This window comes from Flavobacterium frigidum, from assembly GCF_048286795.2.
Genome location: NZ_JBLVPT020000019.1, coordinates 1 through 57,671, shown reverse-complemented (window position 1 = coordinate 57,671; position 57,671 = coordinate 1). Strand labels below are relative to the sequence as shown.

The window sequence follows — 57,671 nt, the reverse complement described above, 5'->3', positions numbered from 1 at the left end:
GAATTGTAAACTAGTTTTTGTGAATGCGATTGTAAGCAACAAAAGAAGAAAAAAAGAAGATAAAATAAAGGTTTGATCATGTGTTAGTTTTAAATTCAAATTAAAATTCTAATTAATTAAAGCCTAAAATACTTTAGCTTTGCGTTTCTCAAATTTAATGAAAATTAGGTTCATAAAACACCAATAGTTATAAACAAATTTATGTCAATAATTACCCTTACTTCCGATTATGGCTTGAAAGACCACTTTGTAGGTGCGCTGAAAGGGAAAATTTTATCTGAGTATTCCGAAGCAGTTATTATTGATATTTCACACGAAATAGATCCATTCAACACAGTAGAAGCACATTACATAATTGGTGCATCGTATTCTAGTTTTCCAAAAGGTACCGTACATCTTATAGGAGTTGATATGGAATCCAATAAAGAGAACCAACATATTGTCATGCAATGGAACGATCATTATTTTATAGCTGCTGATAATGGCATTTTAAGCATGCTGTCGCAAAAAATTGTGCCACAAAAGATCGTTGCTATTACAATTCATGACCGTTTACCAAATGAGGCAACTGATCTCGATGTCTTCGTAAAGGTAGCCTGTCATCTATCCAAAGGTGGTTTAATGAATGTTATTGGTAGAGAAATTAATACAATCAAGAAAGTCACAAATTTGCAAGCTACGCTATCAGATGATGGTAGTTCGCTCAAAGGAAATGTGATTTATATTGATCATTTTGGCAATGTCGTTACTAATATTTCAAAAAAATATTTCATTGAAGTGGCCAAAGGAAGACCTTACGAAATTGTTTTGAAAACCAAAAATATCAAAACTATTTTACCCAACTACTCCGCCATTGCAAGTTCTGATAAATATCCGATCAAATCATATGAAGGAGAAAAATTAGCCATTTTCAACGAAGCTGGTTTTCTTGAAATTGCCATATTTAGGAGCAACCCCTCTAAGGTAGGTTCTGCAAATAGCTTATTGGGATTGAATTATAGAGATATAATTAATATAGTGTTCAGATAGCTGTGTTCAGTAACCAGTTTTAAAATCATAAATCGTTAATCTAAAATCATAAATCCCAAATGTTTGTACGCATAGTAAAATTAAGTTTTCACCAGGAACATATTCCTGCATTTTTAGAAAACTTTGAGTTGATGAAAGATAAAATACGAAATGCGCCCGGAAATCGTTTCTTAGAATTGTATCAGGATAAAAATAATAATAGCATTTTCTTTACTTACAGCTACTGGGAAACCGAAGCTGATTTAGAAAATTACAGAAATTCCGAACTTTTTTACGATGTTTGGACATTCACAAAGAAATTATTCAACGACAAACCAGAAGCTTGGAGTGTAGATAAGTTAGTTACTTTGGTTTAAAGTTTTTTAGTTTAAAGTTGAGCAACTTTAAACTTTAAACCTTAAACCTTAAACTTTTAAACAAAAAATAAATGAAATCAATAGTTTTACGAGAGATAAAATCCTTTTTTGGTTCGCCAATAGGCTACTTAGTTATCGCCATTTTTCTAATTATCAACGGCCTGTTCCTTTGGGTTTTCGAAGGAGAGCATAATATTTTGAATACTGGTTTTGCTGATTTGACTCCATTTTTCACACTAGCGCCTTGGATTTTAATATTCTTGATTCCTGCAGTAACGATGCGCAGTTTTTCGGATGAAAAAAAACAGGGAACGTTAGAATTATTATTGACCAAACCATTGAGTATTTGGCAAATTGTAAATGGAAAATTTCTTGGCGCTTTGCTTTTAATTGTAATGGCCATTATTCCAACCTTTATTTATGTGGCCGTTATTTCTAGTTTAGGAATACCAGAAGGCAATATCGATATGGGAAGCACCATTGGTTCTTATTTTGGATTATTGTTCTTGATAGCTGCGTATTCAGCCATAGGAATATTTACATCAACCTTGTCTGATAACCAAATTGTAGCTTTTATTGTCGCAGTATTTTTATGTTTTTTCTTTTATTTTGGATTTGAAGGTTTAGCAACTGTTGTTCCGAACATGTCGACCTTAATTGCTTCATTAGGAATGCAACATCATTTCAAGAGCATGAGCCGAGGCGTATTAGACACTAGAGATATACTTTATTTTACAAGCATAACCGTTGTCTTTCTATCCTTTACTGTTTATAATCTAAAATCTTTCAAATCGTAATGACTACTTCTAAGAAAAATAACCTAAAATCAATATTGATTATCCTTGCTGTTGTAGTGGTTGCGAATGTGATTGGAAGTTCCTTTTTTCATCGTTTTGATCTAACAAAAGATAAAAGGTACACGCTTTCCCTTACATCTTTGAATATCATCAAGCAAGTTCAAAATCCGTTATCTATAAAAGTATACATGCAAGGTGATTTGCCGGCTGAATTCAAACGTTTACAACAAGAAACGAAACAATTACTAGAAGAATTTCAGGCATATAACTCCAATATTGTTTTTGAATTCGTAGATCCTTTGGAGAACGAAGACGCCAGCATGGACAATATTAAAGATTTGTATCGAAAAGGGCTTACGCCAATAAACATCACCGTTGACGACAAAGGAAAACAATCCCAAGCGATGGTTTTTCCTTGGGCGATTGCCGTTTATGACAATAAGGAAGTAAATATTCCACTGCTGAAAAATATTATGGGCGCGTCAACTACACAAAAAGTGATTGGCTCTGTGCAACATTTGGAATACTCCATTGCCGAAGCGCTCAATAAGATTACTAAAGCCAAACAAAAGAAAATTGCAATTATTAAAGGAAATGGAGAATTGCAAGATATTTTGATGGCTAAATTTCTTTTGCAAGTCCGCGAAAGTTATTTTATCGGGCCTTTTACTTTAGATTCGGTTGCAAAAAATCCTATTGCCAGTTTGCAAGCTTTAGAGAAATATGATTTAGCTGTAATTGCTAAACCTACTGAAACGTTTACCGATGCTGAGAAACAAGTTTTAGATCAGTTTATCATGAACGGCGGGAAAACTTTATGGCTGATTGACCAAGTCTCAGCAGAAATGGACAGTTTATACAATCCTTCTGGATCTACTTTGGCGTATCCACGAGATTTAAACTTGAATGATATGTTCTTTAAATACGGCATTCGAATCAACCCTGATTTAGTAAAAGATGAACAAGGAAGTCCCATAAAACTAGCCACCGGAGAACAAGGAAGTGCAACACAATTTCAAGAATTTAATTGGAAATTTGCGCCCCAAGTGTATCCAAATAGTTTGAATCCTATTGTGAAAAATTTAGGAGGAATCAAATTTGATTTTGCAAATCCTATCGATACTTTAAAAAACGGAATTAAGAAAACCATACTGTTGGAATCCTCACAATATTCGAAAAAAATAGGAACCCCAACAACGATAAATCTAAATATAGTTGCCGAAAAAACTTCGCCAAACGATTATTTAAACACAGGAAAGATTCCATTATCTGTTTTATTGGAAGGATCATTTCATTCCATGTTTGAAAACAGAGTTCTACCCTTTGAACAAAACACGTTTAAAGCAATAGGACAAAAAAACAAGATGATTGTGATTTCTGATGGTGATTTAATAAAAAACCAATTGGATAAAAACTTCCAACCCATAGAATTGGGCTACGATCAAAGGTCAGGAAATTTGTATGATAACAAAGATTTCCTAATCAATTGCGTCAATTACCTATTGGATGACAACGGACTTATTAACATTCGAAGTAAAGATCTTGATTTGCCTTTATTGGATAAAGAAAAAGTTTATGAAAACTACACCCAAACACAAATCCTAACTATCGGACTTCCAATTCTAATTTTAATACTTTTTGGTGTTGTGTTTACTTTCGTTCGAAAAAGAAAATACAGCAAATAGATGTTAATAAAAAAGTTTCCAAACTAGAATAGTTTACGATATATTTGTATCCTATATCGTGTTTCGAATTAAAAGGAATACAATAAAAAATAAAACAAAACAGATGAAATTTATAGTATCGAGTTCGTACTTATTGAAACAATTACAAGTTTTAGGAAATGTTATCAACAGTAGTAATACCTTGCCTATTTTAGATAATTTTTTATTTGATTTAGACCATAATGTACTAACCGTTTCTGCTTCAGATTTAGAGACAACTATGTCTGCAACTTTAGGAATTGATTCAGAAAGTAAAGGAAGCGTTGCTGTCCCTGCAAAATTGTTATTGGAAATCCTTAAAACATTCCCAGAACAGCCGTTAACTTTCACCGTTGAAGAAAACAGTACGATTGAAATTAGTTCTAATTCTGGAAAATATGCTTTGGCGTACGCTCCTGGAGATGAATTTCCAAAATCGGTTAATTTAGATGATCCGTCTGTAACACTTGTTCCAGCTGATGTTTTGGCAACTGCGATAAGCAAAACTATTTTTGCTGCCGGAAATGATGATTTACGTCCGGTTATGTCTGGAGTATTTTTCCAGTTTTCGCCACAAGGTTTAACATTTGTAGCTACAGATGCACACAAATTAGTTAAATATGCTCGTACGGATGTAACGGCTTCGCAAGTGGCTGATTTTATTATGCCAAAGAAACCTTTAAACATCTTAAAAAATATTCTTGGAACTTCAGATGCTGAAGTAAAAATTGAATATAACGATTCGAATGCTACTTTTTCTTTTGATAATTATGTTTTAATGTGTCGTTTAATTGACGGAAAATATCCAAATTACGAAGCGGTAATTCCGAAAGAGAATCCAAATAAATTAATGATTGACCGATCTCAATTTTTAAGCTCTGTGCGTCGTGTAGCTATCTTTTCGAACAAAACTACACACCAAATTAGATTGAAAATTGCTGGTGCTGAGTTGAATGTATCTGCAGAAGATATTGATTATTCAAACAAAGCCGAAGAAAGATTGACTTGTGATTACCAAGGTGATGATATGCAAATAGGCTACAACTCTCGTTTCCTGACAGAGATGTTGACTAATTTGCAATCTGATATGATTATGCTTGAAATGTCATTACCAAATAGAGCTGGAATCTTAACTCCAGTTGATGGATTAGAGGAAGGCGAAACTGTTACCATGCTTGTAATGCCTGTAATGCTAAACAGCTAAGATTACCATTTGATATACGCTATTAACCAAACCACTTTTATATTTAAGAAACCGTCTCGATAAATCGAGACGGTTTTTGTTTTTATGCGTTTCACTTTATGTTATTCTAAACAAGGCTAAATTTCATTGTGTTTTCCTTTTCGATGATTAATTTCGGCTGCTTGCATTAGTGAGTTTGCTTCGTTCCTTGCAAAGACAAACCGCACATGGATTAATTAGTGTGAAATCTAAGAAGTCTATTAATTTAAACTATATAACGCCCATTTTTTTCATTAAAAATGTAGCGCTTCTATTTTTACAAATTCCATCATGTAACTTGTAATCAAAATGGAGTTCATTATCGACAATCTCTACTTCAAAGCATTTATTGGTTAGTATATTTGGATATTCATTTGTTGTCAAGCAAACTTCTATATCATGCGTTGCAATGGCTCCAATTGCTTTTTTAGCAATCACTTTTTTGACTACTTCAATTGTTCCATTTCGTTTATCATCAGAGTTTGTTCCGCGCAATATTTCGTCCAATAAAACAAATGCAGGTCTATTTTCGAGCTCGTCCATGATTTGCTTTAGGCGCTTTATTTCAGCAAAGAAATACGATTCACTATCGGACAACGAATCGGATAATCGCATCGAAACCAAAACGGGTAACGGATGCACATTCGCTTGGCTTGCACAAACAGGCGAACCTATTCCAGATAAAACCATATTAATTCCTAAACTTCTCAAAAAAGTACTTTTACCTGACATATTTGAACCCGTTAAAATCATAAAGGATTGTGGTTGAAAATGTACATTATTGCCTATTCTGGTTTTAGGATTTAATAACGGGTGACTTAAATCTGTAAAATCAACTTCAAAATTTTCATTTAAAGTTGGGAATACAAAGTCGGGGTTGTTATAGGACATGTTGGCCAAACTATTCAGCATTTCAAATTCGCCTATAACATTGAGCCATTCCTCAAGTACCTCGGCATGATCATTTTTCCATTGAATTAGCGATTTTAATACATGAAGATTAAATAAAAAAGTTCCATTAAAAACGATAGCAGTTACGAAATTTGAAATGCTATCCATTCTTGAAAACAAGTCAGCTAAATGTTTCAAATGAATACTTGCATTTTCTTTCTTGAATTTTAGTTTTTTCTGTAAAGCAACTAGTTTTTCAGACTTAAAACTTTCGTCTTCTATTTTTTGTAAAAGCAAACTATATTGGTGAATGGTTTTATCAATTGCAGTAGAATTAGCTATTTCGCATTGAATTCGCTTTATAAATCTGCCTAAAATTATTAAGTTGATTACAAATAAATACGATAAAATTGAAGCGTAAACAAGATTTGAAGATACAATATACGCAATCACAAATCCCAGAAAAAGCATTGGTGATACATAAGAAATGTATACGCTTGACTTGGATAACGGAATACTATTGAAAGTAGTCCACTTGAGCAAGGTTTCAAAATTTGATCTATTATCATTTCCTACTTTGGCGTAAGCCAAAAATTCCTGACGCCAATCTAATTTTTCGGATAATTCTTTGATTGCTTGTTGATTATCTCTAATTTGATCCTTTGGCAAAAGTGTCAACAATTGGTTTGCTAATCTCTTTTTACCAACATAAGTGGCGGTTCTATTACAGTTTTGAAACAATGAATGTTCTCCAAAAATATCTAAATCATAGGCGTAAGGATGTTGAAAATCAATAAATTCTAGCCCATTTTCAAAAGGAATTTTATCTCTTTTTAAATACGCTATTTCATTTTCATTGATTGTTACTAAACTTTGATGGAGTTTTCTTTTGAACGCTAATGTTGTGTGGAAACGCATTACAACAATAAAAGTTATAAATAGGCAAACGGCAACAACAAGAAATACAACCTCACTGTTTTGTATATAATAATAACTGGAAACAACAAAAAAAGCAATGGCAATTAATCGTAATATACTAATGCTGTTATACTGTTTGTTGATTGCCGTTACTTTTGATATAAATCGTGCTTTTTTCTCCTGATATATTTCCATATTGATTTTGATGAATCACAAATATACGAAATAGATTGCGCTATGATCTTTAAATCAATAGCTATTGGCGCTGCCATAAAGCACGATATGCTGCACTATTGCTTAAACTCCTATAATCAAGCAATTGGAATGGTTAAAATAGGAATATCAAAATGTGTTGCTATTTTTTTTGTCAAGCTTGGATTAAAAATACTTTCAAAAAAACCTCTTTTATAGGGCAACATGGTCAACACATCTACTTCTTTATAGTTTATAAAATCAATAATACTTTCCTGAACCTCATTGCTATTGACTATAAAAAAATGAAGCGGTTCTGCAATAAATTCATCTTCCCATTCTTGTATGGTTACTTTTGTAACATCTGATTCGCTCGTTTTTACATACAAACATTTCACAATAGCACCTGCATTTTTTGCTAAATGGAGAACCATTTTTAATGCTTTTTTGTCTTTGGTTCTAAAACGAGTTGTGAATCCGATAACTTCAATTCTCTTGAATTTGGCTTCTATAGGGATACAAAACATAGGAACATCTATTCCAGAAATTACAGAACCTGTATTGGTACCCATAAGAAAAGTATCCCATCCCGTGGCTCCTGCAGTTCCCATTATGACAAAATCTATTTTATCTTCTTTGATACATTTTTTAATATTATTAAGTAAATCCCCATCCATTAATCTATGAGACATTTTTATTTTATCAAGATGACGTTCTTCTGCTATGGCTCGCAATTTTGGGATTTCATCTTTAAACATGTCAAATTTCGCTAACGCTAATGAATCGTAAAGGACCGCGTAATTTTCAGGAAAAAACTGATTGTCATAAATTGGCAGCTCAAAGCTGTGCAATAAAACAATTTCCCCATGAACTATTTTTGCAAATTCTAAAGCATGTACAAAAGCATTTGTAGCTACTGTAGAAAAATCGGTTGGAAAGAGAATTTTTTTCATTTGTACTATTCTTTTAAAGGATTCATTTACTAATAAATTTTGAGTGTTTTTCGAGTATTCAAATCAGAATTAATTTTATTCATGAATCGCCAAAATTGGTACATTGATGTGAAATGCTAATTTTTTTGAAAGACTGATTTCGAAAATTTTATCAAAGAAATTTCTGTGATGCACATGCATTGCTATCAAATTAATTTTGTGCAAATCGATAAAATTTAAAATAATTCCTTCCACATCTTCTCCTTTGATAGAGTGAAATGTAACTTCATTGTTTTCTACTAAAACCTTCCAATCTTCTCTGCTTTCATCTTTAATTTCATGTTGCGGAGACGCTATATGCAAGCAATCAATAGGTGCTTGAAATATTTTGGCTAAAAAAAGAACTCTTATAAAAGAACCCGTATCCTCCGGTTTGTATTGCGTAATAAACAGTATTTTTTTGATAGGATAATATCTACAGTGCTCCGGTATTGCCAAAACTAATGCTGTAACATCATTCATTACTTTTGTGGCTATTGTACCGAAAAAAGTTTCTTTAAGACTAGTGGCACCTTTAGTACCCATAACTACGAAATCGAAATTTTCATTCTCTGTTATTTTTTTTATTTCTGGAACCAAATTTCCCAAAATCAAAACATGACATATTTTGATATGAGTTAAATTGTTTTCTTCTGCAATTTTTCTTAAAACAGGAACTTCATCTTTATAGTTTTCAAAATTACTAAGTTCTGTTACATTATACATTTCATGTAAATACTCCGACACATTAATATAATTGGCTTGTGGCAATTGATACACATATATTGTAACTATTTCGGCGTTAATGAATTCTGCCAATTTTAATGCGTAAATAAACGCGTTTCTAGACACTTCTGAAAAGTCAGTAGGAAATAGAATCTTTTTCATAAAACAATTATATTATTGAAAATCAATTATTTATATAAATTTACAAAACGAAAAACAAAACAGAATGATAATTATCAGTTTGGCTAATTTTTAACAAAAAATAAAGTCAATGGTTTAATAAGCCAGTCTTGTAGCCATGTCAATTTTGCTTACTTTTGCATCAAATTGAATTTAAATATGATACCTCAAGATTCCATAGTAGCACTAGCAACTCCCTCTGGTGCGGGTGCTATTGCAGTAATTCGAATTTCTGGACAAGATGCCATTGCAATAGGAAATTCTGTTTTTAAATCCATAAAAAACAAAGAATTAACAACCCAAAAAACGCATACGTTACATTTGGGTCACATTATGGACAATAATAAAACTTTGGATGAAGTTTTAATTTCTATTTTTAAAGGACCTAATTCGTATACTGGCGAAAATACGATTGAAATTTCGTGTCACGGTTCTACATATATCCAACAGCAAATAATTCAGTTGTTACTTCGAAAAGGTTGCCGCATGGCTGATGCCGGTGAATTTACCTTGCGCGCATTCTTAAATGGAAAACTGGATTTGTCGCAAGCCGAAGCTGTTGCCGATTTGATTTCGTCGGACAATGAGGCTAGCCACCAAATTGCGATGCAGCAAATGCGTGGTGGTTTTAGTAATGAAATTGCCAAACTAAGAGAAGAACTGTTAAATTTTGCTTCGCTGATAGAACTCGAATTAGACTTTGCCGAAGAAGATGTTGAATTTGCTGATAGAACTCAATTTCACGAATTGTTGAATAGGATTGAGTTTGTATTGAAACGTTTGATTGACTCGTTTGCTGTGGGAAATGTTATTAAAAACGGAATTCCAGTAGCTATAGTGGGTGAACCAAATGTGGGGAAATCTACCCTATTGAACGCTTTACTTAATGAAGAACGTGCCATCGTTTCGGAAATTGCAGGAACAACGCGTGACACCATAGAAGATGAATTGGTCATTGGCGGAATTGGTTTCCGATTCATCGATACCGCAGGAATTAGAGAAACGGAAGATGTCGTAGAAAGTATTGGTATCAAAAAAACATTCGAAAAAATCGAACAAGCGCAAGTAGTCGTTTTTCTTTTTGATAGTTCTGAGTTTAAAGTTTCAGGTTTAAAGTTAAAGGTAGAACTAGAAAAAATTAAGAATCAATTTCCGTTGAAACCTCTTGTAATAATTGGTAACAAAGCCGACAAATTAGATGAAATAGAAATTATTAATTTAAGAAATGAAATTCCCGAAATCGTACTTATTTCTGCCAAAGAAAAACTGGGAGTTGAGGATTTAAAGAATCAATTACTCTCCTTTGTCAATACTGGCGCCTTACGCAATAACGAAACAATCGTGACTAATACTAGGCATTACGATTCGTTACTTAAAGCACTTGAAGAAATTACAAAGGTAAAATACGGTCTCGAAACCAACTTGTCTAGCGATTTAATGGCTCTAGACATCCGAGAGGCCTTATACCATTTCGGAATGATAACCGGACAAGTAACCAATGACGAATTGTTGGGTAATATTTTTGCTAATTTCTGCATCGGAAAGTAACCCCCACAAAATAAACAAATACAAAACCATCTAAAACACTTATAAACGCATAATATACAAGGTTTGTTATTAGTTACAAATATAGGTTTATTTGGTTATGTTTTGTGTTTTTATGCTTATATTTGTACCTTATTTGTACCTCATCAGGATTTGACGGTTTATTTGTACCTTAAAATCCTTTTTGTTTGCACATAATTGCACTTAAATTGTCTTAATAATACTTAAAGATATAAAATGAGCAGTAACATAACTATTGAAAGGATTTGCCAAAACTGTAAAAATGAATTTACAGCAAAAACCACCGTAACGAAATTTTGCAGTATGAAATGCAGTAAAGCATCGTGGAGGAATGAAAAAAGAAATATCAAAATAGACAATAGTAATATTGAAACTCGATTAACTAAAACCGCACCTATTGAAGATTTGAAATCAAAAGAATTTTTGACGGTTAAAAACGTGGCTACTTTGCTAAATTGTTCCGTGCGTTCCGTTTATTACTACATTGATAATGGCACAATCCACGCAATCAATTTAGGTGAAAGGATAACGAGAATTAGACGCACCGAAATTGACAAACTTTTTGAGCGAATGCCAAAAGACACTACCAAAGAACCGCCAACACCTCCCGAAGCAAAAGAGTATGATATTTCAGAATGTTATACCATAACCGAAGTACAAACAAAATATAATATTTCGCCAGCAGGTCTTTATGTACTAATGCAAAAACATAATATCCCAAAGATTAAAAAATGGCGGTATGTGTACGTCCCTAAAGAATTAATCGACAATCTTTTTAATTTATAACAGTATGGCAACAAAAGTAACTTTACGAAAAAAGAATATTTCAAACAATAGACAAAGTTTGTATTTAGACTTTTACCCATCAATTATAAAAGATGGTAAAAGCACCCGCAGGGAGTTTTTAGGAATGTATGTGTATAACGAACCAAAAAGAAAAACGGAGAAAGATCATAATAAAGAAACGCTATCAATAGCGGAAACTATTTGCCAAAAGAAACAGAACCAACTCGACAAACCCGAAATATACACCACTTTTGAAAAAGAGCGTTTACAGGCTGAAAAAGTAGGTAATGAAAACTTTGTTGCTTACTTTGAAAAATTGACTTTAAAACGTAAAGAAAGTAACCACGATAATTGGCAGGCTACATTAAAATACTTAAAAACTTTCACGAAAGGCGAAGTTAAATTTATTGATGTAACAGAAACATTTTGCAATGATTTTAAAGATTATTTATTGAATGTAAAAAGTAATAAAAGCAATAAGGTAACCCTTTCACAAAACACCGCACAAAGCTATTTTAATAAATTCAAAGCAACATTAAAACAGGCTTATAAAGACGGCAAGTTATCCTTTGACTTAAATATTAAGGTAGAACAGATTAAGGCCGTAGAAACACGCAGAGAACACCTGACGATAGAAGAATTGAATAGACTTGCACAAACGGAATGTACCAACCCACTTTTAAAAACAGTATCGTTATTCTCGGCATTAACTGGATTGAGATTTTCAGATATTCAAAAGATGGTTTGGAACGAAATAGAATACATTGACGGCAACGGCTATTTTATAAAATTTGAACAGCAAAAAACGGGAGGTATTGAAACTATGCCAATAAGCGAACAGGCTTATAGTTTGTTAGGCGAAACCAAAGACGGCAACAAAAAAATATTTGACGGTTTAAAATACTCGGCACACGAAAACAGCCATTTGGCAAAGTGGATAGGACTTGCAGGAATAACCAAACATATTACGTTCCATTGTTTTAGACACACATACGCCACCCTGCAACTATCAAACGGAACGGATATTTACACCGTTTCAAAGATGCTAGGGCACCGTGAACTAAAAACTACACAGGTTTATGCAAAGATTATTGATGCAACCAAAAGAGAAGCGACAAACAAAATTAAAATTGAATTATAAGCAAAATGGACACAACCTATTTAGATACTATCCAAGCCACAAATCTTCTTACCCTTGAAGAGTATATTTATGTGTACCCTAGATTAATGTTCGAATACACAAAACTTGAGGCAGATTGCAATGAAATGTTTTTTATAGAGGAACAAATAGAACAACATTTTATACACATTGATGGTTGTAAAAATGCTAAAAATAGAATATCAAACGACTATGATTATAAAAAATACGGCACATTTGAAGATTGGGTTAAAACGGCTAGGTCTTTCGATATAAGAATAGTAAGCCTTAAAGCTATAATAAAATATTTAGAAACTAAAAAATCAGAACTTGAAGCACCCCAACCGCCAACACCTCCCGAAGACAATTCAAGCGAAGAAAAACAGGAAAATCAATTTGCAAAAAATATACCGATGCAATTTACGATTGAACACTTTAGTAAATTAAAGACGAAAAATAAAAAAGGAAATGTATTTCTAACTGATGAAAAATTTGACAAATTCATTAAATGTGCATTTTTAAACGAAAAAATTATTGAAAAACAAAAAATTGATTTCGAACGGGGTGAAAGTGGCAAAGTAATAAGAGTGTTTTACGATTATTTTGATTTAGCTTGTAAAGACTACGGACAAAAAAACAGCAAAGATCCGTTTATCAATTTAGTATTTAAATGTTTTGATAATTGGGAGCCTACAAAAATAAAATCATTTTTCAAACCTAATAAAACTAAAGATATATTATAAAAATAGTTGTCCGTTGTGTCTGTCTTTTTGTCCGTTTTGACCGCAATATTTTTCACACAAAGTACCCAATATCTTTGACGCTATCAAACAAAAATGATAGTAAAAATGGAAAATTCAACACAAGGTTTAACCCTTGAAACACTGCCGAAAGCCTTTACTAAATTCGCCAACGAAGTAAGCGAAACATTAAGGATGTTACTAGAAATGAGTAACGAAAAACCGACCTCTCAGACCGAAAAACTTTATTCAATAAAGGAAGCATCAGAATTTTTAAATTTGTCAGTTCCGACAATTTACTCTAAAGTAAGCAGGAATGAGTTACCGTTTATGAAGCAAGGGGGTAAATTGTATTTTAGTTCTTTTGAATTGATGCAGTTTATAAAAGACGGCAGAAAAAAAACAAATGCCGAAATCGAAGCCGAAGCAATTGATTATTTGAACAAAAACAAAGGAGGTAAAAAATGCTAGAAACATTTAATACCTCCGATAATCTTATGCTTAATTGTCAGGGCGAAGATACAATAAACAAAATAAAATTCCTTTCTAAAGGGTTGCAATATTGCAAGCCAATTTCGGGAAGTTTACTTTTCAGAATTGTAAAAATAATTACTAATTCTAATACTGTATTAAGATGAAAAATCAAGAAGCAGTCTTACTAATTCGTAAAGAGATTTTAGAAAGGTCGAACCTTGCCTTTGAAACTATCTTAAAATTGCCCGAATTGAAAAGGTATTATTTAGGCTTGAAATATGTTACAACCTCAAATAATGCTATTTGTAAGGCTTTGAATATTCCTATTGAAGCAGGAACACGTTATAAAGCCGAACTCGAAAACAATTATAATTTAGTGGCTTCGGCGGATAAGTTTCAATGTGACTATACCGGCGAATACGTTCAATTTTTAAGCACTAACCCCGCCGAATTTGAACGACTTAAAAAGTCAGATATAAATCAATTAAATCTATTTGAAGATGGAAAATAAAACACCAAAAAGAATGGATTTAAGCAAGGCAATTGATAAAGCAATGAGAGGAGAAGTTAAAGCAAGCGGAAACCCTTTCCCTATTGATGTATTCCCTAACCTTTTCAAAGATTTAATCCTGGATCTGAATAGTAGTTTAAACTTCCCTATCGATTACACAGGAACGGCACTATTAACAGCAATTTCCACAGCAATAGGAACTACAGCACAATTAAGAGTAAAACACAATTGGCCTGAATATGCTTCGCTTTATACTTGTTTGATTGGTAACGCTGGAGCGAATAAAACGCACCCCATAAATACAATATTCAAACCTATAAAAGATATTGATAAAGGCAACCACGATATTTTTAAAGTTGGGTTTGCCGAGTTGGAACGGTTTAACAAACTTTCAAAAAAAGAAAAAGAGGAATTAACCGAACCAATTTCACCCAAATTAAAAAAGAGCATACTAACTAATTTCACACCCGAAGTTTTAAATAAAAGATTAGAAGAAAACCGCAGAGGTTGCACTGTTTTAAGCGATGAATTAGCAACGTTTTTTGAAGGAATGAATAACTATTCAAAAGGCGACCAAATAACGGTTTATTTATCGATTTGGAATAACCAAGGTATCACGATTGACAGGATAGGAAACCCAATACCGTTATCTATTGAAAACCCTTATTTGTCAATTATTGGAGGTTTACAGCCAAGAGCATTAAAAAACTCGTTCCCTATCGCGAAATTGAATAATGGTTTTTTTCAAAGATTTTTATTTGCCTATCCTAGTAGTGTTTTTAAAGAGCCGATAAACGACAAGGAATGTAACTCTACTTTAATTGAAAACTATAAAAATTTCATTGTGAATTATTACAATAATTCAGAGCTTCAAGAAACTAAAATATTGAATTGGAGTCCCGAAGCTAAAGTATTTTTTTACAATTGGCAAAAAGAGAACTGCAATTTAGTAAATGAATATCAAAACAACATAAAGGGCGAAATAGCTTCAAAATTTGACAATCACTTTGTTAGACTGGCTTTGTTGCTTCAAATAATGAAAGAACCTCAAGCCGATTATATTCAATTGGAAGCGGTACAGGGAGCAGAAAAATTATGTGCTTATTTTATGAATTGTAGTTTTAAAGTGCTAGAGGTTATCCAAAATAAAAAAGACTATTTACAGACCTTGCCCGAACAAAAACAAAAATTCTATTATTTATTAGCCGAAAAATTTACCACAGCCGAAGCGGTTACTATCGGATTGAATTTTGATTTTAACGAAAAGAGTGTACAGCGATTTTTAAAAGATACTATTTTATTTAAAAGACTGAAGCACGGCAGTTATGAAAAAAACATCAAACCAAAAGAAACCGAAAAATAAATATTTATTTGCTATTTGTCTTTATTGTCCTTTTGTCCTTTTTTAAATTTAACCTACTTATTTTCACATACTTAATTCCTTTTAAATAAGACATTAAAAAGACAAAATTTGTTTCTTAATTTTCAAAAGGACAACAAAAGGACAGTAATTTGTCTTAAATACAAAATAACATCTACTTGAAATTCAGCAACATAATCTAAAAAAGGACAAAAAAGACAAAAAGGACAGGGTTGTAAATTATTTAGAATAAATAAAAATAAAAAGTACTTTGAGGGAAACCGTAATGGAAATGATTTTTAATTGAGTAGTTTTGATTTGTAGAGTTTAACGAGGATTTATTTATATTAATTAAAAAAGACCTATGAAAAATTTAAAAAAAGTAATTTTAGTTTTAGGGTTTATTTTTATTTTTGGCTTTTGTTATGGACAAAAAAGTTATTTAAAAGCAGATGGAACGCTTGAGGATGATTTTTTTAGAGAGCAATTTGTAGGCTATTTTAACGAAACACCTGCATTAAATAAAAATGTAAAGTTAGATATTGACAATAAATATCTTGTTATCATAAGTAAATATGATTGTGGAGACGAAAAATTTGAACCTGTAACAATGCAAAAAAGTGCTCTAAATTATTCTTACGCACAACTGTTAAGCGGGATTAATTTATTTAAAACAATAGGTCATAGAAAATTTACTGATAATTATAAATTTGAGGGGATAATTTTTAAAACAAATACAATATGTATGTTTTCAACAAGAAGTTATGATTTTAAGTTTAGTATAGATGAGTTAAAAAGTTTGCCAGAATATGTAGATTTTCAAGATTTAATAGGTGTAATCGCTAAAAACGATTATAAAAATATAATTTATGCAAAAAATAATTTATAACGAATTTCATTTAAACAAAAAAGTCTCTCATTTCTGAAAGGCTTTTTATTTTTTGTTCATTTTTTAGATAATAAAGCAATATTCTCATAGCAAGTTTCTTCAAGCTCAAAGCCAGCTTCACATCTTAAAGTATCGTAAAAATTACCTTGTGTGTACCATTCTTTTACGATTAACCATACTTCTAATTCAGTTAGGTTTTTGTCTTTAATTACTGTTGTTCTTTCTACTAGTATAGACATAGTTTTTGTTTTTTAGTTATTATTATTGTTATTTTATGCTTAATATTTTTAAATGCTAACTGCTTGTTGTCGGTTGCCTCCACAGGGGCTTATTAATATAATATTCAAATATAATAAATTGACTTGCTCATTCGACCTTACAAACATTTGTTGTTGGCTAGGATTAAATAATAATGCGTAAGTATCTGATTTTATTGACACTGTGTTAATTTTAAAGTTTTATTTTTTTATTGTTGTCAATACTTATTATATTTTTTTCGACTACTCTTTTTTATTAATGCTTTTGTAAAACTTATGTATTTAATTTTCATTTATTTAGTAGGGTTAATTATTTGTACTTACAATTAGAGGGTATGGGTTATACTCTATTTTTGGGGTGTTTCTTTTCAAACCGAAAGTCTTTTTATAAAGGGCGGGGGGTCTTTTTTTTAGTTTCTCTTTCCAAATTTATTTTAAATTCTCTTGTGATTTTGTGATTCATAATACTGTAAATCGGTTGAGGTTTATTTGTGTTGAACTATTTGGAAATATAATATCAAAATATTTACCTAGAAAAGTACTTAAAATACGCTTCAAACGTTAATATTTTACTTTTTTGTACCTTATTTGTATCTCTTAAATATAACTAATTGATTTTCAGCATAACTTACTTTCTGCATCGGGAAATAGTACAGAAAATGTAATACATAGATTCGAAAACAAGTATTAATCGTAAATAATTGAATCTTCATCTTTATTAAAAATGATAACCTTTCTAGGATATTTTTTGGCAGAATTTAAAACCAATTGCGTACTATATTGATTTGTTTTGTAAGGTTTAATATGCTCTTTTATTTGATTCGAAACGGTAATGATCGCATCAGAATCTAGATAGCCCATGCCATAAAATTGTCCTTTTTCTACCAAGATGCAACTACGTTCGTCAGTAGTTCTTCCTTTATCAATTATAGCAAAACTGATTCTGCTATTCAAATAAAAATCAATAGCAACTTGGATTTGATCATTGTGTAAATCCATATCAGGTAAGGAAATTATATTTTCTTGAGTTGTAAAAACTCCATCAGCCATACCGCCATATTTACAAAATCTACTATCAATATCAAATTTTTGTGCTAATTCTTGCAATAAATTTATACCACCGTAAATATGATCAAATGTTTCTAAGCAATTTTGATTTTTGGCTAATTTTCCAACTGCTAGATACCTATATCCATTCCTTGCTTCGTATTCAAATAATCCGAATTTTGGTTCAAAGCGCTTCAAAGATTTATTATGAATAGGCCATAACTGCTTTATTTCACTACACTCAAGCAACAATGCCATTAATTCTGTTCCGCAAATTTCGTAAGTAATATGGTAGATATCACGCAAAAAATGTTGTCTTTGCGGTGTGATTTTATGACCTCCAAAATGTGATGCTACGCGTTTTTTTATGCTTACAGCTTTTCCAATATATATTACTTTTTTGTGCTCATCGTAAAAATAATATACGCCTGGTTTATCAGGCAGTTGATCAAAATCTTCACGAGGTAAATTAGGGGGCAAGCGCTGATCTTGAGATGTTTTCTTTATCATTCCATCTATTACTTTGTCAATATCCCATTCTAGTAATCGCGAAAATAAAATTGTAGTTGCATCAACATCTCCTCCCGCACGATGGCGGTTATCGAGATTTATTTCTAAGGCACTGCAAAGTCTACCCAAACTATAAGATGGTAATCCCGGTTTAATTTTTCTTGCTGCTCTAACAGTACACAGCTTTTTAGCTGTCCATTTTAAACCAGCTCGTTCCAGTTCGTGACGAACAAAAGAGTAGTCAAAATTGACATTATGTGCCACAAATACACGATCTGATAAAAGTTCAAAAACTTGATCTGATATAAAATCAAATAGTGGTGCATCTTTAACCATTTCATTGGTAATACCTGTTAATGCAAAAATGGCGGGTGGTATTTCTTTTTGTGGGTTAACCAATGTTTCCCACCGGTGAATTATATTTTTTCCATCATGAATAATAATAGCAATTTCAGTAATTCGGCTGTGACTCGCATTTCCACCTGTGGTCTCAATATCTACTATTGCGTATTCTTGTTTTTTCATTTTATGCGGTCTAGTTTATCACGACTGCGCTCGAAGTGTGATAGTTATAACTTGGCTATTCAAAAAAAAAATTAGATCTCAAATTTTCAGTAAAAACTTCTCAATTACACTCGAAATGCTATTTAGATTTAAAAGTATAATGGATTTCTAATTATTTGGGTAAAATTCTCAGATGCGGTTAAAGTGTCATTATTTTAAATTATTTCCATACAATTTGTTACTGAAAAAATTTAATGATTCTAATTACTTCGAAATGTATTTTCCTCGGAATCAAAAAAAATGCTACTTAAAATTTAAAAGCCATTTAAGAAATTACTAAGTAGCAATTTCTTAAATGACTTTTAGAATTAAATTGATATTGCTAGAGCTTACTAATGAAGCTACCATAGATATCTTTGAACTGATACCCTTCAGAAAAACGGTCTTTACTTAGTTTTTTATATTCGACCAACCCCCAAAGAATAAATTCTTTCATAAATAACTTATCTTCATTTTTAAGTTGTGGTTGGTATTTTTTAATCAAAACCTCAAGAGGAACTATGCTGCTCAGGATTCTTTCATATTCTTCATCAGAGCAATCGTCTACTAATTCGAAACCACTTTCAACAAAAAACCATTCTATGATATCTGTGTAGGCCGTTTTTTGACCTTCTTTCTCTAGTTTTTCAATTTTTGGAAAATAAGCTGGAAAAAAAGTATGAATTGCATCACCTAATAAGTGTTGTGCCACTGCAGCTGCTCCCTCTTGCTCTCCTTCGTAAACCAATTCGACTTTTCCTGTTATTGCTGGAATAATTCCCATAAAATCAGATAAACGTAACGTTGTTTTGTCAGCTCCGGACTTCAAAGCCCTTCTTTCTGCAGTGCTTAATAAATTTTCAAAAGCAGTAATACTTAATCGGGCACTTACGCCACTTTTGTTATCGATATATTCACTTTCGCGTGCTTCAAAACTAATTTGTTCCAACAAATCTCTCGCTAATGAAGGCACATAAACCATATCACTTTGACTCAAGTCTAGTTTTGCTTCCTGCTCTGTAATGGTACGAGCTATTTTAATCGTATCTGGGTAATGTGTTAGGATTTGGGATCCTATTCTATCTTTTAGCGGCGTTACAATACTACCACGATTGGTATAATCTTCTGGATTTGCGGTAAATACAAATTGCATATCCAATGGCATTCTTAGTTTAAAACCTCGAATTTGTATGTCGCCTTCTTGCAAGATGTTGAACAATGCTACTTGAATTCTAGCTTGTAAATCAGGTAATTCATTAATTACAAAAATACAACGATTAGCTCTTGGAATCATCCCAAAATGAATCACTCGATCATCTGCGTAAGAAAGTTTTAAATTGGCCGCTTTGATAGGATCTACATCCCCAATCAAGTCAGCTACGGTTACGTCTGGTGTGGCTAGTTTTTCAAAAAAACGTTCGCTTCTATGCAACCAAGATATTGGAGTTTCATCGCCTTTGGCCTCAATGATATCCTTAGCAAAACGAGAAATGGGTTGCAAGGGATCATCATTTATCTCGGAACCCATCACAAACGGAATGTATTCATCCAATAATTCGATCATCTTTCTAGCCAATCTCGTTTTGGCTTGACCACGAAGCCCCAATAAATTGATGTTGTGACGGGATAGAATCGCTCGTTCCAGTTCTGGAATAACCGTGTTTTCAAAACCATGTACGCCTTCAAATGTTGGTTTTCCTGTTTTTATTTTTTCTCTAAGGTTAGATCGCAATTCGTCTTTTATACTTTTGCTTACATAACCTGATTTTTTTAATTCGCCTAAAGTTTTTATGGTATTCATTTATTTTTAATTGAAATTGATATTGAAATTGATCTATTATTAGGGTTTGCGTTAGGGATAAAAGTGGCATCCTTTTGTGCAGCGATAGCGAAACAAAAGATAGAGCGAATGAGCCCGACCCTTGTGGTAACGCCCAAAACTATTTTATTCTTTTTTTACGGTTGGTTTCATAATCCTCAAAAATCATTTCACCCAATCCTTTTAAGCCCGTATAAAAAGCTTTCCCTTGGTTGGACTCCGTGAATTTATTGACAAATTTTTGCAAATACGGGTCATTAGCAATCATAAAAGTGGTGATGGGAATGTGTAATTTCCGGGCTTGTTGCGCTTGGTTATAACATTTATCTACAATGTATTCGTCAAGACCGTTACTGTTCATGTAATACGAACCATCTTTCTCGCGCACACAACTTGGTTTCCCATCAGTTATCATAAAAATCTGTTTGTTGGTATTTCGTTTGCGTCGCAAAATATCCATTGCTAGTTGCAAACCGGCAACCGTATTGGTATGGTAAGGCCCTACTTTTAAATATGGTAAATCTCGAATTGCAATTGTCCAGGCATCATTACCAAAAACCAAAATATCTAAAGTGTCTTTTGGGTAGCGCGTTGTAATTAACTCCGCTAGAGCCATGGCTACTTTTTTGGCAGGTGTAATTCTATCTTCGCCGTACAAAATCATACTATGGCTGATATCAATCATCAACACAGTACTCATTTGGGATTTAAACTGCGTTTCCTCTACAACCAAATCATTTTCGGTTAGCATAAAATCGGCCACTCCATTATTGATTTGTGCGTTTCGCAAACTTTCAGTCAAAGAAATCCGTTCGAGTCCGTCTCCAAAATGAAATTCCCTGAACTCGCCTGTATGCTCATCGCCATTGCCGGCATGTTTGGTTTTATGATTGCCACTTCCTGAACGTTTTAAATTTCCAAAAATGGTATCTAATGCCTGTTGCCTAATGGCACGTTCCGTCTTGGCAGTGATTCCAATGCCAGAGGTTCCATCTTCCTTAAGTTCGTCTCTGATGTATCCTTTTTTCTTTAAATCTTCTATAAAATCATCGATGGTGTAGTGCTCATCTGTCAGCTTGTATTCAGTATCCAATTCTCGCAACCAGTCTATGGCTTCATCAAAATCTCCTGAAGTATGCGTGATTAATTCCTTGAAAATACCAAAGAGTTTATCAAACGGAGATTGAAAAGGCGCTTCGTATTGCTTGAAATAAAATCCTTTTTTAGAGTCGTTTTTCATAATTGTTAAAATTAAGCCTTTTACAAAAAAACTCTTGACAAACGAATATTAATTTTTAGTTAAAAGCTTTATCCAAAAATCATTCGAAAATTATTTGGATCTTCAAAACACTATTATCACAAAGGTTTAAGAAGGTATAAAACTTTTTCTAATTTTTTTTATTGAATACTGTTCGCCGTCTAGAAAAATTCTCCATCACTGTAAAACCAACTTCCATTTTCAAAAATAAAAGTTGAAAGTTCATGGTGAATTTGCTTCTGATTTTGATCATCTAGAAAATACGCTTTAAATTCGACTTTGTTTTCTATAAAGTCAATGATTTCTAGTTGGAGCCACGTATTACTGATGGCCCAATTTAAAAGTTCTTCTCTTGAATAGTTATCTCTTTCAGAACGGTGTGTAGTTGCTATCAAATAATCAACGTGCTGCAGGACATAAGCTGAATATCGAGACCGCATCAAGTCTATTGCTGTTGCAGCTATTTTGTTACCATTAAGCAAGGGCTCACAACATGTAACAAAGCTTTTTGATGAACAGCAATGGCATTTTGTATTTGTCATAACATTAAAAACATATCAACATTTCGTATTATTATTGCACACCAAGGGCAATTATCTTTTGCTGCAATTGATTTAAAAGTACTTGATATTTACTGATTTCTATTAATTCCTCATCTTCCTCTGAAAAGTCCAGTAATTCATCTAATCCTTCACTAACATCTACTAACTTATTAATAGCCTCCTTGCCATCTTTACAAGCAATTAAATCAATTATTTCTTGAATTCCTTTTTTAAGAGTATCAAATTTCGTTATATTCATTATATGTTATTTTCAGATGTTTTACTTTGATTGAACTTTATAGAAATCTGTTTTAGTTTCTCTTTTCGTAACATTTCGGCTAGCTTTACTTTATCCTGCGCTTTGTGTAATTTATCGTTGTGCTTTTTTATGTTTTTTTCGTTATTTCTTCCCATGAAATGTTTTATTACTCAAATCATTTGTCTGATTTAATATTAACTGCAAAGTTCGGCTTAATTATTGAAATTCAATTAATTTTTAGGTATTGAGTTTTTACAATTATAAAATTGAAAATATAAAATGCTAAATAGTGTTGATTTTAGTTTTTTTTAAATCATTTTTTCCTAGAGCAAGCAATACTGTCTGTATAAGATAAAATCTCTACTAATCAATTATCAATGGTGTTTTTACATTTCTAAATTCAATTAGCACCCCATTTATTAAAAAAATTATGCTATTAAATTATTTTTGTTATATTTAAATAATTAAAATTTCAGATTCCACTATTTTGTAAATGCATCAAATGGATAATAAAAAATACCCTGAATTTATAATTTGGTTCTTGAATAGACCCAAAACAACTGGTTTTATCACTTTTTTATTCCTTAGTTATATTGCAGGATTTATTGTTGTGCAACAATACCAACTTGTAAAGGAAGATGAGCAACAAGAAATGAGCAATATCCTAAAAATTGTCAATCAAAATCTTGAACAATCTCTAAAAAACTGTTACACAACAACTTTAACCTTAGCATTAACCATTAATGATAAAGGGATTCCTGAAAATTTTGATTATGTTGGAAAAAAACTTTTAGAAACTAATAATGTTATTAGTGCAGTACAACTAGTTCCACAGGGAATTATTAAATACATCTACCCTTTTAAAAATAATGAAGCAGCATTAAATCTCAATATATTAACAGCCCCGCATCTCAAAGCAGAGGCTGTAAAATCTGTAACTTTAAAAAAAATGTATTTTGCAGGTCCCTTGAATCTAAAACAAGGTGGAACAGGTATCGTGGGCAGATTTCCTATTTTTATAAATGACAAATTCTGGGGATTTTCGGCAGTTATCATAAAATTTGATGATCTGTTAAAATATTCTGGAATTACTACTGTTGACAACTCTAAATATTATTTTCAGTTTTCAAAGGAAAATTTAGCAACCAAAAAAGAAATTTTTTACCTCCCAAATAAAAGTGATTTTTCAAATAAATACAATATTTCCACGTCTATTCCAGACGGAGACTGGAAATTATATTTAATTTCAAAACATAACAATTTTTTATACACACCCATTATATTACCTGGTATTATAGGAGTTATTTTTGCAGCCCTTTTTGGCTTTTTAATTTATAAATTACTAAAAATACCAGAAGAACTTCAATCTTTGGTGGATGTACAAGCTACAAAACTTTTAAATTCTGAAATAAAATTTGAAGCTATTTTTGATCAGGCCGCAGTAGGAATAGCACATGTTGATTCTGTTACAGGTAATTTTATTGAAATTAATAATCAGTTTTGCAGATTATTAGGATATTCTCAGCAGGAAATGAAGGATAAAAATTTTCAATCCATAACTCATCCAGATGATTTAGGTATCGATTTATTAAGTTTAAAAAAACTGGTAAGTGGGGAAATAAAAGAATATAACTTAGAAAAAAGATATTTTACTAAATCTGGAACTATTATTTGGGTATATCTATCCGTATCAGCCCTATTTAAAAAAGGCGAAAAATTGACATCTCTCATCTCTATTGTCGAAGATATTACGTTAAAAAAAGAAGCGGAGCATTTAATCAAGAAGAGTGAAACTCGATTTAAAAGTTTATTCGATGACTCCCCAATTCCTATGTGGGAAACTGATTTTTCAAAAGTTAAAAAATATCTAGAAAAGTTAAATCTTATGAATGAAAATAAAGATGCTGTTTCTCATTATTTGAAAACGCATCCTGAAGTAGTTTTTGAATGTTTTCATTTAGTTAAACTTATTGATGCAAATACAATGTGCATGAACCTTCATAAGGTTAAACACAAAGAGGAATTGATTAATGCGGCCCTATCTCAAATACCCGAAAATAGTATTGCTGAAGGTTTTATTAAGCAGATAATAGCTATTACCCAAGGAGAAAATCAACTGGTTATGGACTCCAAAATGAAAAATACTGACGGTGAATACCGGGATGTTAATGTAAGATGGAATGTTATTCGTGGATATGAAAAATCGTTGCAAAGAATTATTATTTCCACAGAAGACATTACAGATCGTAAATCATCTGAAAACATAATTCTTAAATCTCAACAACGAATCGAATCTTTGATAAATACCATTGATGGAATTGTATGGGAGTGTGACGCCAAAACCTTTTCTTTTAATTTTATCAGTAAAAAAGTTGAAAAAATATTGGGATATTCTGCTGAAGAATGGGTACAAAATGAAACGTTTTGGGTAGATCATATTCATCCAGATGACAAAAAATGGACTATTGAATATTGTACCTTAAAAGTTAATGAAAACTCAAATCATGATTTCGAATACCGAATGATTGCCAAAAATGGAAAAGTAGTTTGGTTAAGAGATATCGTAAACGTAATTTCTGAAAACGGACAAGCAATTAGTTTACGTGGTATTATGATTGATGTGTCGGCAACTAAAGAATCTGAAAAAAAATTAAATGATTCTTTTAATTTAGTTACCGAGCAAAATAAAAGATTGTTGAACTTCTCCTATATTGTCTCTCATAATTTAAGATCCCATACCAGTAATATTGCCTCGATCATGGAATTACTTGAATCGTCTGATTCCGAGGAAGAAAAAAATGAAATGATTCAATTATTAAAATCTGTTTCTAATTCTTTGAGTGAAACGATGATCCATCTCAATGAAGTTATTACAATTAGGACTAATATTGGTTTGGTATCAGAACCTTTAAACCTAAATTATTATTTAGAAACAGCACAAAAAGTACTGTCTGAACAAGTAAATGCAAAAGAGGTTTCTTTTGTGACGAGCATGCCAGAAAACGTTATAATTAATTATAATCCAGCTTATTTAGAAAGTATTTTGTATAACATCATTTCAAATTCGATTCGATATAGCCATCCAGATCGAAAACCCATAATTCATATTCAATGGATAATTGATTCTGAAAATAAAATCCTGCAGATTTCTGATAATGGTGTTGGAATTGACTTGGTAAAGAATGCAGATAAAATTTTTGGTATGTATAAAACATTTGGGAATCACATCGATTCAAAAGGTATAGGATTGTTTATTACCAAAAATCAAATTGTTGCCATGGGTGGAAATATAACAGTAGAGAGCGAACCTAATGTAGGCACAACATTTAAAATTTACATTCAATGACAAAAAAATCAATTTGGGTAATTGATGATGATGCCATTTATCAAATTTTAGCCAATAAAATTATCCAACGATCGGAGCTGTTTTCTACTGTAAACTCATTTGTAAACGGCAAACTCGCAATAGATGCGTTGCACATTATTATAAGAAAAACAACAGACACGAACGAAAAAATTCCAGATATCATTCTGTTGGATATCAACATGCCAATTATGGATGGTTGGGAATTTATGGAGGAAATGAGCTTGATAAAATCAGAATTTAATAAAAAAATAATCGTTTACATTGTAAGTTCTTCAATTGCTGCCGAGGACAAAAAAAAATCTAAAACCTACTCAGACATCGTGGGATACTTATCTAAACCCATTTCTATGAATGATTTAGAATTAATTGCATTGAACGAATAAAGTCTAATTTTACTTTAAAATTAAACTAAGCTGATTAATTAATAATTAATCATTGTAACTTAACACTATTTCTTGTGTTTCCATCTTTTGTGCGTCCAGAAATAATATTCAGGTGCCTCGATAATTTGTTTTTCTACTTCTCGTAAAAAAATACTGGTAATTCCAAAATCGGGAATCGACCGAGGATTATCTGTAATTGGAATAAAAGTAGCTTCGTAAAATCCTCTTTTTAATTTCTTTACTTTAACAAAAAGCACATTCAAATCGTATTTTTTAGCTAGCATTTCTGCACCGGTATGAACGGGTACTTCTATTCCCATAAAGGAATCCCAATGGAAAGCTCTGTTCAATTTTGGAGATTGATCGCTGGCTAATCCATACATGCTTAAAATTCCTTTTTTTTGGTTTTCGGCGATTAACGGGATTGTATTTTTTGTTTCTACTAGCTCAGCATTATATTTAGATCGAATATCTCGAATTAATTTATCAAAATAAGTATTGGCAATTTTTTTATAAACGCCAATTCCCTTAAAACTTGTTTTTTCATTAAGTGACAACAACCACTCCCAACTTGCATAATGAGAAGCTAGTAAAACAGTACTTTTTCCTTTAGCTTCATATTCTTTTACCAATTCAATGTTGGTTACGACAAACCTTCTATTCATTTCAGCTGCAGAAATAGTCATAGTTTTAATCATTTCCAGAAACATATCGCACATGTGATGGTACGATTTTTTTTCGATGATTAAACGTTCTTTGTCGGTAAGGTGAGGTAATGCTAATACTAAATTTGCTTTGACAATTTTTTTCCGATAGCCAATAATGTAGTAAACTATAATATAAATAAAGTCCGAAAACCAGTAAAAGATCCTAAAAGGAAGAATGGAAACCACCCATAAAAAGGGAAAAGTTAAGATATAAATAAGAAATTGCATGCCGTTACTTTTATTGCAAATATAGTCCAAAAATATAGACGCTATAAATTTTGATAGGGTATGAATCACTATTTTAGAATGACTATCTTTACATTTCACAATACATACACTTTATGAATACCGTATTAATAGCACTAATTGTTGTAAATGTTTTACTTAGTTACAAAGGGTTTAATGATATTTCGTTTTTTAGAAAATATGAGTTTCATGTAGGGAGCATTCGCAGTGGTGAACAAATCAGGATGCTATCTTCTGGTTTTTTGCATGCTGACATGACCCATTTGATTTTTAATATGTTAACGCTTTGGTTTTTTGCTCCCGTTGTTATCAGTTATTTAGGCGATTTTTCCTTTTTAATGATCTATTTTGGGAGTCTAATTTTTGGAAGTTTGTTAACCATGTTTTTTCACAAAGACGATTATGGATATAGAGCCGTAGGAGCATCAGGTGCTGTAACGGGTGTTTTATATTCGGCCATATTACTTCAGCCAGATATGATGTTAGGTATCTTTTTTGTTATACCCATGCCTGCCTACATTTTCGGAATCTTGTATCTGTTGTATTCTATCTATGGGATGAAGGCCAAAAACGATAATATTGGTCACACAGCCCATTTTGGAGGCGCTATAGGCGGTTATTTGATTACATTGCTCAAAGAACCTACATTGTTAGTAGATCATACGTTAATGGTGCTATTATTGGCCATTCCAATAGTTATTCTTTTTATAATGGAAAAGTTAGGAAAACTATAGTGGCACAACTTTTGAAAAGAAATTAGTACAAACAAATAAATCCCTCAAAAATGAAAAAAGCACTATTGATTCTGTCTATTTTATTTATTTCAATGTCTTATGGACAAGAAGTAAAACAAGTTCCTCAAATAAATGTAAGTGGAGAAGGAAAAGTAAAAGTTATTCCAGATCAAGCCACTATAACGGTTACGGTTGAAACCAAAGGGAATAACGCAAAAGATGTAAAAAAACAAAATGACGAAAAGATTGACGCGGTCTTAAAATTCATTAAAAAAATGAACGTAGCTCCTGCGGATTATAAAACACAGCGCGTTTCATTGAATCCACAATACGATTATGAAAAAAAGAAACACAATTACAATGCTACCCAAACAATCGAAATTCTATTAAGAGATTTATCAAAATATGATGAATTGATGGAAGGATTGGTTGACCAAGGAATTAACAGAATTGATGCCGTAACTTTTCAATCTTCAAAACTAGCACAATATCAATCCGAGGCTAGAAAATTAGCAATGAAAGAAGCAAAAATGAAAGCCGAAGATTATGTTTCGGTTTTAGGTCAAAAAGTAGGGCGTGCGATGACTATTTCAGATAATTCACAAACGTATTATCCGCAACCCGTTTATGCTACAATGAAAAGCATGGAAAGTAGTGATACAGCACAACCAAGGGAGACACTGGCAGCTGGGGAAATAAACATAACCGCAAATGTAACGGTAAGTTTTATTTTAGAATAAAGAAGCTAAAAATTATAGATTAGAAAATCCAATCTCAGATAAAAAATGAGATTGGATTTTTTTTACAATCTAAATATAAATTGATGAAAGTATTAATTAGAGTAAATAAAAAAAACGTTTCAATTGCTTGAAACGTTTTAGTGGGGAGAGCAGGATTCGAACCTGCGAAGTTTACACAGCAGATTTACAGTCTGCCCTCGTTGGCCGCTTGAGTATCTCCCCAAGTCTCAACAAGCATTGCTTATCGTGCTAACCGGGTGCAAATATAGAAACAGTTTTGAAGTTTCCAAACTAAAATTGCACTTAATTTTACTATTATTTTTAATGTATTGGTATTGAATAAAATAAAAAATCTCCATTAGGGAGATTTTTTATTTTAAAAGAATAATTACACTTATTTTGCTAAAAGTTCTAAGACTTTTGCTCTTAGTGCAGGACCTCTTAAATCTTTTGCTACAATGTTTCCTGAGGCATCAAGAATAAATGTAGCGGGTATCGATTCTACTTTATATTGAATAGCTATAGGCTCATCCCAAAATTTTAAATTTGAAACATGACTCCAAGTCAACTTGTCTTTTGCAATTGCATCTTTCCAAGCTTTGGCATCTTTATCTAACGAAACACCAATTATATTAAGCCCCTGGCTATGCAATTCTTTATGAATTGCTACTACGTTTGGATTTTCTTGGCGACAAGGTCCACACCATGAGGCCCAAAAATCAACTATAGTAACTTTTCCTAAATTTTCTTTCAAAGATATTACTTTACCTTGCGGATTAGGACCTGAAAAATCTGTTCTTCATTTAGCTTCAACAGCTGGTGCTGCTGGAACTGGAGCAGCTCCTACAGCCGGCATTTTCAATTCAGCTAACTTAGTTTTAATAGCGATTCCAGGTTTAGTTTTTTTCAATGATTCTTCCAAACTATTGTATAATTTTTCAGATTTAGCAACGTCTGCCGTTGCATCATTTAACATACCTTGAATGATCAAAGCTGAAATAAAAGCTTTTGGATGAGTTTCAGCATAAGTAACATATTTTGCCTTGGATGCTTCACCTACTTCTTGTTGAATTTTTGTGAATTCTGACATCAACTTATTGATTACAACAGTATCTTTAGTTTGTTGAGCAGTTTCCATAGCTTTCATATTTTTGCTTTGAAAATCCATAAGTTTCTTTTGAACTTTAGTAATTTCTTCATTAAAAGCTACATATTCATCATTGTTATAAGTTCCTGAAACTTTAGATTTTTGAATACTATCTTTATTGATAGCAATAGTTACTTCTCCATTTTCTAAGATAAAAGGGATTTTAGCTTGCGCTCCTTCTAATTGTATGGTATAAAATGAAGGTTCAGTGATTTTTCCTTTCATTTCAAATTTTCCATTTTCTACTTTTACAGTATCTTTTGGCAACATCATTCCGGTTGCATCTTGAGTTTCAAGAATAATTGTTTTACCATTTTCAATACCTGTTGCAGTCCCTGAAATGATATATTCATCTTTGCCAACTTTGCTACAAGAAATTAAAACAACAGCAGCAGAAAGTAATAAAATTATTTTTTTCATTATTAATTAGTTAATTAAGTTAAGGTTGCAAAAGTATTTAAAAATTATAAAATACAAATTATTTTGCCACCTAAATTTTTGTTATTATTTCAAGAGCTATGGTATGATTTAAGATGTCTATATTATAACAGGTTTATTACATTAAAGTATTTTAACGTTGCATTGGAGTATGACAAATTAGCTTTTAGCAAAATTTGGTTATCTTCTTGGATGATATAAACTTTTTAAGTTAATTACTAATCTCGTATTAAAACAATAATTAAATATATGTTCAAAAGAAAAAACCCTATAAATCATAAGATCTATAGGGTTTTGAAACCATTTGTTATTAAACTTGTGGGCGATGAGGGGTTCGAACCCCCGACCCCCTCGGTGTAAACGAGGTGCTCTGAACCAGCTGAGCTAATCGCCCTAAACAATTAAGGAATTTTAAATCCGTATTGCGAGTGCAAATATACTGCTAGAATTGGGATCTGCAAGCATAATTTTAAAATAAATAAATAAAAAATCATCCCTTTTATCTTTTGCACTCACTCATAAGGTTTTACCACAAAAATCAAACACTCTTATTTTTTTGTAATGATTCGTTATAGTCTTACATTTGCGTAATAAACAAAAAATAATGGCCAGATTTAAAGAAAACGATTTACCAAAATCAAAAATTACTGCAACTTCACTACAAAAAGCAACGGTTATATTTGAATATGCAGGAAACCACCGTTGGAAATTTTATGTAGGTTTGATCTTTTTACTGTTCACTGGTGCAACAGCTCTTGCTTTTCCTAAATTAATGGGAATGCTTATTGATTGTGTCAAAAATAAAGATAATACACAAGCCAATATGATTGCTGGTGGTTTAATCGTAATCTTATTTCTACAATCGATTTTTTCTTTTTTTAGATTGTCTTTATTTGTCAATTTTACAGAAAATACCTTAGCCAATCTCAGAGTGTCACTGTATAGCAATTTAGTAAAACTACCCATGTCATTCTTTTCGCAAAAACGAGTGGGAGAATTAAATAGCCGAATTAGTTCAGACATTACTCAAATTCAGGATACACTTACCTCTACTATAGCGGAATTTTTACGACAATTTATTTTAATTGTAGGTGGCGTTATTTTATTAGCAAACGAAAGTATTAAATTGACTTTATTAATGCTTTCCGTTGTGCCACTTGTGGCTGTTGCAGCCGTTATTTTTGGACGATTTATAAGAAAATATTCGAAAAATGTTCAAGATAAAGTAGCCGAAAGCCAAGTAGTTGTAGAGGAAACAATGCAAGGTATTAGTATTGTTAAGGCTTTTGCCAATGAATGGTATGAAATTGCTCGATACAATGGAAAAATAAAAGAAGTAGTTACAATTGCTATCAAAGGTGGAAAATACCGTGGTTACTTTGCTTCATTCATAATCTTTTGTCTCTTTGGAGCTATTGTGGCAGTTGTTTGGTATGGTGTACAATTGAGTATTAGTGGCGAAATGAGTGTTGGACAACTCATTTCATTTGTTTTATATTCTACTTTTGTGGGAGCTTCATTTGGAGGAATTGCTGAGCTTTACGCCCAAATCCAGAAAGCGATTGGCGCAACAGAAAGAGTTTTTGAGTTGTTAGGTGAAACGCCCGAAAAAATTAATTCTAATCGAGATCTTGCTACAATAGAGAAAATTAAAGGAAACGTAACTTTTAATAATGTAGCGTTTAGTTATCCTTCCAGAAAAGAAATCAAAGTACTAAAAAACGTAAGCTTTACTGCTAGTTTTGGTCAAAAAATAGCCATTGTGGGTCCTAGTGGAACGGGAAAGTCGACCATTGCTTCACTCCTATTGCGTTTTTATAATATTGATGAAGGAGAAATACTCGTCGATGGGAAAAATATTTATGATTTTGATCTAGAAAATCTTCGTGGGAACATGAGTATTGTTCCGCAAGATGTAATTTTATTTGGTGGAACAATAAGAGAAAACATAGCATACGGAAAACCTAATGCTACTGAAGAAGAAATTCTAACCGCTTCAAAACAAGCTAATGCGTACAATTTTATCGAAAGCTTTCCTGAAAAATTTGAAACTATAGTTGGAGAGAGAGGGATAAAATTATCTGGTGGTCAGCGACAACGAATTGCTATAGCCAGAGCCTTACTAAAAAACCCTAGCATTTTAATTCTGGACGAAGCCACTTCATCCCTAGATAGTGAAAGTGAAAAGTTAGTACAAGAGGCTTTAGAAATTTTGATGGAAGGGAGAACTAGTATTATTATTGCTCACCGTTTATCTACCATTCGCAGTGCCGATCAAATCTTAGTTTTAGACAATGGAAAAATTTCAGAACAAGGAACACATCAAGAATTAATTACGCTAGAAAATGGTATTTATAAAAATTTGAGCAATCTACAATTCAGCAACTCTTAAATTTCATGATTTATTTGACCTAAAAAAACTCCATTTAGTTTATTGAATGGAGTTTTTTTTGGACTTAAATGTTGCTGAATACTAAAAACTGAACACTGATCACTTTCCTTTTCTGCGGCTGCGCTCTGCTTTGATCATTGATAATTCGCGACTCGTTTGACCCGCAACAGAAGTGTTTTCTTCGGCACGTCGAATTAAGTATGGCATTACATCCTTGACTGGTCCAAATGGCAAATATTTTGAAACATTATAACCATGATCGGCCAGATTATAGCTAATATTATCACTCATACCATACAATTGACCAAACCATATTCGATCATCGCTAGTTTTAATACCTTTATTTTGCATTAATTCCATCAACGTATACGTACTTAACTCATTATGTGTTCCTGCAAAAATAGACATCATATCTAGATGCTCGATCATGTAATGCACTGCTGCATCATAATTTTCATCTGTAGCTTCTTTAGACGCACATATAGGTGATGGATAGCCTTTTTCTTCGGCACGAACATTCTCTTTTTCCATATAAGCGCCGCGAACTAATTTCATTCCGATGAAGAATCCCTCTTTTTTGGCTTTCTGATGTATTTTTTTTAGGTAATCCATACGATCCCAACGGTACATTTGCAACGTGTTGAAAACAATGGCTTTTTCTTTATTGTATCGGCGCATCATTTCAGTAACTAATTCATCAGCAGCGTCTTGCATCCAGCTTTCCTCACCATCAATCAACAAGGCTACATTTTTTGAATGTGCCTCTTTGCAAACTAAATCAAACCGAACCACTACTCTATCCCATTCTGCTTGCTCATCAGTGGTTAAGATTTGTTTTTCTCCTAATTTTTCATACAGCTCAAAACGACCAAAACCTGTTGGTTTAAAGACTGCAAAAGGAATAGCCATCCGCTCTTTGGCAAATTCAATAGTTTTTAAAGTCATTTCTAAGGCAGCATCGAACTGCTCTTCTTCTTCTTTTCCTTCCACAGAATAATCCAAAACTGAAGAAACGCCTTTGGTATACATTTTATCTACAACAGATAGACAATCTACTTCATTTACACCACCACAAAAGTGATCAAAAACTGTCGCACGTATCAAACCTTCAACGGGAAGATTCGCTTTCAGTGCAAAATTAGTAACAGCAGTACCAATACGAACTAACGGCTGATTGGCTATCATTTTGAAAAGAAAATAAGCTCGATCGAGTTCTGTATCGCTTTTTAATGCAAAGGCAACTTGCGTATTATCAAATATTTTTTCCATTATTTGTTTAATTTTGTACAAATATAGAGAGAGTTTAAATATTATTATAAAAATAGAGTAGTAAAAAAAGAAAAATGTAATTTGTATGTTTTTAAATATTAAAATTATTTAACAATTGATAAATTTATACTTTTGAAAATTATAAACCATTCAGACAAAAAAAATTTCCATCTACAGTAAAACTTCAATTGTAAAAAAATTTAGCTTTTATGTGTAAAAAAACATCAGCTGAATAAACAATTAGCAAAACATCTGTCTTTTAAAATACTATGAAAAAAATAAACCCGATTGAGCAATCAAATCCTTCACTAGATAATTCTTCAAGTACCGTTTATGGTGATTTCATTGCATTGCTTTTTTTAGCTTTATACTTGGTGATCGATTTCTTGCCTCATTTCAATAGTATTGAAATTATTAACACACAGTTTTTTTATCTTTCGATAGTTAACATTGTCGCATTTGGATACTTTTTTAAAAACAAAATTGCGGTCTTTTACAACTATCCGCTTTTTTCACAGGTAGGACTTGTTCAGATAATTTACTTTACTTTCATTGTGTTGTCTGGCTGTTCTTTATTTTTTGCCAAAAATTTATCGCTTTCCATTATCAGTTTTTCTCAAATATTGGTTGTTTTTTTGATGATTGTAAACCTAATACTTCTTTTTAGGGATCGATTATATCTACTTCCGAAAATTGCGTTTTTAATTGGGATAAGCGTTTTCTTGCAAAGTATAACGCAATTGGGAAATTTTCTGAAAAATTTTGATAATATCACCAATGCATTGAATGAATTAAAGGGAAATACTGCAAACGTTAACATTTTCGCGGCAAGTTTAAACATAAAGATCCCCTTTTTAATAATTGGGATTTTAAAACATGAAAATTGGAAGAAATGGTTTTTGATTACCACCTTTTTTCTTTCAACTTTTATTGTTGTATTAATCAGTTCAAGGTCAGCATATTTAGGTTTGTTTTTTGAACTTATATTATTTGTTATTGCTTACTTTAAAATCAACTCCTTTTCAAAAAAAACTTTTTATACAACCTCGTATATTATTTTACCGGTGTTACTATCAATTGTGTTGGCCAATATAGTGTTTAAACAAGGAGACAATATTGGTAGATTTGAGTCTGTTAACACTCGTATTTTACAAATTGCAGATGTAAAAGAAGCTGCTGCTGCTGCGCGATTAAGTTATTGGGAAAATGCTTCAGAAATGATTTCTAAAAATCCTGTAACAGGCTTTGGATTGGGGAATTGGAGAGTTGAAAGTATTCCTTATGAAAGAAAAATTATAGATGAAGCTTTCATATCGTCGCATACACACAATGATTTTTTAGAAATTGCAACTGAAACAGGGGTTTTAAATGGAATCATTTACTTGAGTCTTTTTTTGTTATTATTTTTCACAAACGCAAAGACAATCTTTAAAAAAACCGATAAAGATAAAACCTTTGCTCTACTCGTACTTTTGCTTTTAATGGGTTATTTTATAGATGCCTTTTTTAATTTCCCTTTGTACAGACCTACTATGCAAACAGCGTTTGCATTCATGATTGTTTTTACTCACTTACAAGTAAACAACAAAAGAACGTTGAATACAAACTCGAAAAAAATTGGATTGGGTTTACTTATTTTAAGTCTTTTAGTTATCGGTTTCGTATACACTGAATTTAAAGCATCGCAACTTGAGTTTAAAATCAAATATGATCAACCTGCCCTTTCTTCGACGGAGATAATCAGTAAGTTTCCAGCTATAGCACAGATAGGTATTTATGGCGAATCTTTTTATCAACATGCGGCTGTTGCAGCATTTAATGAAAAAGACCTTATTGTGGCCGAAAAATATTTTAAACTGGCAAATACGGTAAATCCGTATAATGGAGTTTCCAATTGGTATTTACACAAAATTGAAAAATCAAAAGACAACCAAGATCGAGCTTACACCTTAATCAAAACGGCATTTTATGCACGTCCCAGAACTCTAAATTTTTACTTAGATGGCTTATTGATGGCTGCCAAGAAAAAAGATACCACCGAAATTTTAAAAATACATAAGCTATTTACAACCTATCGAAGTATGCCAGCGAATTGGATAAAAACGGCTAATGCGCTACAAAAGGCCAATTACAGTCCGACTAAAATACAATTATTCCTTAAAGAAGGTTTAACATTATATCCAACAGATTCTTTGCTAAAAGTTAAAACTCAAGGTGAATTAAAAATGCAAAATATTCCGACGAACATAAATAAGGATACCGTAAAAAGTCAAAATCTCCCAAACTACATGATAGAAGCAAAAAAAATGGGTGATGCAGGATATTTTAAAAAAGCTATAGAATTATATCAAAAAGAATTTGCAATTTATCCCGAAAAGAGAGTAATCTTGCAGGATATTGCGGTGTGCCACTATAGTCTAAACGATACAAAAACCGCTATTTCATACCTATTACGAATACTTAACGATCCAAATCTTAATGATGGAAAAACAGAATATTTGTTATCGGGTTGTTATCACAAAATACAAGACAAAACAAATTCTTGTAAATACCTGAATCTAGCAATCGCCAAAAATTTCCCCGGATCAAAAGAACTATTCAATCAACTTTGCCAATAAATTTTAATAACAATGCAAAATATAATAGCCAATAACTACCCTATTTATTTCAATGAGAAAGCATACGAAGCATTAAATCTTCATTTGAAAGAAAATAAATATTCAAAACTATTCATTATCGTAGACAATAATACAAATGAATATTGCACAACACTATTTCTCCCTTTTTTAGAAACTGATCTTACGATTGAAATCATCGAATTTGATTCGGGAGAGCAAAATAAAAATATTGAGACTTGCGTCCAAATTTGGAATGTCTTCACAGAACTTGGTGCCGATCGAAAGAGTCTAATCATCAATTTAGGGGGCGGTGTGGTTACTGATTTAGGGGGATTTGTGGCTTCCACCTTCAAACGAGGGGTAGATTTTATCCACATTCCAACTACCTTATTATCGATGGTTGATGCCTCTGTAGGAGGTAAAAATGGTATAGACTTAGGGAATTTAAAAAACCAAATAGGAGTTATAAATGTGCCCATTATGGTACTAATTGATACTCAATATTTAGAAACGGTCCCACAAAATGAGATGCGATCTGGCCTTGCCGAAATGCTGAAACATGGCTTAATATACGACCAGGTATATTGGAAACAATTTTTAGACTTAAAGGCTATTGATTTTGCTGATTTTGATCAATTAATTTATCGTTCTATTGAAATAAAGAACGAAATTGTAATGCAAGATCCTACAGAAAAAAATATTCGTAAAGCATTAAATTTTGGTCATACGCTTGGCCATGCAATTGAAAGCTACTTTCTCGAAAACGATACTAAAACCACTTTATTGCACGGAGAAGCTATAGCGGCAGGAATGGTTTTAGAAAGTTTTATTTCACTCCATAAAAACCTGATCAATCAGGAAGAATATTTTCAAATAAAATCTACTATTAAATCAATTTATGGCATTATAGTTTTTGATGAAAATGATATTGAACCCATACTAGAATTACTCATACATGACAAAAAAAATGAATATGGGACCATACAGTTTGCTTTGTTAGACGGTATCGGAAAAATAAAGATCAATCAATCCGTTGAAAATGAATTAATTCTTGAGGCTTTTTTGGATTATAAATCTTAATTATTTTTTATAAAAAGGATTGCATTAGGTATATAATATTTTTTACATTTGCATCGATGAAAAAAAGCCAAAACAAACGCACTTACAATACGAGTAAAATCCGTAGCAATATGTCTTTTCTGAGAATATTGAGACGTTTTAATTGCATTAAAGGTAACTTTGATTTTGATATTTTTCAATATTTGAAAGCTGACCACGAGAAGCTTCAAATCATATACTCAAATATTAGGGTTTGAATTATAGGTTACTTTACCGTACACTATTTTAATCTATAATTATGACATCTAATGAATACAAAATATTCTGATTTAATCAATCAAACCTATTATTTTCCCCAGGAAGAATTTACCTTAAACAAAGATAATCTTCAATTTCACAATATCGATTTAATGAAATTGGTGGAACAATACGGAACTCCATTAAAGTTTACCTATTTACCTCAAATCTCTAACAATATTAACAAAGCCAAAAGCTGGTTTCGTAAATCGATGGAGAAAAACAAGTATGAGGCCAAATATTATTATTGTTATTGCACAAAAAGCTCTCATTTTGAATACATTATGAATGAAGCTTTCAAAAATAACATTCATATTGAAACATCATCTGCTTTTGATATTAATATTGTTGAAAATTTATTAGCAAATGGCAAGATAAATAAAAGTACTTATGTGATATGCAATGGTTTCAAAAGAGACCAATACATCGAGAATATTGCCCGTTTGATAAATACTGGTCATAAAAACACCATCCCAATTATTGATAACTTTGAAGAACTTGATTTACTGCAAGGTCAAATCAAGAATAAATTCAAAATAGGAATTCGTATTGCCGCTGAAGAGGAGCCAAAGTTTGAATTTTATACCTCTAGATTGGGAATAGGCTATAAAAACATTGTTCCGTTTTATAAAAAAGAGATCAAGGAAAATAAGAAATTGGAGCTGAAAATGCTGCACTTTTTTATCAATACTGGAATAAATGACAATGCCTATTATTGGAACGAATTAGTAAAATGTATCAAAGTATACGTGGCATTAAAAAAAGAATGTCCTACTCTTGATGGATTAAATATTGGTGGTGGTTTTCCAATTAAAAATTCATTGGCATTTGAATATGATTACCAATACATGATTGACGAAATAATCAATCAGATTAAAATTGCTTGTGATGAAGCTGAGGTAGATGTGCCAAACATTTTTACTGAATTTGGTTCCTTTACTGTAGGAGAAAGTGGAGGTGCTATATACCAGATTTTGTACCAAAAACAACAAAATGATAGAGAGAAATGGAACATGATTGACTCTTCTTTCATTACAACTTTACCAGACACTTGGGCCATCAACAAACGCTTTATTATGCTAGCTGTCAATCGCTGGAACGATACCTATGAACGTGTTTTATTGGGCGGAATGACTTGTGATAGTGATGATTATTACAACTCTGAGCAAAACATGAATGCCATTTATTTACCTAAATACAATAAAGAAAAACCATTGTATATAGGGTTTTTCAATACAGGCGCATATCAAGAAACAATTGGTGGATATGGTGGTTTGCACCACTGTTTAATTCCACAACCCAAACACATATTAATAGACAGAGACGAAAACGGAATCTTGGCAACTGAGGTTTTTTCAGAACAACAAACTTCCCAAGATGTCCTTAAAATATTAGGGTACGACAAAAAAAAATAAATTCACAATAAATCAATTAGTCAATTTAAAAATTCGTTAATTTTGAAAAACAACTTTAACCGTATGATTTTTAAGTATTTAAATTTTTAAAAAATGAGCAAAGGACCAATCAGTCAGTTTATTGAAAAGCATTACTTGCATTTTAATTCTGCATCTTTAGTTGACGCAGCTAAGGCATACGAACAACAATTAGCCAATGGTGCAAAAATGATGGTGAGCATGGCTGGTGCTATGAGTACTGCCGAGATTGGAAAAATATTTTCCGAAATTATTCGTCAAGATAAAGTGCATATTATTTCTTGTACAGGTGCCAATCTTGAAGAAGACATTATGAATCTTGTAGCTCACTCTCATTATGAAAGAGTTCCAAATTATCGTGATTTAACTCCTCAAGACGAATGGGATTTGCTAGAAAGAGGTTTGAATCGTGTTACTGATACTTGTATACCAGAACATGAAGCTTTTAGACGTTTGCAAAAGCATATTTACAAAATCTGGAAAGATGCAGATGATAAAGGAGAACGTTATTTTCCGCATGAATTCATGTACAAAATGTTACTTTCAGGTGTACTTGAGGAATATTATGAAATAGATTTAAAAGACAGCTGGATGTATGCAGCTGCTGAGAAAAATTTACCTATTATTGTACCAGGTTGGGAAGATAGTACAATGGGAAATATATTTGCATCGTATGTAATCAAAGGAGATTTAAAAGCTTCTACGATGAAATCCGGTATTGAATATATGGTTTTCTTATCAGATTGGTATCCAAAAAATAGTTCAAACGGTATTGGTTTTTTTCAAATAGGTGGCGGAATAGCAGGAGATTTTCCAATATGTGTGGTGCCTATGTTGTACCAAGATATGGAAATGCACGATGTACCTTTTTGGAGTTATTTCTGTCAAATTTCAGATTCAACAACTAGTTACGGTTCCTATTCTGGAGCAGTGCCAAATGAAAAAATTACTTGGGGTAAATTAGATATAAAAACACCAAAATTTATTATTGAATCCGATGCTACTATTGTAGCGCCTTTGATTTTCGCTTATTTATTAGATCTATAGAATATTTTTTATGAAAAGAGTAATTGTTGATTACGCAAAACTTACCAATGCAATTTTAAATCTTTTGGTTGACAAATTTCCAGATGGTTATGATGATTCAAATATTATTAGTTTTAGAAATGCTAAAAATGAATTGATTGAAGCAGTTGAAGTACGAACTGAAGACACTATTTATTTAGTAAAAGTGAGCACAAAACTGGCTGACAGAATTGAAAATTATGATGAGGATGATGAAATAATCATTGATGATGTTGTTGAGCCTATAAAAGGACTTGACTTAGACGATGATATTGATGACGATGATGACGAGGATAATGACAAACCAGATTCAGATTTAGGAGATGATGACGATGATGAATCTGACGAAAAGGATTATTCTGATGATGATGATGACGAAGATGAGGATTAATTAAACTCAAAAAATACCTAAAAGGAACTCATTCACGAGTTCCTTTTTTTTTCCTTTAGAACTAAAATAGTTGCCAAAATGACTCAAGAAATTTTACACGCCAAATTAAAAGAGAACTTCGGCTTTGAAAAATTCCGGCCCAATCAAGAAGATATTATAAATTGCATACTTTCAGGGCAAGACACATTGGCTATTATGCCGACGGGTGGTGGTAAATCAATTTGTTTTCAATTACCCGCATTACTATTTCCGGGAATTACAATTGTAATCTCGCCACTAATTGCCTTGATGAAAGATCAAGTTGATGGGCTAAAAGCAAATGGAATTGAAGCCTGTTTCATCAATAGCAGTCAAACCGAAGACGAAAGACAATTTTATATAGAAAGCTTAAAATCAAACGTTATTAAGCTGGTTTACATTGCTCCGGAAAGCTTGTCTTTTTTAGACAATATTTTCAATAGTTTGAACATAAGCCTTATCGCAATTGATGAAGCGCATTGTATTTCATCGTGGGGACATGATTTTCGGCCAGCTTACACAAATCTTGGATATCTCAAAAATCGCTTCCCTTCTACTCCAATTTTAGCTTTAACTGCCACTGCCGATAAAGCTACTCGTAAGGACATTAGCCAACAATTAAACTTAAAAAATCCGAAACTATTTGTCGCTTCCTTTGATCGAAAAAATTTAAGTTTAGAGGTGCGTCCTGCTTTAGACAGAGTCAAACAAATAATAGATTTCATCCAAGAAAAACCAAATGAATCAGGAATCATTTATTGTCTTAGCAGAAAAACAACAGAAGAACTTGCTGAAAAACTACAAAAGTTAGGTGTAAGTGCTAAAGCTTATCACGCTGGTTTAGATAATCCAATTCGCTCACAAACTCAAGATGAATTTATCAACGATGATTGCAAAGTGGTTTGTGCAACTATAGCTTTTGGAATGGGAATTGATAAATCAAATGTTCGTTGGGTAATTCATTATAATTTACCAAAAAACATAGAAGGTTATTATCAGGAAATTGGCCGCGCTGGTCGCGATGGTTTGCCATCAGAAACCGTATTATTCGAAAGTTATGGCGATGTGATTCAATTGCAAAAATTTGCCTCTCAAGGTTTAAACGCCGAAGTGCAACTGGCCAAACTAGAACGAATGAAACAATATGCCGATGCGTTGAGCTGTCGCAGAAAAATATTACTCTCCTATTTTGGTGAACTCGTTACAGAGAATTGTGGAAATTGCGATATTTGTAAAAATCCACCACTTTTTTTCGATGGAACCATCCTTGCTCAAAAAGCATTATCGGCAATTATTAGATTACAAGAAACCGAACCACTGCCAGTAATTATAGACTTTTTGCGCGGTTCTAAAAACGCTTATATTTATGAAAAAGAATACCAAAACCTAAAAACGTATGGTGTAGGTATTGATCTTTCATGGTACGATTGGAATCAATATTTGATACAATTGATAAATCTTGGCTACTGTGAGATTGCTTTTCATAAACAAAATAAAATTCGGCTTACTAGTTTAGCTAAAAAAGTATTATTTGAAGGTGAAAAAGTACAACTGACAACGGTTCAGAAAATCAATATCGAGAAGCAAGAAATCACAGAAACCAAAAACAAATCAGTAGCAAATTCACTTTTTGAAACCTTACGGAAATTACGTTATGAAATTTCCAAAGAAGAATCCGTTCCTGCTTATGTAATTTTTAGTGATGCGGCTTTGCGCCAAATGGAAACTGAAAGACCAATGAGCGATACCGAATTACTAGCAATTGATGGTGTTGGTAAAGCCAAACTAGAAAAATATGGCGATGCTTTTATAAAAGTTATTCAAGATTTCCAGAAACCAAAAGGCACTAAAAAGAAAAAAGAAGCCACAACCTACAAAGAAACATTGGAACTTTATAAAAACGGATTGACTGTTGAGGAGATTGCCCAAAAAAGAAAATTAGGATTTAGCACTATTATGTCCCATTTAGCTAAACTGTATGTTGACGGAGCAGAAATAGATTTGGATTCGTTTATCTCAAAAGAAGAAGTTTCGCAAATTGCCGATGCTCAAATAAAACTGGAATCACCAAATGCCTTGAAACCCTATTTTGATTATTTTGAAGAAAAAATAGATTATGGAAAAATCCGATTGGCATTAGCAATATTAGAAAAAGAGAATGCTGTTCATTAAACCTATGCTATGATTCAATCTTTTCAACCGTATGTTGATTCACAAACCGAAATTTTGATTTTGGGCACAATGCCAGGTATTGCTTCGCTTGAAAAACAGGAGTATTATGCAAACAAAAGAAATCATTTTTGGAGAATACTGTATACGATCCTGAACGCTATGCCAATATCTGAAATGTTCGAAGAAAAAATACAGGTGCTCCAAGTAAATAAAATTGGACTTTGGGATGTCTTAGAGAATTGCGAGAGACAAGGAAGTTTAGACATTCATATCAAAAACCAAAAGGAAAATGATTTTGAATCTTTATTTAGTCTGTTCCCCAATATCCAAACAATTGTCTTTAATGGTAAGGAAAGTCATAAATACTTTTGTAAAAAATTTGGACAAATAGAAGGCATCACCTATCATGTGATTCCTTCCACTAGTCCTGCTAATACAATGAGTTTTGAAAACAAGCTGAAATTGTGGTCAACTTGTTTTTAAAAACTATAAATATCTTTCTTGAAAAATAGTCAGATGGTGTTTTTGATGTCCAATCATAATAAAACCTATTGCTCGAACTGAAACACCTGCATTTGAGGCAATTCCAATTCTCTTTAATTGTTCTTCGGTTAAACTTTTAAAAAGAAACAAATTCGAATGACGTACTGCAGAAAATTCAGTTAATAAATCTTGAATACTTCTAGTTGTTGCTTCGGTATTATTAACATAGTAATTCTCATCAAAACCTGGCAATGGGGTTTGATCGTTTCTGGAAATTCGCAAGGCTCGATAACCAAAAATTCGTTCTGTATCTATCACATGCTGGATGATTTCTTTGATGTTCCACTTGCCTTCAGCATATCTGTAATCAAATTTATCCATTGGAATGTTTTGCACAAAACGAATGAAATCATGAAGCGAAATTTCTAATTCTTCAATCAAATTAACAGCTCCAAGCGCGTTTAAATAAGGCGCATAAAAGGGAGCATATTCTGAAGTAGGTAAATGTGTTGAATTCATATTATCTGTTATTTAAGCTGAGTTTCTACTGGCGTTTGTATTCCCAAAAAGCGAACGCGTTACTATTTTTTCGTATACTTTAATCAATGCTTCATCGGGCATTTCCGCTTTATTCAATTCGTTAATTCGCAATAAAGCATATTGTTGTATTGTTAACAATGGCAATACTATACGTTCTCTAACTTGTATAGATGCTTTACCATCTGGATAATTTTCCATTAATTCTTTGTGACCTGCAATTTTTAAAAGTAAACGTTTTGTTTCTAAAAATTCATCATAAATAATTTGCCAAAATGCTCCAAACTGAGGATCTTTTTTCATGTAAGCCGTTAGAGGGAAAAATGATTTAGCCAATGACATCATACTGTTTTCTAGCAAGGTTTTAAAGAACAGGGAATCATCATACAAATCTTGTACTTTATCCCATTGATTGGTTTCCTCAAAATATTTTAGCGCGGTTCCTACGCCAAAAAAACCAGGAACATTTTGCTTTAACTGACTCCAAGAACCCACAAAAGGTATCGCACGTAAATCGGCAAAATCTAAATGCTCCGATTTACTCCTTTTAGAAGGTCGACTTCCAATATTAGTTTTAGCATAATATTTCAACGTACTCATTTGCTCCAAATATGGAATAAATTTGGGATGATTTTTAAAACTCAAATACTTTTCATAGCCTAAACCAGCTAATTGATCTAAAATATCTTTTTCATGCGCAGATAATTCATTTTGTCCTTTACTAAAAACTTGATTAGTCACACCAGCACTCAATAAATTTTCTAAATTGTATCGACAAGAATCCAAAGTTCCAAAATTAGAACTAATTGTTTGCCCTTGAACTGTAACTTGAATTTCGTTGTTTTCAATATTTGGACCTAACGAAGCATAGAATTTGTGCGTTTTTCCTCCACCACGAGCTGGCGGTCCGCCTCGACCATCAAAGAAAATCGCTTTAATACCAAACTTTCTAGAAATAGCCGTCAACGCCTCTTTGGCTTTATAAATACTCCAATTTGCCATTAAATAACCGCCGTCTTTTGTTCCGTCAGAAAAGCCAAGCATAATGGTTTGTTTGTTGTTTCGGCGAGCTAAATGTTCTGCATAAACAGGATTAGAATATAACTTCTCCATCATTTCATGTGCATTTTGCAAATCATCAACAGATTCAAATAACGGAATAATATCCACAGTAGGATTTTCCCAATTACTCAGGCGGAACAAAGCAAAGATTTCCATAACATTCAATGCACTGTCGTTGTTGCTTATAATATAGCGATTTGCACCAAATTCGCCATTATTGGCCTGAATTTCTTTAATAGTTTGAATAGATTCTAAGGTAGACCTTGTCATTTCATTATCAAAAACAGACGGGTCGAGATTGCCTTTAACTTTTGATAATATGGTAAATTTATCAGCTTCAGAAAGCTCATAATAATTCTTAGGAAAAACTAAAGTATTGGAATTAGAATACAATCCCACTACATCTTTGAATACTACATCGTGTATTTTACTATTTTGACGAATGTCTAATGAAGCAAAATGAAACCCAAATAGATTCACTTTTATCAATAAAGCATCCAGTTCATCCAAATACAAAGATTGATGTTGATCAATAATAATCTGCTTTATTTTATTTAATTGAGATTTAAAATCCTCTAAAACAATGAAAATTTCTCCTTTTGAATAAAAAACAGACCTATAAAGCTTTTGTTCCAGTTCTGTTATTAAAGTATCTACCCCTGAGAAGGTTAGCTTTCTTTTTAAATTTCTAATTTCTATATAGTAACACTTCAAGATTGAGGTTCTCAAACGATCTGCAACTTTTAAAGTAATTTCAGTAGTCACAAATGGATTACCATCCCGATCACCACCAGGCCAAAAACCAAGTTTAATCAAGGGGTTTTGTATAGAATTTCCTTTGAAAAGGTTCTTTTGCAAATAATGAACCATCTCTCCAGAGGTTTGATAAAATACATTTTCAAGATACCAAATTAAACTAACTGCTTCATCGTAAGGATTTGGCTTTTCATTTTTAATAAATGGAGTTTTCCCTAATTGAGCCAACAATTGCTTGATGTCGAGTAAGTTATTTTTCCGAATTGCATTCGTCAAATCATTAATAATACCAAGAACTGCTCCAGGATAAAACTGCGTAGGATGTGCCGTTAATACGGTCCTAACATTAAAATTTTCTAGAAAATCTATAAGCTCCTCTTCATTGTCTTTTACATCTGCCTTTTCCTTAATGTCTCGCAAAGACCCTATTCCTTCCATATTGTTTACAACAGGAAAAGCAGCATCTTCGATAGCATCAAATAAAACAATTTGACGTTCTATGTACTGAATAAATCGAAACATCAGATCTATTTTATCCGTTTCGGAAGCGTTTTGCAAATATCTTTTGGCAAAAAAATCTACAATCTCCTTCGGTGTTTCTTGCTTTTTAAAACCAATTTCGCAAACATCTGTAAACAACGGAAGTAAAACACCCGTACTATCAATAGAATCAAATGGTAACGTTATAAATACACTGTTGTAAATATGGTATTTTGAAAGAACATCTTGATTAAATCGTTCAATTTTAGGTAGTGTGTACATGGTTAGTTGAGGTTGGTTTAGTTAATTGTTCATAAAAAAAACCCCAAGAATTAACTTGAGGTTCTATTTACAATATAGCGCATTCAAGATTAATTACATATTTTTGAAAATAGTATGCATCAAGCGCTTCTTATCATTAATGCTTTCCTCAAGTGAAATCATTGTTTCTGTTCTGTAAACACCCTCAATATCATCAATCATAAAGATAACATCTTTAGCATGCTTGGTATCTTTAGCTCTAATTTTACAAAAAATATTGAATTTACCTGTGGTAACAGATGCTACTGTAACGAATGGAATTCCATTAATTCGCTCTAAAACAAATTTTGTTTGCGACGTATTGTTCAGAAAAACACCCACATACGCAATAAACGAATAACCTAACTTATCATAATCAAGAACTAATGAAGATCCCATGATGATGCCAGCATCTTCCATTTTCTTTACTCTGACATGTACAGTTCCTGCAGATATAAGTAATTTTTTTGCAATATCTGTAAATGGAACTCTTGTATTGTCTATCAACATGTCCAAAATCTGGTGATCTACTTCATCTAAACGAAATTTACTCATAACTCTTTAATTATCATTATTATTTACTTTAACAAAGTATAAAAATATACATAAAAACAACAAAAAGACATAAATATTAAATATTTATCATTCCGTTAACAATTTTTATGTTATTATCTAAATAAAAATCTGCTTTTTGATTTAATTTAGGAATGTTATTAAAATCATCTTTATAACTTGCTTCTTTAGCATCGTATTCAAAATGACCGAAATACCCTTCCAAATTTCCTATCTGAGAAATGTAGGCATTAAAAAAAATATCATTATCAATTAACTCTTCTTTATACTGAAGTGCAAAATTGGTGATTATTTCAATACCATCATAATTTATCTTGATGTTTTTATAGATAAAATCATAAAAAACGACTTTATTTTGAGGAATATTCAAGTATTTATTAATTCCGTTGCTAACTATAACGTTTTCGCTCAGCACATTAAAACTAGAAATTAAAGCCATGAAAACATATTTTCGCGTTTCTTCACGTTCATAATCGTAAGAAAAATGTCCGGCTTCTATAAGAATAGTTGGAACTCCTAAATACTGGAACGTATCACCAATGCAATTGAGATTAAAGGAATCATCAAAACGTCCGATTTGATTTGGTAAATATTCTTGAAGTATTTCATTTACACCAGCAATAAGATGAATTGCTTTTAATCGAGTGTCGTTAATTTCGCGATTCTCATTGTATGAAGGCGCTAAAAAAGATAGCGTTGCAGGTTTTCCAGTATCGCTTACGCCAAAAATAGTGCGCTGATCGTGAAGGTTAAAACAATAATCAGGTTTAAACTCTTCAAAAACAGCTCGTAAAAGCTTACTTTCTGACTGTGTAAGTGCTTGTGAATCGCGATTCAAATCAACTTTATTAGCATTTTCTCTGGTGTATAAAGCAGCTCCATCAGGGTTTAACATTGGAATACAATAAAAGGTAAATGCATCAAGGCATTTTTGCTCGCTTTCTGAAGCACCATGCAAGACATTCAAAAAATCAAACAAGGCTTTTGTAGTGGTAGCTTCATTACCGTGCATTTGTGACCAAAGAAATATTTTAGTTTTTCCTTTCCCTATTTGGTAGGAATAAATGGATTTCCCTAAAACCGATTTCCCAATAACTTTAAGCTGATTTGCCGTATTTAATTTTTTTAAAATCGGAACAATTGAGTCTAACGTAATGTATCGTCCGTGTATTGAATGTTCCTTATACCGATGAAATAATTCTTCTAAATTCATGCTACTTTATTTGATTTACAAAAGTAAACATCTTTATATTTACATTTGTAAACATTAAAAAGTGACCTAATTATATAAATGTAAACACTGTTTAGGCAGCGTCAATAGGGATCTGACTTTGTTTAGTAAACAATTAGTATCATTTAAATTTTTATTAATTAATTTATATATTATCAAGTACTTGAGCATTGTTATTTAACTGATAAGTTACATCTTTTTAAGCTCGTAATTCTATTTACAGTTGTGATTTTGGTATTTCAGTTCTTTTTAGTTACATTTGTAAATAGTTTTTTTTTTAAAAAACAATTTACAATGGTAAACACCGAAGATTTTATAAAAAGGTTGGAAATTATTCTGGATTATTATAGCCTGAATGCTTCTGCTTTTGCAGATAAAATTGGGGTACAACGCTCCAGTTTGTCTCACCTCCTTTCTGGACGAAATAAACCAAGCTTGGATTTTATTCTTAAAATACTAGATGTTTTTCCAGATGTAGATTTGTATTGGATTTTGAATGGAAAAGGAAGCTTTCCAAAAAACACAGAAGAGTTTGATAAAAAAGAAAGTCGCGTTGAGCAAATTGTAAAACAAAATATTTATACTCCTCCACCGACTGAAATAATTACTGAGAATTTATTTTCGGAATTAAAAATACCAAATTCGATTCCAGTATTGGAAACAAAAAAAATAGAAAATCAAATTAACGATAAAGAATCGTATTCTGCTGCTATTGACAAAATCGTAATTTTTTATAAAAATGGAACTTTTAAAAGTTATGTCCCCGATTAAAAAAAACAACCCCAATTCAGATTTCCAAATTGGAGTCATTCAAAAAAAAAACTAAATTGTAATTCTATTATCTAAGTACAAAAAATCAAGATTACTAATTTACTTCTACACGTAGCTTCGAGTAAATAGTACCATCAAAAAAAGTGAACAGGCAAATATTTTTTTGTAAATATGTTTTTTAAAGACTTATTTATATTTACGAAAAATTTAAAATTTTGGTTTTGATTTTTTTTAAACAAATTTAATTTTTTTTGACTGAATATCCTTTTGCCGATATTTTACCTTCAACACCTATAAAATGTTTCTTTAAAATAGTCATGTCACTTTCTATAGTTCCAGAAGGTAAAACTGGAATTCCAAGATTAACTTCTTTCTTACCAAAATCAAATGCGACAGGGATTATAGGGACGTTTGCTTTTAAAGCGATATAATAAAATCCTGTTTTCAATTCGGTAACTTTTTTTCGGGTTCCTTCTGGAGCAACTGCCAAACGAAAAATTTCTTTTCTGTCAAAAATAGCTGCAATAGAATCGACTTTGTTTAAACCTCCAGAACGATCCAATGGTTCACCGCCCATATATCTAAAATAAAAACCAAATGGAAAACGAAATAATTCTTTCTTACCAACCCAGTTCATTTCTAATCCAGTTATTCCCCTTGTAAAAATCCCCAAGTAAAAATCATGGGCACTGGTGTGTGGCATCACCATCATAACACACTTTTTTATATTTGGATCAATACCACCAATAATTTTCCAGCCCATGAGTCTGAAAAATATCCATTCGTAAAATTGTTTCTTCATTCTTTTTTATTTACTGCAAAATAAAAGATTTAAATCTTATTTTTGGATAAACTGCCAATAATGATTAAAAAAATATTTAGCTATTTCCTTCCGATAAAAATTTACGAAACAAAATCAGTATTGAGTAAATCGCTTGAAGTAACTTGGGCAAATGGTGAATTAGTTTTAGACTCGGAAAATGCTAATTATTCGTATGGCAGTTTACAACGTATTTTAAGATTGGGGTTAAAAAATATTGGATACGAAAAAATAGCCGTCATGAATCAAATTCTTATTTTGGGAGTTGGTGGCGGAAGTGTTATCAAAACATTGGTTGACGAAATAAAATTTAAAGGAAGTATCACTGGAGTTGAAATTGATCCCGAAATTATAAATATTGCAAATACCTATTTTAAATTAGACGAAATAAAAAATCTTACTATTGTAATTGATGATGCTTTTGAATTTGTTTTAAAAACTAAAGCCAAATACGATTTAATTATTATTGATATTTTTCAAGATACAACAATGCCGAATTTTTTATTTGAAACTTTTTTCACCAATAGGGTTTGCTCTCTTTTAAAAAGTCGCGGTTTTATTCTTTTTAATACGATGCTATTAAATGACAGTCAAAATTTGCGAAATAAAAAATACGTCTCTGAGTTTTTAAAAAATGAATTTCAAATAAAAACTATTCCTAGAGTTGAAATTCATAATGAGTTGATCGTTATCGAAAAATTAAATTAAATATAAATGGTAAATGGTCTTCTTGAAAATTTACAATTCAATATTCTCATATCGACACCAATATTTTGCACACCCATTTAATTATTTAATTCTCTGTTGGAATGAAAAAAATTTTAAAAAAATTGCTTCTTGGAAAAACGTCAAAGGGTTTTCAACCTAAATTTAATCCTATTCAAAAAAGGATTCAAAATATTCAATCCATTTGGAATAACGATCATCAGGAAGATAATGGAATTGAAAAAATCGTTCGGTTAGTATTAGCTTCGTCTCAATTACTTTTTCCCGGAATATACATAAAATATTGGGCCAGCAAAAAAGGAGTCGAATATCAAGATTTAGCTTTGGATTTCTATGTTCTACTAAAAGTGGTTTTTCCAATAGTGATTTTAGTAAATCATTGGCAAAGCCATCAATGGATTATTTGGATTCTTGTTTATCTATTTTTAGAAACTGTTTTTTATATTCCAACGTTAATTTTTGCCTCTGATTTATTTTCAAAACCACGTTCGTACAAAAGGTCTATGTTGTTGCTTTTTTTTAATTATTTAGAGATCGCATTCGCGTATGCCGTATTTTATTCTATTGATCGTTACTTAAACAGACCTTTCTTTCATTGGTTTGATGCTATTTATTTCAGTATTGTAACATCCTCTTCTATTGGTTATGGAGATTATTATCCCATTACCACAATCGGGAAATTTCTAGTTACAACACAAGCCTTACTGTTTCTGTTTTTCATTGTGCTTTTCTTGAATTTCTTTTCCACCAAAGTAAAAACAAAAGGCTATTTCGATCACGAAAATCTAGAGTAATTACAGCATTTTTCTCGCTTTTTCTAAATCTTCCGGCGTGTCTATTCCGATTCCAACATGTGTCGTTTCGACCATTTTAATTCGTTTTCCAAATTCCAAATAACGCAATTGTTCCAATTTTTCGGATGCTTCCAAAGATTGCATTGGTAAACTATAAAAATCCAATAATGCTTGTTTTCTAAACGCATAAATCCCGATGTGTTGCATGTACCGAACGCCCACATTTTTTTCTCTTGGATACGGAATTACCGAACGCGAAAAGTACATAGCAAATCCATTTTGATCCACAACCACTTTTACATTATTCGGGTTATTAATGTCCTCTTCATCTGTAATTTCGCGCATTAACGAAGCTAAATCTACTTTTTTATCCAAATCATTTCTAAAAACTTCAATCACTTTTGCCAAAGGTTCCGCATCAATAAAAGGCTCGTCTCCTTGCACATTAATCACAATGTCAACGTCTAGATTTTCGACTGCTTCCGCGATTCGATCACTTCCAGATTCATGTTCTTTGATGCTGCGAATAGCTTTTCCACCGTGAGAAACGATTTCGTCATAAATTAAATCGGAATCTGTTACCACAAAAACATCATCAAATAATTGCGTGTTTATGGCTGCTTCATAGGTTCTTAAAATGACCGTTTTACCTCCTAAATCCTGCATCAGTTTTGCGGGAAATCGTGTTGAAGCGTAACGTGCGGGAATGACTGCTATTATTTTCATTACTTTTTTATATTTTTAATTTGCCACAAAGACTCCAAGTCGCAAAGTTTTTTATTTTTCAATCTTTACTTTTAAGTAATTAATAAATGCTGAGCAGGAAACTAACATAAATTTAGCATCTTCCATACTAACTTCTACATCGTCAGTCAATAAAGAATGTCTAATTCCTCCCGCTTCGCTAGTATAACCATATAAAGCTGTGAAAGCGCTCTTCAAAGCACCGTGCAATTTATGTTTTTTCTCAATAATTTTCAATGCAGGACCAAGTGTTGTATTATCATTCCCTACAATTATTTTACTTAAAGATTCAACTGCTGAAATAGCTTCTTTAACAGAATTTCTATAATCTGGATTTTCTCTATTTGAAAAATAGGTAATCGCAGTTTTCAAATGAGTATTTACGGGTTCCCATTTAGAGGAATTAGTCAGAGCTTCTTCTATTTCAATAATTTCTTCTTCAGAAGTAATTTGCACAATATGTCCATCCACAAGCCGATATGCTGACATTTCTCTTTTTAGAGAATCATTACATTCCTCTGTGAAATTTAGCTCAAAATAGTTTATATCAAATTTTGATAAAAATTCCAAAAAATCATATTTCTCAAACCATTGACATTTAAAAAACCACTCTTTTAAATAATCAACATTATTATTAAAATTAATATAGCCATTATAGTCTACTGGAATTTCATCTCTACGTTTGCCAAAAAACTCTGTCCATATATGTACATAAACTGCAACTTCATGTGATTCAACATTATAGTAATTCGAATTATCTTTAATTTTATCAAAAAAATTAAAAAGAATTGTATTCCAAAGTCTATTTTCTAATTTTTCATCAATTGATTCTATTTGTATGGAATCTCTAACTGAAGTCTTACCTATTCTTTGTGAAAATCTCATTATTTATATGTTTATTTTTTCGTAAACTAAATTCATAAATTATCTTACAAATATAAGATTTTTTACACAAATCTATCCTAAATAATCTTCACCGAAGTTATACTCAAAGAACCTCCTAATAACTTATCATTAAACAAACTGAGTTCTTCGGTTTTTCCTTTTAGTCCTAAAGTATATATTAAAGGTACATAATGTTCTGGAGTAGGAATCGCAAATTGAAACGCCTTGTTTTGTTTTTCAAAATCTAGCAATGGTTGAAAATTTCCTCAATCGCATTCAATGGGCTTACATGTCCTAAAAACAAAACCGGCATTTTTTGGGTATTCGAAAAAGATCCTAAATTTTATGTAAGTCGTTTAAAGTATTCATAAACAATATATTTAAATGTTTTTTAAACCATTAAGAGATTTAAGAAGATTAAGATTTTGGAATTGTCACTTAATGAACCTTAATTTTCTTAATGGTTTAATTTTAAAATAATCATTCTACAAAATTCTCATCCTTAAATCCTATCAAATATAGTTTATTTTTGGCTCGGGTCATTGCCGTATACAACCACCGAATATAATCTCGATTGATGCCATCCGGTAAATACGGTTGCTCTATAAAAACGGTATTCCATTGTCCACCTTGCGATTTATGACAGGTAATTGCATACGAGAATTTCACTTGCAAACCATTGAAATATTCGTTGGCTTTTACTTTTTGGAACTTTTGGAATTTGGTTTCGCCCTCGTAATCTTTCAACACTTCCTGATACAATCTATTCGATTCTTCATAGGTCAATGATGGTGATTCACTTTTTATGGTATCTAATAATAATACAGTTTCAAATGGAATCTGATTGGGGTAATCAATCATTCTAATTTTTACTTTGGCAAACTTAAAACCGTACAATTCTTTAATATTGAAAATTTCTAAAATTTCGATGATATCACCATTGGCAATAAAACCCGCTTCATCAGAATCTTTCAACCAAAAATAATTGTTCTTCACCACCATCAGAAAATCGCCTGTTGAAAGTTCACTTTCTTTATCGAGGATTTTGGTTCTGATTTGCTCATTATATTGATTCGCTCTTTTATTGGAACGAACAATAAAAGCGGTGTCTTCTATACTATAATTACTGTAGGCAGAATTGATGGCATCCTGAATTTCATACCCATCGGTCAGACGAACTATATCTTTGAATTTTTTGACATCAAATTTGAATTCATCGATAAAGGAATCTTTCAATAACTCCCGAAGTTCAGTTGCGTTATGCAAAATTCCGGAATTTTCTTCCTGACGCATAACTTCGTCCAACTCGATATGTTCTACTTCCTTATCATAATTCATTCCTAAAGTTTGAATATCTAATGCAGGACTGATGTCTAGATTTACGGGAGGCAACTGAGCAGTATCGCCTAATAAAATCATTTTGCAATTGATACCTGAATAAACATACGAAATCAAATCATCTAATAAGGAGCCATTTTCATACAACTTCGAATCAGAATTCGTATCTGAAATCATAGAGGCTTCATCGACTATAAATATGGTGTTTTTATGTTTGTTTTGTTGTAACGTAAACGAAACGCCACCACCCGCAGATTTCTTGGGAAAGTAGATTTTTTTATGGATTGTAAAAGCGGGTTTGTTCGAATAATTGGCAATTACTTTTGCCGCACGACCGGTTGGCGCGAGCAAAACATATTTTTTATTGATATCTAATAAACTGTTTACAATCGTTGATATCACGGTCGTTTTTCCCGTACCAGCATATCCTTTTAATACAAAGATGGTTTTATTGTCTGTTTCGGTTAAAAAAATAGCAATTTTTTGAAAAAAAATATCTTGTTTATAGGTGGGCTGAAAAGGAAAATTTTTTTGTAAAAGACTATAAAACAGGGAGGAATTCATTTCGTGTTATTTGACTGCAAAGTAAAGAATGTTTTTTCAATTTCAATGTCAATAGCAATTTCAATTTTCAATTACTGCCATTGAATTTTGCTATTGTCATTGCTATTGCTCTTGTCATTGCAATTGAGTTTTGTAATTGATTTTTGCCATTGCCATTGCAATTGATATTGTTATTGATTTTTAAATTTGTAAGTTTGCGTTGTTGAAAAAATCAATAGTATTATGGACATTGCCGAAAAAAAATATAAAAAACTTTCCATTCAAGTTTCCTTGACTGGACTTTCTTTTTGTTGTTTTGATACGCTAAATAATACGGTAACTTCCTTTAACGAAGTGCATTTTGATACCTTTCATAAAGCCACAAAAATTGAAGATTTGTTTGCTAATGCTTTCATTAATCATCCAGAATTAAAGGATTCTTATGATGAAATTCTGGTGATACACAACAACAATCTTTCTACTTTTGTTCCAGAACCATTATTTGATGAGAACTTTTTAGGCAGTTATTTGCAATACAATACTAAAGTTTTTGAAACTGATTTTTTCGCTTTTGATGAAATTCCAAACTATCAAATGAATGCAGTTTACATTCCCTATGTAAATATCAATAATTTTTTCATTGACCAATTTGGTACTTTCGATTACAAACATGCCAATAGTATTTTGGTTTCTAAACTTTTGATCGCCTCCAAAAATAAAGATGATAAAAAAATGTTTGTACATATTAATATAGGTCATTTTGAAATCATTGTAGTTCAGAACCAAAAACTAATTCTTTTCAATTCTTTTGATTACAAGACGCCAGAAGATTTCTTGTATTATATTTTGTTTACGGCTGAACAATTGAACTTAAATCCCGAAAACTTCCCATTGGAACTAATCGGAAATATTGATACCGAAAGCGATTATTTCAAAATCGCTTACCAATACATTCGCAACGTTTCCCTCATTGATGTGGAAGATTTGCGATGGAACAATTATTTTTCTGAGGCCGAAAACAGAAATCATTTTATACTTTTCAACTCATGAGAATCATTTCAGGAAAATACAAAGGAAGACGCATTTTTCCACCAAAAGGATTGCCCGTTCGTCCCACTACCGATATGTCTAAAGAAGCGTTATTTAATGTTTTGAACAACCATTTCAGTTTTGAAGGACTTAAAATATTAGATTTATTTGCCGGAACAGGAAATATCAGTTACGAATTTGCCTCAAGAGGAAGTACGCCAATCACTTCTGTTGATGGTGATTTTGGTTGTATAAAATTCATCAAGCAAGTGGCAACCGAATATGATTTTAATATTGCCGCTACAAAAAGTGATGTTTTCACCTATTTAGAAAGATGTAAAACGTCTTATGACATTATTTTTGCAGATCCGCCTTATGCCTTGGACCAAAAAACGTTCGAAAAAATTATCTTATTAGTTTTCGAAAAAGAACTGCTTAATGAAGAAGGAATGATGGTCATCGAACATTCTAAATATACCAAACTAGATCATATGATTCACTTTTCGTTTCATAAAAGTTATGGTGGTTCTATTTTTAGTTTTTTCGAAATTGGTTCCGGTGATAAAGAAGATTCTGATAATGAATCAGACCAAAACGAAGGTGAAGAAGAATAATTTAGATAGTATATAAAACAGAAAAGCTCTTGAAATTACAAGAACTTTTCTGTTTTTAATAACCATTTAAAATAACTATTTACCAATTACCCAACCCAAAGTAAAGTTTAAAACTGGAACTAATTCACTGTCATTTTTGTCAAAATTATAACCAACACCCATATTCAAATCAATATTAAAATTCCCTTTATACGTTCGTTGAAAACCCCAAACCGGAGCTACAGTAATCGATGCATTTTGGGGTAAAAAATTATCATTAGTAGCAATTGATTTGAAATTATAAAAAGCGGTCATAGCAACAAAACCTCCTGAATTACGAGAAGTGACTTTACCCTTTTCTGCCCTTTTCTCTAAATTATAATAATGACGGAACTGCTCATTAATGTAAGGATAAAAGGTCCAGGTATTTCCAAAACTATTCGATGTATATCCAAACCTAAACTCAATTCTGAGTAAAGTGTATTTTTATCACTTAGACCATGTTCGTAAACAAATCCGGGAAGAAGTGCGTTAATTTTAAATTGGCTTTTTTCTACAGCAGGTTTTTCTTGTGCATTAGAATGTGACATTGTCATTAAAATAAAAAGAGCTACAAAAGCTGCTTTACCATTTTTAGGTACCGATAATTGCATATATAGTTATTATTAAGTTCTCGATAAATCATTTATATAATATCAGACGCAAACATAAAACTAAATTTTAATTTATAAGAATTTTCACTAGTGTCCACTAAAAAATAAAACAAGTTCTTTGAAATTATTGTAAATCTGTATTTTAAGAGTCATTTTTGAGCGTGACGATTTGAAATGATTATTATGTTCGTAA

Annotated in this window: 55 protein-coding genes, 2 tRNA genes and 1 pseudogene (1 of these 58 running past the window's edge); 30 read left to right on the top strand and 28 right to left on the bottom strand. The window is 31.9% G+C overall.

The window, feature by feature from the left end; translation table 11 throughout:
• Positions 1–80: the beginning of a hypothetical protein gene (locus ACNQGB_RS14650; RefSeq protein ID WP_417944782.1), read on the bottom strand. The gene continues 439 nt to the left of window position 1, outside the view; 80 of the gene's 519 nt are visible here — the first part of the coding sequence; its start codon is at positions 78–80; its stop codon lies beyond the left edge, outside the window.
• Between the two features lie 121 nt (positions 81–201).
• On the opposite strand from ACNQGB_RS14650, the gene ACNQGB_RS14645 reads away from it, so the two are divergent.
• The 5 genes from ACNQGB_RS14645 (at position 202) to dnaN (ending at position 5,089) form a co-directional block, all read left to right on the top strand.
• The gene (locus ACNQGB_RS14645) at positions 202–1,029 is read left to right on the top strand and encodes an SAM hydrolase/SAM-dependent halogenase family protein (protein ID WP_417944784.1); all 828 of its coding nucleotides are present in this window, start codon (positions 202–204) and stop codon (positions 1,027–1,029) included.
• A 59-nt stretch (positions 1,030–1,088) separates the two neighbouring features.
• Entirely contained in the window at positions 1,089–1,385 is a 297-nt protein-coding gene (locus tag ACNQGB_RS14640; RefSeq protein WP_417944786.1) for a putative quinol monooxygenase, read from the top strand.
• Positions 1,386–1,456: 71 nt separating this feature from the next.
• Entirely contained in the window at positions 1,457–2,182 is a 726-nt protein-coding gene (gldF, locus tag ACNQGB_RS14635; protein WP_417944788.1) for a gliding motility-associated ABC transporter permease subunit GldF, read from the top strand.
• Complete coding sequence (gene gldG / locus ACNQGB_RS14630; RefSeq protein ID WP_417944790.1) at positions 2,182–3,867, top strand: gliding motility-associated ABC transporter substrate-binding protein GldG; 1,686 nt, start codon at positions 2,182–2,184, stop codon at positions 3,865–3,867. Before gldF ends, gldG begins: the two co-directional genes overlap by 1 nt.
• A gap of 103 nt (positions 3,868–3,970) precedes the next feature.
• The gene (dnaN, locus tag ACNQGB_RS14625) at positions 3,971–5,089 is read left to right on the top strand and encodes a DNA polymerase III subunit beta (protein WP_099715409.1); all 1,119 of its coding nucleotides are present in this window, start codon (positions 3,971–3,973) and stop codon (positions 5,087–5,089) included.
• Positions 5,090–5,338: 249 nt separating this feature from the next.
• Here dnaN and ACNQGB_RS14620 read toward each other — a convergent pair whose 3' ends face one another.
• The 3 genes from ACNQGB_RS14620 to ACNQGB_RS14610 form a co-directional block, all read right to left on the bottom strand.
• Positions 5,339–7,111, bottom strand: coding sequence for a MutS-related protein (locus ACNQGB_RS14620; RefSeq protein WP_417944792.1), 1,773 nt, complete (start codon positions 7,109–7,111; stop codon positions 5,339–5,341).
• Between the two features lie 116 nt (positions 7,112–7,227).
• On the bottom strand, positions 7,228–8,061 hold the full coding sequence (locus ACNQGB_RS14615) for a universal stress protein (protein WP_417944794.1): 834 nt from the start codon (positions 8,059–8,061) through the stop codon (positions 7,228–7,230).
• A 75-nt stretch (positions 8,062–8,136) separates the two neighbouring features.
• Positions 8,137–8,967, bottom strand: coding sequence for a universal stress protein (locus tag ACNQGB_RS14610; RefSeq protein WP_417944796.1), 831 nt, complete (start codon positions 8,965–8,967; stop codon positions 8,137–8,139).
• A 177-nt stretch (positions 8,968–9,144) separates the two neighbouring features.
• On the opposite strand from ACNQGB_RS14610, the gene mnmE reads away from it, so the two are divergent.
• From mnmE to ACNQGB_RS14570, 8 genes are all read left to right on the top strand, one after another.
• Complete coding sequence (gene mnmE / locus ACNQGB_RS14605) at positions 9,145–10,533, top strand: tRNA uridine-5-carboxymethylaminomethyl(34) synthesis GTPase MnmE (protein WP_417944797.1); 1,389 nt, start codon at positions 9,145–9,147, stop codon at positions 10,531–10,533.
• A gap of 234 nt (positions 10,534–10,767) precedes the next feature.
• Positions 10,768–11,337: a helix-turn-helix domain-containing protein gene (locus ACNQGB_RS14600; protein WP_417944798.1), complete on the top strand. Its 570-nt coding sequence runs from the start codon at positions 10,768–10,770 to the stop codon at positions 11,335–11,337.
• Between the two features lie 4 nt (positions 11,338–11,341).
• On the top strand, positions 11,342–12,478 hold the full coding sequence (locus ACNQGB_RS14595) for a site-specific integrase (RefSeq protein WP_417944799.1): 1,137 nt from the start codon (positions 11,342–11,344) through the stop codon (positions 12,476–12,478).
• 5 nt (positions 12,479–12,483) lie between these two features.
• Positions 12,484–13,218 (top strand): hypothetical protein, encoded by a 735-nt coding sequence (locus ACNQGB_RS14590; RefSeq protein ID WP_417944801.1) that lies wholly within the window; start codon positions 12,484–12,486, stop codon positions 13,216–13,218.
• 105 nt (positions 13,219–13,323) lie between these two features.
• Positions 13,324–13,686, top strand: coding sequence for a helix-turn-helix domain-containing protein (locus ACNQGB_RS14585; protein ID WP_417944803.1), 363 nt, complete (start codon positions 13,324–13,326; stop codon positions 13,684–13,686).
• Positions 13,687–13,849: 163 nt separating this feature from the next.
• A complete protein-coding gene (locus tag ACNQGB_RS14580) occupies positions 13,850–14,200 on the top strand; it encodes a hypothetical protein (RefSeq protein ID WP_417944805.1) in 351 nt (116 codons plus the stop codon).
• On the top strand, positions 14,190–15,563 hold the full coding sequence (locus ACNQGB_RS14575; protein WP_417944807.1) for a DUF3987 domain-containing protein: 1,374 nt from the start codon (positions 14,190–14,192) through the stop codon (positions 15,561–15,563). Before ACNQGB_RS14580 ends, ACNQGB_RS14575 begins: the two co-directional genes overlap by 11 nt.
• Positions 15,564–15,924: 361 nt before the next feature.
• Positions 15,925–16,449: a hypothetical protein gene (locus tag ACNQGB_RS14570; protein ID WP_417944809.1), complete on the top strand. Its 525-nt coding sequence runs from the start codon at positions 15,925–15,927 to the stop codon at positions 16,447–16,449.
• A 56-nt stretch (positions 16,450–16,505) separates the two neighbouring features.
• On the opposite strand, the gene ACNQGB_RS14565 is transcribed toward ACNQGB_RS14570, so the two are convergent.
• The 7 genes from ACNQGB_RS14565 to ACNQGB_RS14535 all read right to left on the bottom strand — a co-directional run bounded on the left by ACNQGB_RS14565 (position 16,506) and on the right by ACNQGB_RS14535 (position 22,839).
• Complete coding sequence (locus tag ACNQGB_RS14565; protein ID WP_417944811.1) at positions 16,506–16,688, bottom strand: hypothetical protein; 183 nt, start codon at positions 16,686–16,688, stop codon at positions 16,506–16,508.
• Positions 16,689–17,393: 705 nt separating this feature from the next.
• On the bottom strand, positions 17,394–18,788 hold the full coding sequence (locus tag ACNQGB_RS14560; RefSeq protein ID WP_417944813.1) for an exonuclease domain-containing protein: 1,395 nt from the start codon (positions 18,786–18,788) through the stop codon (positions 17,394–17,396).
• Positions 18,789–19,149: 361 nt separating this feature from the next.
• On the bottom strand, positions 19,150–20,607 hold the full coding sequence (locus ACNQGB_RS14555; protein ID WP_417944815.1) for a magnesium chelatase: 1,458 nt from the start codon (positions 20,605–20,607) through the stop codon (positions 19,150–19,152).
• A gap of 139 nt (positions 20,608–20,746) precedes the next feature.
• Positions 20,747–21,865 (bottom strand): vWA domain-containing protein, encoded by a 1,119-nt coding sequence (locus ACNQGB_RS14550; RefSeq protein WP_417944817.1) that lies wholly within the window; start codon positions 21,863–21,865, stop codon positions 20,747–20,749.
• A gap of 179 nt (positions 21,866–22,044) precedes the next feature.
• Positions 22,045–22,425 carry a YchJ family protein gene (locus tag ACNQGB_RS14545; RefSeq protein WP_417944818.1) on the bottom strand — a complete coding sequence of 127 codons (381 nt, stop codon included), beginning with the start codon at positions 22,423–22,425 and terminating at the stop codon, positions 22,045–22,047.
• Between the two features lie 31 nt (positions 22,426–22,456).
• Entirely contained in the window at positions 22,457–22,684 is a 228-nt protein-coding gene (locus ACNQGB_RS14540; protein ID WP_417944820.1) for a hypothetical protein, read from the bottom strand.
• Positions 22,684–22,839, bottom strand: a complete 156-nt coding sequence (locus ACNQGB_RS14535) for a hypothetical protein (protein ID WP_417944822.1) — start codon at positions 22,837–22,839, stop codon at positions 22,684–22,686. The genes ACNQGB_RS14540 and ACNQGB_RS14535 overlap by 1 nt, the downstream gene beginning before the upstream one ends.
• 347 nt (positions 22,840–23,186) lie before the next feature.
• On the opposite strand from ACNQGB_RS14535, the gene ACNQGB_RS14530 reads away from it, so the two are divergent.
• Positions 23,187–26,030: a PAS domain S-box protein gene (locus ACNQGB_RS14530; protein ID WP_417944824.1), complete on the top strand. Its 2,844-nt coding sequence runs from the start codon at positions 23,187–23,189 to the stop codon at positions 26,028–26,030.
• A complete protein-coding gene (locus tag ACNQGB_RS14525; RefSeq protein ID WP_417944826.1) occupies positions 26,027–26,434 on the top strand; it encodes a response regulator in 408 nt (135 codons plus the stop codon). The genes ACNQGB_RS14530 and ACNQGB_RS14525 overlap by 4 nt, the downstream gene beginning before the upstream one ends.
• 65 nt (positions 26,435–26,499) lie before the next feature.
• Here the strand turns inward: ACNQGB_RS14525 and ACNQGB_RS14520 are convergent, their stop codons facing one another.
• Complete coding sequence (locus tag ACNQGB_RS14520) at positions 26,500–27,369, bottom strand: lysophospholipid acyltransferase family protein (protein ID WP_417944827.1); 870 nt, start codon at positions 27,367–27,369, stop codon at positions 26,500–26,502.
• A 113-nt stretch (positions 27,370–27,482) separates the two neighbouring features.
• On the opposite strand from ACNQGB_RS14520, the gene ACNQGB_RS14515 reads away from it, so the two are divergent.
• Complete coding sequence (locus tag ACNQGB_RS14515) at positions 27,483–28,121, top strand: rhomboid family intramembrane serine protease (protein WP_417944828.1); 639 nt, start codon at positions 27,483–27,485, stop codon at positions 28,119–28,121.
• A gap of 50 nt (positions 28,122–28,171) precedes the next feature.
• Entirely contained in the window at positions 28,172–28,861 is a 690-nt protein-coding gene (locus ACNQGB_RS14510) for an SIMPL domain-containing protein (protein ID WP_417944829.1), read from the top strand.
• A 141-nt stretch (positions 28,862–29,002) separates the two neighbouring features.
• Here ACNQGB_RS14510 and ACNQGB_RS14505 read toward each other — a convergent pair.
• From ACNQGB_RS14505 to ACNQGB_RS14490, 4 genes and pseudogenes are all read right to left on the bottom strand, one after another.
• Positions 29,003–29,083, bottom strand: a tRNA-Tyr gene (locus ACNQGB_RS14505).
• Positions 29,084–29,255: 172 nt separating this feature from the next.
• Positions 29,256–29,642, bottom strand: a pseudogene (locus ACNQGB_RS14500) (TlpA family protein disulfide reductase); the annotation flags it as partial.
• 18 nt (positions 29,643–29,660) lie between these two features.
• On the bottom strand, positions 29,661–30,428 hold the full coding sequence (locus tag ACNQGB_RS14495) for a DUF4369 domain-containing protein (protein WP_417944830.1): 768 nt from the start codon (positions 30,426–30,428) through the stop codon (positions 29,661–29,663).
• A 337-nt stretch (positions 30,429–30,765) separates the two neighbouring features.
• Positions 30,766–30,840 (bottom strand) — tRNA-Val (locus ACNQGB_RS14490).
• Between the two features lie 210 nt (positions 30,841–31,050).
• On the opposite strand from ACNQGB_RS14490, the gene ACNQGB_RS14485 reads away from it, so the two are divergent.
• Complete coding sequence (locus ACNQGB_RS14485; RefSeq protein WP_417944832.1) at positions 31,051–32,838, top strand: ABC transporter ATP-binding protein; 1,788 nt, start codon at positions 31,051–31,053, stop codon at positions 32,836–32,838.
• A 99-nt stretch (positions 32,839–32,937) separates the two neighbouring features.
• Here the strand turns inward: ACNQGB_RS14485 and ACNQGB_RS14480 are convergent, their stop codons facing one another.
• The gene (locus ACNQGB_RS14480) at positions 32,938–34,107 is read right to left on the bottom strand and encodes a proline dehydrogenase family protein (protein ID WP_417944834.1); all 1,170 of its coding nucleotides are present in this window, start codon (positions 34,105–34,107) and stop codon (positions 32,938–32,940) included.
• Positions 34,108–34,376: 269 nt separating this feature from the next.
• Between ACNQGB_RS14480 and ACNQGB_RS14475 the strand changes: the two genes are divergently transcribed.
• The 7 genes from ACNQGB_RS14475 to ACNQGB_RS14445 all read left to right on the top strand — a co-directional run bounded on the left by ACNQGB_RS14475 (position 34,377) and on the right by ACNQGB_RS14445 (position 43,643).
• Complete coding sequence (locus tag ACNQGB_RS14475) at positions 34,377–36,725, top strand: O-antigen ligase family protein (RefSeq protein ID WP_417944835.1); 2,349 nt, start codon at positions 34,377–34,379, stop codon at positions 36,723–36,725.
• Positions 36,726–36,737: 12 nt separating this feature from the next.
• Positions 36,738–37,805 carry a 3-dehydroquinate synthase gene (gene aroB / locus ACNQGB_RS14470; RefSeq protein WP_417944837.1) on the top strand — a complete coding sequence of 356 codons (1,068 nt, stop codon included), beginning with the start codon at positions 36,738–36,740 and terminating at the stop codon, positions 37,803–37,805.
• Positions 37,806–38,092: 287 nt separating this feature from the next.
• Positions 38,093–39,496, top strand: a complete 1,404-nt coding sequence (locus ACNQGB_RS14465) for a type III PLP-dependent enzyme domain-containing protein (protein ID WP_417944838.1) — start codon at positions 38,093–38,095, stop codon at positions 39,494–39,496.
• 93 nt (positions 39,497–39,589) lie between these two features.
• Entirely contained in the window at positions 39,590–40,561 is a 972-nt protein-coding gene (locus ACNQGB_RS14460) for a deoxyhypusine synthase family protein (protein ID WP_309755696.1), read from the top strand.
• 10 nt (positions 40,562–40,571) lie between these two features.
• Positions 40,572–40,970 carry a DNA primase gene (locus ACNQGB_RS14455; RefSeq protein WP_417944840.1) on the top strand — a complete coding sequence of 133 codons (399 nt, stop codon included), beginning with the start codon at positions 40,572–40,574 and terminating at the stop codon, positions 40,968–40,970.
• Positions 40,971–41,048: 78 nt separating this feature from the next.
• Positions 41,049–43,160, top strand: coding sequence for a DNA helicase RecQ (recQ, locus tag ACNQGB_RS14450; protein ID WP_417944842.1), 2,112 nt, complete (start codon positions 41,049–41,051; stop codon positions 43,158–43,160).
• Positions 43,161–43,169: 9 nt separating this feature from the next.
• Positions 43,170–43,643: a DNA-deoxyinosine glycosylase gene (locus tag ACNQGB_RS14445; protein ID WP_417944844.1), complete on the top strand. Its 474-nt coding sequence runs from the start codon at positions 43,170–43,172 to the stop codon at positions 43,641–43,643.
• Between the two features lie 3 nt (positions 43,644–43,646).
• Here the strand turns inward: ACNQGB_RS14445 and ACNQGB_RS14440 are convergent, their stop codons facing one another.
• The 4 genes from ACNQGB_RS14440 to ACNQGB_RS14425 all read right to left on the bottom strand — a co-directional run bounded on the left by ACNQGB_RS14440 (position 43,647) and on the right by ACNQGB_RS14425 (position 48,564).
• Positions 43,647–44,162 (bottom strand): DinB family protein, encoded by a 516-nt coding sequence (locus ACNQGB_RS14440; RefSeq protein WP_417944846.1) that lies wholly within the window; start codon positions 44,160–44,162, stop codon positions 43,647–43,649.
• A 12-nt stretch (positions 44,163–44,174) separates the two neighbouring features.
• Positions 44,175–46,760 (bottom strand): phosphoenolpyruvate carboxylase, encoded by a 2,586-nt coding sequence (locus ACNQGB_RS14435; RefSeq protein WP_417944848.1) that lies wholly within the window; start codon positions 46,758–46,760, stop codon positions 44,175–44,177.
• A gap of 93 nt (positions 46,761–46,853) precedes the next feature.
• Positions 46,854–47,333 (bottom strand): Lrp/AsnC family transcriptional regulator, encoded by a 480-nt coding sequence (locus ACNQGB_RS14430; RefSeq protein ID WP_417944850.1) that lies wholly within the window; start codon positions 47,331–47,333, stop codon positions 46,854–46,856.
• A gap of 76 nt (positions 47,334–47,409) precedes the next feature.
• Positions 47,410–48,564 carry a M14 family metallopeptidase gene (locus tag ACNQGB_RS14425; RefSeq protein WP_417944852.1) on the bottom strand — a complete coding sequence of 385 codons (1,155 nt, stop codon included), beginning with the start codon at positions 48,562–48,564 and terminating at the stop codon, positions 47,410–47,412.
• A gap of 312 nt (positions 48,565–48,876) precedes the next feature.
• Between ACNQGB_RS14425 and ACNQGB_RS14420 the strand changes: the two genes are divergently transcribed.
• A complete protein-coding gene (locus ACNQGB_RS14420; RefSeq protein WP_417944853.1) occupies positions 48,877–49,353 on the top strand; it encodes a helix-turn-helix transcriptional regulator in 477 nt (158 codons plus the stop codon).
• A 241-nt stretch (positions 49,354–49,594) separates the two neighbouring features.
• On the opposite strand, the gene ACNQGB_RS14415 is transcribed toward ACNQGB_RS14420, so the two are convergent.
• On the bottom strand, positions 49,595–50,155 hold the full coding sequence (locus ACNQGB_RS14415) for a 1-acyl-sn-glycerol-3-phosphate acyltransferase (RefSeq protein ID WP_417944855.1): 561 nt from the start codon (positions 50,153–50,155) through the stop codon (positions 49,595–49,597).
• 60 nt (positions 50,156–50,215) lie between these two features.
• On the opposite strand from ACNQGB_RS14415, the gene ACNQGB_RS14410 reads away from it, so the two are divergent.
• On the top strand, positions 50,216–50,881 hold the full coding sequence (locus tag ACNQGB_RS14410) for a spermidine synthase (protein ID WP_417944856.1): 666 nt from the start codon (positions 50,216–50,218) through the stop codon (positions 50,879–50,881).
• 101 nt (positions 50,882–50,982) lie between these two features.
• Positions 50,983–51,693: a potassium channel family protein gene (locus ACNQGB_RS14405; protein WP_417944858.1), complete on the top strand. Its 711-nt coding sequence runs from the start codon at positions 50,983–50,985 to the stop codon at positions 51,691–51,693.
• Here the strand turns inward: ACNQGB_RS14405 and kdsB are convergent, their stop codons facing one another.
• The 4 genes from kdsB to ACNQGB_RS14385 all read right to left on the bottom strand — a co-directional run bounded on the left by kdsB (position 51,694) and on the right by ACNQGB_RS14385 (position 55,224).
• Positions 51,694–52,419 (bottom strand): 3-deoxy-manno-octulosonate cytidylyltransferase, encoded by a 726-nt coding sequence (gene kdsB, locus ACNQGB_RS14400; RefSeq protein ID WP_417944859.1) that lies wholly within the window; start codon positions 52,417–52,419, stop codon positions 51,694–51,696.
• Between the two features lie 51 nt (positions 52,420–52,470).
• Positions 52,471–53,322: an AbiJ-NTD4 domain-containing protein gene (locus tag ACNQGB_RS14395; RefSeq protein WP_417944860.1), complete on the bottom strand. Its 852-nt coding sequence runs from the start codon at positions 53,320–53,322 to the stop codon at positions 52,471–52,473.
• Positions 53,323–53,399: 77 nt separating this feature from the next.
• Entirely contained in the window at positions 53,400–53,573 is a 174-nt protein-coding gene (locus tag ACNQGB_RS14390) for a hypothetical protein (RefSeq protein ID WP_470303597.1), read from the bottom strand.
• A gap of 229 nt (positions 53,574–53,802) precedes the next feature.
• Positions 53,803–55,224 carry an ATP-dependent DNA helicase gene (locus tag ACNQGB_RS14385; RefSeq protein ID WP_417944862.1) on the bottom strand — a complete coding sequence of 474 codons (1,422 nt, stop codon included), beginning with the start codon at positions 55,222–55,224 and terminating at the stop codon, positions 53,803–53,805.
• Between the two features lie 222 nt (positions 55,225–55,446).
• On the opposite strand from ACNQGB_RS14385, the gene ACNQGB_RS14380 reads away from it, so the two are divergent.
• Both ACNQGB_RS14380 and ACNQGB_RS14375 read left to right on the top strand, forming a co-directional pair.
• A complete protein-coding gene (locus ACNQGB_RS14380; RefSeq protein ID WP_417944864.1) occupies positions 55,447–56,253 on the top strand; it encodes a DUF3822 family protein in 807 nt (268 codons plus the stop codon).
• Entirely contained in the window at positions 56,250–56,846 is a 597-nt protein-coding gene (locus ACNQGB_RS14375; protein ID WP_417944865.1) for an RsmD family RNA methyltransferase, read from the top strand. Before ACNQGB_RS14380 ends, ACNQGB_RS14375 begins: the two co-directional genes overlap by 4 nt.
• Before the next feature lie 75 nt (positions 56,847–56,921).
• On the opposite strand, the gene ACNQGB_RS14370 is transcribed toward ACNQGB_RS14375, so the two are convergent.
• Together ACNQGB_RS14370 and ACNQGB_RS14365 are read right to left on the bottom strand one after the other, a co-directional pair.
• Positions 56,922–57,140, bottom strand: a complete 219-nt coding sequence (locus ACNQGB_RS14370; protein WP_417944866.1) for a hypothetical protein — start codon at positions 57,138–57,140, stop codon at positions 56,922–56,924.
• 56 nt (positions 57,141–57,196) lie between these two features.
• Positions 57,197–57,478: a hypothetical protein gene (locus ACNQGB_RS14365; protein ID WP_417944867.1), complete on the bottom strand. Its 282-nt coding sequence runs from the start codon at positions 57,476–57,478 to the stop codon at positions 57,197–57,199.
• Positions 57,479–57,671 lie beyond the last annotated feature (193 nt).

Coding starts and splice junctions, on each gene's coding strand:
- ACNQGB_RS14645 (WP_417944784.1), top strand. CDS start 202: ATGTCAATAATTACCCTTACTTCCGATTATGGCTTGAAAGACCACTTT.
- ACNQGB_RS14640 (WP_417944786.1), top strand. CDS start 1,089: ATGTTTGTACGCATAGTAAAATTAAGTTTTCACCAGGAACATATTCCT.
- gldF (WP_417944788.1), top strand. CDS start 1,457: ATGAAATCAATAGTTTTACGAGAGATAAAATCCTTTTTTGGTTCGCCA.
- gldG (WP_417944790.1), top strand. CDS start 2,182: ATGACTACTTCTAAGAAAAATAACCTAAAATCAATATTGATTATCCTT.
- dnaN (WP_099715409.1), top strand. CDS start 3,971: ATGAAATTTATAGTATCGAGTTCGTACTTATTGAAACAATTACAAGTT.
- ACNQGB_RS14620 (WP_417944792.1), bottom strand. CDS start 7,111: ATGGAAATATATCAGGAGAAAAAAGCACGATTTATATCAAAAGTAACG.
- ACNQGB_RS14615 (WP_417944794.1), bottom strand. CDS start 8,061: ATGAAAAAAATTCTCTTTCCAACCGATTTTTCTACAGTAGCTACAAAT.
- ACNQGB_RS14610 (WP_417944796.1), bottom strand. CDS start 8,967: ATGAAAAAGATTCTATTTCCTACTGACTTTTCAGAAGTGTCTAGAAAC.
- mnmE (WP_417944797.1), top strand. CDS start 9,145: ATGATACCTCAAGATTCCATAGTAGCACTAGCAACTCCCTCTGGTGCG.
- ACNQGB_RS14600 (WP_417944798.1), top strand. CDS start 10,768: ATGAGCAGTAACATAACTATTGAAAGGATTTGCCAAAACTGTAAAAAT.
- ACNQGB_RS14595 (WP_417944799.1), top strand. CDS start 11,342: ATGGCAACAAAAGTAACTTTACGAAAAAAGAATATTTCAAACAATAGA.
- ACNQGB_RS14590 (WP_417944801.1), top strand. CDS start 12,484: ATGGACACAACCTATTTAGATACTATCCAAGCCACAAATCTTCTTACC.
- ACNQGB_RS14585 (WP_417944803.1), top strand. CDS start 13,324: ATGGAAAATTCAACACAAGGTTTAACCCTTGAAACACTGCCGAAAGCC.
- ACNQGB_RS14580 (WP_417944805.1), top strand. CDS start 13,850: ATGAAAAATCAAGAAGCAGTCTTACTAATTCGTAAAGAGATTTTAGAA.
- ACNQGB_RS14575 (WP_417944807.1), top strand. CDS start 14,190: ATGGAAAATAAAACACCAAAAAGAATGGATTTAAGCAAGGCAATTGAT.
- ACNQGB_RS14570 (WP_417944809.1), top strand. CDS start 15,925: ATGAAAAATTTAAAAAAAGTAATTTTAGTTTTAGGGTTTATTTTTATT.
- ACNQGB_RS14565 (WP_417944811.1), bottom strand. CDS start 16,688: ATGTCTATACTAGTAGAAAGAACAACAGTAATTAAAGACAAAAACCTA.
- ACNQGB_RS14560 (WP_417944813.1), bottom strand. CDS start 18,788: ATGAAAAAACAAGAATACGCAATAGTAGATATTGAGACCACAGGTGGA.
- ACNQGB_RS14555 (WP_417944815.1), bottom strand. CDS start 20,607: ATGAATACCATAAAAACTTTAGGCGAATTAAAAAAATCAGGTTATGTA.
- ACNQGB_RS14550 (WP_417944817.1), bottom strand. CDS start 21,865: ATGAAAAACGACTCTAAAAAAGGATTTTATTTCAAGCAATACGAAGCG.
- ACNQGB_RS14545 (WP_417944818.1), bottom strand. CDS start 22,425: ATGACAAATACAAAATGCCATTGCTGTTCATCAAAAAGCTTTGTTACA.
- ACNQGB_RS14540 (WP_417944820.1), bottom strand. CDS start 22,684: ATGAATATAACGAAATTTGATACTCTTAAAAAAGGAATTCAAGAAATA.
- ACNQGB_RS14535 (WP_417944822.1), bottom strand. CDS start 22,839: ATGGGAAGAAATAACGAAAAAAACATAAAAAAGCACAACGATAAATTA.
- ACNQGB_RS14530 (WP_417944824.1), top strand. CDS start 23,187: ATGGATAATAAAAAATACCCTGAATTTATAATTTGGTTCTTGAATAGA.
- ACNQGB_RS14525 (WP_417944826.1), top strand. CDS start 26,027: ATGACAAAAAAATCAATTTGGGTAATTGATGATGATGCCATTTATCAA.
- ACNQGB_RS14520 (WP_417944827.1), bottom strand. CDS start 27,369: ATGCAATTTCTTATTTATATCTTAACTTTTCCCTTTTTATGGGTGGTT.
- ACNQGB_RS14515 (WP_417944828.1), top strand. CDS start 27,483: ATGAATACCGTATTAATAGCACTAATTGTTGTAAATGTTTTACTTAGT.
- ACNQGB_RS14510 (WP_417944829.1), top strand. CDS start 28,172: ATGAAAAAAGCACTATTGATTCTGTCTATTTTATTTATTTCAATGTCT.
- ACNQGB_RS14495 (WP_417944830.1), bottom strand. CDS start 30,428: ATGAAAAAAATAATTTTATTACTTTCTGCTGCTGTTGTTTTAATTTCT.
- ACNQGB_RS14485 (WP_417944832.1), top strand. CDS start 31,051: ATGGCCAGATTTAAAGAAAACGATTTACCAAAATCAAAAATTACTGCA.
- ACNQGB_RS14480 (WP_417944834.1), bottom strand. CDS start 34,107: ATGGAAAAAATATTTGATAATACGCAAGTTGCCTTTGCATTAAAAAGC.
- ACNQGB_RS14475 (WP_417944835.1), top strand. CDS start 34,377: ATGAAAAAAATAAACCCGATTGAGCAATCAAATCCTTCACTAGATAAT.
- aroB (WP_417944837.1), top strand. CDS start 36,738: ATGCAAAATATAATAGCCAATAACTACCCTATTTATTTCAATGAGAAA.
- ACNQGB_RS14465 (WP_417944838.1), top strand. CDS start 38,093: ATGAATACAAAATATTCTGATTTAATCAATCAAACCTATTATTTTCCC.
- ACNQGB_RS14460 (WP_309755696.1), top strand. CDS start 39,590: ATGAGCAAAGGACCAATCAGTCAGTTTATTGAAAAGCATTACTTGCAT.
- ACNQGB_RS14455 (WP_417944840.1), top strand. CDS start 40,572: ATGAAAAGAGTAATTGTTGATTACGCAAAACTTACCAATGCAATTTTA.
- recQ (WP_417944842.1), top strand. CDS start 41,049: ATGACTCAAGAAATTTTACACGCCAAATTAAAAGAGAACTTCGGCTTT.
- ACNQGB_RS14445 (WP_417944844.1), top strand. CDS start 43,170: ATGATTCAATCTTTTCAACCGTATGTTGATTCACAAACCGAAATTTTG.
- ACNQGB_RS14440 (WP_417944846.1), bottom strand. CDS start 44,162: ATGAATTCAACACATTTACCTACTTCAGAATATGCTCCCTTTTATGCG.
- ACNQGB_RS14435 (WP_417944848.1), bottom strand. CDS start 46,760: ATGTACACACTACCTAAAATTGAACGATTTAATCAAGATGTTCTTTCA.
- ACNQGB_RS14430 (WP_417944850.1), bottom strand. CDS start 47,333: ATGAGTAAATTTCGTTTAGATGAAGTAGATCACCAGATTTTGGACATG.
- ACNQGB_RS14425 (WP_417944852.1), bottom strand. CDS start 48,564: ATGAATTTAGAAGAATTATTTCATCGGTATAAGGAACATTCAATACAC.
- ACNQGB_RS14420 (WP_417944853.1), top strand. CDS start 48,877: ATGGTAAACACCGAAGATTTTATAAAAAGGTTGGAAATTATTCTGGAT.
- ACNQGB_RS14415 (WP_417944855.1), bottom strand. CDS start 50,155: ATGAAGAAACAATTTTACGAATGGATATTTTTCAGACTCATGGGCTGG.
- ACNQGB_RS14410 (WP_417944856.1), top strand. CDS start 50,216: ATGATTAAAAAAATATTTAGCTATTTCCTTCCGATAAAAATTTACGAA.
- ACNQGB_RS14405 (WP_417944858.1), top strand. CDS start 50,983: ATGAAAAAAATTTTAAAAAAATTGCTTCTTGGAAAAACGTCAAAGGGT.
- kdsB (WP_417944859.1), bottom strand. CDS start 52,419: ATGAAAATAATAGCAGTCATTCCCGCACGTTACGCTTCAACACGATTT.
- ACNQGB_RS14395 (WP_417944860.1), bottom strand. CDS start 53,322: ATGAGATTTTCACAAAGAATAGGTAAGACTTCAGTTAGAGATTCCATA.
- ACNQGB_RS14385 (WP_417944862.1), bottom strand. CDS start 55,224: ATGAATTCCTCCCTGTTTTATAGTCTTTTACAAAAAAATTTTCCTTTT.
- ACNQGB_RS14380 (WP_417944864.1), top strand. CDS start 55,447: ATGGACATTGCCGAAAAAAAATATAAAAAACTTTCCATTCAAGTTTCC.
- ACNQGB_RS14375 (WP_417944865.1), top strand. CDS start 56,250: ATGAGAATCATTTCAGGAAAATACAAAGGAAGACGCATTTTTCCACCA.
- ACNQGB_RS14370 (WP_417944866.1), bottom strand. CDS start 57,140: ATGACCGCTTTTTATAATTTCAAATCAATTGCTACTAATGATAATTTT.
- ACNQGB_RS14365 (WP_417944867.1), bottom strand. CDS start 57,478: ATGCAATTATCGGTACCTAAAAATGGTAAAGCAGCTTTTGTAGCTCTT.